Raw genomic sequence first — 57671 nt, 5'->3', positions numbered from 1 at the left:
CCCGGTCGATCCATTTCGAGGTGAATTCCAATTTATTGCTGCCAAGCTCGCCTGCCGGCAAATTTCCAAGCGTGACTGTACCAAGTGCCGTCTTCACCTGATCGACTTGCTTCGTTACGGCAGGATGATTCAGTTTGATTGTCGTCATTAAAACAACCACCCTTTTAAATATGATATTTTGCTTTCCAATTGATCTATGACGGCTTCCCCTTTACCTAAAAGAACATCCGCTTCATGTGCTATCATGCCTGCTGCACTCAGAGCCTTTTTTTCTATATTAAGCATCATGATTTTACCGTCGATTTTCTCTTGATAGTCGTCATAATCATCATGAATGATCGTTGACATTGCCTTGTATGCATCACTGCGGGCATCTTGAAAGTCCTCTGCACGGTTTCCCGTCCAGCTTTTTGCCAAATCCGGATTTTTAATTTTAGCAATTTCCCCCAGACAAGCATTCTGTTCGTCTTTGATTTGTCTTTTTGCCTGCTCCAAACGATTGATTTTTTCATTAACATCGGACATTTTGCTGGAGAGGGCTGAGTGAATTTCACTCAATGAATTTGCATACACTTAAAAAATCACCTCAAACATACTATTCTCATTATGTAGACTGTCATATTTTTCATAATTTTTATTATAAGGATTATAGTCTTAGAGTTAAATAGGGATAAATAAGCTATTTATGCTACGGAATTAGGGAATTCAGCTCATACGCTCCAATGCCAGATTAGACTTTTCACCCCCGTACTTCCATTTTTAAACATAAAGAGAGAGGGTGCAGGCTGCACCCTCTGAATATTTACTGCATTATTTGAATTCCTTTTCGCCAAATAAATGCGGAACTTTCACCTTTTTCCCTTTTTTATGATTGAAATCAGGTTTTTTAGCTTCGATTTTTGCTTGGTCATAGACAGCTGTGCCGACAATTTCAGCAACATCTTGAAGCTTTTCTTTTGAGATTTTATCAATGGTATCATCAGGAGTATGATACCAAGGTTCTGATGGACTGTGGATGAATAAAGCAGCGGGTATTCCAGCCTCAGCAAAGGATACATGGTCACTTCTCCCGCCTTGTCCATACGGAGTCGGCTCACCATTCAGTCTTGTACTTGATGCCTGGGCCAGCTCGGTTACAAGGTTCATTTCTCCATCATTAGTCAAAATGACCAAATCTCCGGCATCCTTGCTTCCCACCATATCGAGATTGAAGTTGGCAATTGTCCGCTTGATATCATCATCAGGGAGATTGCTCACATAATGCTGTGAACCCAGCAATCCATTTTCCTCTGCCCCAAAGGTGACAAAGCGAATTTCGGTATCTGTAGGAAGATTCTTCAGAACACGTGCAAGTTCAAGCGTGACGGATGTTCCTGATGCATCATCATTCGCTCCGGGTGCACCTGTGACGGAATCATGATGTCCAGTAATATAAATGATATCGTTCTTTTTTGCTTTATTGTTCTTTGTTGCTTTTTTCGTTGCCACTACATTATAAGAGGTTTTTTCTCCGGAATAAGCTCCTTCAATTTTTAATGATGCTGTCAATTTAACTCCAGCATTCAGTTTTTCCAGAAGGGCTTCTCCATCCTTTTTGGTGATCGTGACGGATGGAATAAACTTGTCATTATCCTCTCCGAGTGTCCCGTTTAATTCCCCATCTGCATTATTGAATAGGATGACTCCCGCTGCCCCTTTTTCCGCTGCATTCAATACTTTCTCTGCAAAAGTGAGGCTGCCTCTTTGTATAAGGGCAATCTTCCCTGCAACGTCGGTTTTCTCTAGCTCTTCTTTCGTTCCTAAACCGGCAAATACCACTTCACCGGATAAATTCCCATTAACTGAATAGGTTAAATGATTCGATTGGATTTCCCCATCAAATCCGGCAACGGACAGCTCGACCAGATTTGGGTCTGTATAAGATAAAAAATTGAACTCTTCGATATCGGCTTTATAGCCATAAGATTGGAATTGCTTTTTGATGAATTGGACGGCTTTATACTCAGAATCCGTACCGGCCACCCGAGGTGTTTGTGAGAGGTATTCAATATTCTTGTAGATTTTATCGGCATCGATTCTTTTAATGACTTGCTTGTCCGTGGATGGCGCAGATAGCACCGGCGATGAGTGTGGCGCTGCTAAAGCGGTGGTTGCCCCGGCTGTCCCGAGTGTCAATGCCGCGATTAAGCTAACCGATAGAAATTGTTTTTTCATAGATTGCCTCCCAGTTTAATAGATTCCACCATAATTTTACAATATATAGAGAATACTAACTAGGTAGGTTTATCCCAAATAATACATGTCTAAAGTAACAAATTTACAAATTAAAGAAATCAACAGGGAAATTGACCTGTGCCAAAAGTTCTCTTTCATCCGATATTTTGTCATATTATATAAAAATACCTGTAATCCAAACAGGATTTTCGCTCTTTTTCGGGAAAATAATACAGAAGAGATAGAATTTTTACAGGGAGAAGGCGTAAAAATGTCGATAACTAAATTCGTGATGCCGGAATTGATTGTTGGAAAAGGTTCGATTGAACAAGCTGGCGAGGCCTGCTTGCGGCTGGGCGCCAAAAAGGCGCTGATAGTAAGCGACTCCGGGGTGGCCAATGCTGGCTGGTTGGATAAAGTGATTAAATCCTGCCAGGATGCAGGACTTGCTTTTGCTACCTTCATTGAAATGACGACCAATCCGAAGGACAGGGAGATCGAAGCCGGCTGTTTGGCATTTAAAGAACAAGAATGTGATGCCATCATCGGTTTGGGTGGAGGCAGTGCTTTGGATGTCGCTAAAGGTATGGCCTTCAAGTCGGACGAAATCCGGTTTGTATATTGCAGAAAAAATGGCTCACCCTATAAATAGGAGGTGTCCAAAACATGGACCAATTTGAAAAAGCCTATGAATCATATAAACAGCAGGGAACACCGCAAGCAAACCAACCTGATTCAGCAGGAAAAGAAGAAATCATCGCCGTAAGGAAAAATGAAGAGGACAATATTATCGCCATCAAGACGAACTCCGGCCGCGAACTCGACTACCCCACAGCCCTTTCGGAAGCCAAAGCAGGCAACCTGGCCAATGTTGACGTCTTTCATAAATATGGACGTGACATCTTGCGGAGTGAACCCGATGGGATAAAGGAAAATAACCTGGATCAACTGCCGGAGTTTTGATTTTTCGGGGAAACTGCCTTATATGGGCAGTTTTTTTATGTATGGATCTAAACGATAAAAAGAACCCGCATGATAGCCGGATCCTTATTTTTCATACTGATAGGATTCAGAGATTTCGAGCAGCCGGCCACAGGACTCGACAACCTCAATGATTTCCATCCACGACATGTCCAGACCCAGTTCATTAGCATGGGAAATCTTATCCCGTAATTTCCGGATGGCATTCGCATCCTTCTTCCCTTTACTTTTCGAAGGGATTTGGAAGAAGCACCTCAATTCTTCATCTTTATGTATGATATCGAATTTATCACTGATTTGAAGGCACTCTATTATATTGATGTCTTCATTTTTATCGATTCTCCTCCTATATAATTCATTTGCCTTTTCTAAACGGTCTTCGCTGATCATTGGATACCAGCTGCCATCGCCGAATCTATCCATGATGATATCGCTCATCCTCATTTCCAATAAGGTAATATATCCGAATATTAGCATCCTGATTGGAGGCTTTTGAAGGTCGGCATGGGTAATCAACTTTTTAATTGAATTATTCTCTAATACGAACACCCTTGTTTTATTCTTGAAAATTTGTAGAAGCTGGATCAAAGGGGTTGAATCCGAAACCATTTCCCTTGGTGAAAAGTTTTTCAAATATTCAGAAATTTTCCCTTCACCTAGCTCTTCCCTTTCGATATATCCGATGATTTCCCCTTGATCTTGCACAGCCAATATATCAAAATTCTTTTTTTCCAATGCTTTCTGGATATCCAGCGCCAGATCGTGTTTATGGCAAAACTCAAGCTCCTGGGCAATGCTCTTAACCGTGATATTTTCTTCATAAAGTGTTTTAAGACTAAGATAGCTGCTGGTGCTTTTTCTATGGCTTCCATTTAACATCTTTCAACCTCCCTTTAGTACTTTTTCCACGATTAACCGTTCATGAACCACTTTAATTATTGACCGCTAATTTGCACTGCGGTCGCTGCTGTAAGGGATAAAGCAATCGGATTCGAACCAGTTTAACTAAAAAATAAAATGTCCCGTGTCATCAATAAATAAAGTCCACCGAAGTGGACTCAACCCCATTCAATGTGGATTTTTTGGTACCATTAATCAATAGCCATCAACTGCATTGCCTACCGCCGTTTCCTCATTCCCCTTTTCTTCCCAACCCTTACAAACATCCACCCAATCCTTCGCACCTGAATATTCAAACAATTCAGCAAGTGTAAGTTCTATTGCAGAGTTCGCACTGCCGCATGCCGGGAACAATGACTCGAAGCGCTTCATCGATACATCAAGAAAAACAGCTAAATCATTTGCCAGACCAAACGGGCAAACTCCTCCGATTGCATGGCCGGTCTGTGCAAGCACTTCTTCAGGTGAAAGCATTCGTGCCTTAAAACCGAACGTCTGACGAAATTTCTTATTATCCACTTTCGCGTCCCCTGCGGCAACTACCAAAATAGCGTGTTCACCTTCCCCTTTAAAGGAAAGAGTCTTAGCAATCCGCGCTGGGATAACACCGATGGTTTCCGCTGCCTCAATCACCGTGGCGCTCGATGTTTCGAACTCCTTTACGTCGCCTTCCCGATTCCATTGTTTAAAATGGCTTTTGACACTCTCGATCGACATATTATCTTCACTCCTTTGACGTACATATTGAAATAATATCACCCTTCATTGCAATAAATCAAAATCCTATTGAGCTACTTCTCCTGCTTGGAAACTTATAAATTAAAACCATTCTTTACAAATTGACGAAACAAGCTTACTTGGGATACTATTAATCATCGGGTAAACGCCTAAACGTGGTTCGTAACCATCCCACGATAAAAAACTAGGGAGAGAGTAAAATGAATGTTCGTACACTCGTGATAAACGGGTTATTGGCTGCCTTGTATGTGGCGGTCTCATTGGTGTTTAAACCAATAGCTTTTGAGATGTTCCAATTCCGTGTACCGGAAATGTTGAATCATCTCATTGTATTCAATAAAAAGTATATCTACGGTATCGTCGGCGGAGTCTTCATATCGAATCTGCTTTTTTCGCCGATGGTGCCATATGATTTGATATTTGGGGTGGGGCAATCCCTGCTCGCCTTATTGCTTGTCATTTATGTTTCTCGTTTCATAAAAAGCATTAAAGGACGGATGATCGCCACGATTATCTTTTTCACGTTCACAATGTTTTTAATTGCAATTGAACTGAACCTTGCCTTTGGCTTGCCATTCTGGCTAAGCTGGATGACCACGGCTGTCGGTGAGTTCGTTGTCCTCCTGATTGGAGCGCCAGTCATTTATGCAATGAACAAAAGAATTCAGTTTGAAAAGTGGCTTTAAAGGAATCTTCGCGACGTTAACCCACTATAATGGAAAAGAGCTGGCTGCATGTTGCGGCAGCTCTTTTTTTTCACCAATGAACTCGAAAATGATAAACTATTAGTAAGAATGGTGGTGGCCCTTTGAAAAAAGTCCTGACCATAATCGGTCTACTGGTAATCGCAATATTTATTTACTCTAATGCAGAGCTGTTCACTTTGGTTTGGAAAAGTGACCTGGATTCTGTTATTAGCATATTGAAGGAAAACCTTTTACTTACATTTATTGTGACATTCGTATTGATGTTTGTACAAAATTCTTTTACTATCATCCCCTTAATTTTGCTCCTGACTATCAATGTCACGATATTCGGATTCATATATGGCTATCTATGGAGTTGGTTTACAAGTGTTGTTGCCTCAGGATTCATTTTTTATGCAACAAGAAACTGGTTTCAGGAGCTTCTTTTAAAGAAGCTTGGCGAAAAATGGCAAGAAACAGTTGTAGAGCATGGCTTCATGTACGTTTTTACAGGCAGGATTTTCCCGCTTATCCCTACAAGCTTAATTAACTTGGCAGCGGGAGTCAGCACTGTCACTTTCAAGGATTTTTTATTAGCGACGGCACTTGGCAACCTTATATACTTTTTCTTCCTATCGCTGATTCCCTATGGACTGCTATCTGTGGAAATGAACCAATATACGTTAGCTGTACTCGCACTCCTCTTCTTACTATTTTTCATTATCTATAAGCGTGCAAAAAAGAAAAAGAAACTTACCTTCTACAGAAAAAACAGGTGACCACTTTGGCCCCTGTTTTTTTATTTAGGATTCTGCATATATTTTTTTCCGATAGTTTGTTAAAATGTGTATGTAATTTTACCTTTGAAATGTCTTAAATCAGGGAGAATCTCCATGTCCAAACGCTCCATCTTAGCAATATATATCCTATCCGGGATTCTTACATTAGTCGTGTTCGACTATTTTTTAACTACAAATATCCATAACAAAGAGGTCTTCGTTCAACTTCAAAGAGCGGAAGGCTTTGTTTTTCTTTTATCAATAGGCTTGGTCTTATATCTTTATTTAGCTAAAAGGGAAGAATTCAAACAATTAAAAGAAGCGGAACAACGTCGGCGCACACTCATAAATTCAATGGTGGATTTCGTTAACTTCAAGGATGGTGATGGCCGATGGCTTGAATCCAATACCTTCGGGCTGCAATTATTTCAATTGGAGCATGTAGATTATAAGGGGAAAAGAGACAGTGAGCTCGCAGAATACTCCGAATTTTATAAAGAGTCGTTGATCTACTGTGAAGTTTCCGATGAAGAAACGTGGGTAAAAGGGGAAATCACAAGGTGTGAGGAAATCATCCCTCTTCCCGATGGCAATCACAAGACCTTTGATACGATCAAAGTTCCCCTGTTCAATGAGGATGGTTCACGAAAAGGCTTAGTCGTCATTGGCAGGGATATTTCTGAAAGGGTTGTCGCGGAGAATCAATTATTCGATAGTGAACAACGCTATAAATCATTGTTTGAACACAACCCATATCCGATGCTGATGCTTGATTTAAACGGAATGATCATGACCGTGAATCCTAGATTTGAAACAGTGACAGGCTTTCAACAGGAAGAAATAAATGGCGCCTCATTCATTGATTTGAACTTTTCAGCAGAAGACGCGGAATTGATCCGTACATCTTGCCAATATGTCATGGAAAACCATAAGGGGATCAAAAAAGGGAAAGATATAGAATTCCTGACGAAGTACGGGAAGTCCATCTTACTTTCTTGTACGTTTGTCCCAATGATGGTTGGAGAAGATTTAGTCGGAATCATTACTTATGCTAAAGAGGTCACTCAAATTCGGGAAACCGAAGCACGCTTAAGAAGAACCGAAAAATTATCGATAGTCGGCGAACTTGCCGCAAGTGTGGCCCACGAGGTACGAAACCCGCTGACTTCCTTAAAAGGTTTCGTCCAGCTGCTTAAAAAGAGCGACCATCCCTATGAACAATACTACACGATCATGTTAAGTGAGTTGGACCGGATCAATCTTATTGTAAGCGAGTTACTCGTCCTGGCAAAACCACAGGAACTTCCATTCAGCAAACATCAAATCATCGACCTGATGAATGATGTCAAAACCTTGTTGAAACCAGAGGCGGACTCGTACCCCACCCAAATATCAATATCTGTTAAAAACGAAATACCGCTTCTATTATGTGAGGGAAACCAATTAAAACAAGTTTTCATAAACATGCTCAAGAATTCAATGGAGGCATCCGCCAATCACATTTGGATTGATTTCGAACGCATGGACAATAACCTTTCCATCACCATCAAAGATAATGGAAGCGGAATTGAAAAAAACCGGTTAAAGCATCTTGGAGAGCCTTTCTATTCTTCTAAAGAAAAAGGAACCGGGTTAGGACTGACAGTCAGTTGCCGAATCATCGAAGCGCATCGGGGAAAGGTCCGCTTTAACAGCGAACTAAACCATGGAACCGAAGTCCAAATCATTTTGCCCATAAAACTATGAATCCGAGGACAAGCCTAAACCTTGTCCTTTTTTTGCAGGATTCAGAGCCATCACTATTTAAACAGGGAGGTGAAGATATCCTTTATATTCCCAAAGAATGACACAGTCTCAACAGGCTGTTTCCCATTAACCTGGCCTCCTGTATCATTGGATGTATCGCTCACAGTCTTGCCAGCCGTACTCATTTGCTTCTCCTCAACTTCCGCCTCTTTCGTTTTGACATCATCCACGGTTTCTTCCTCATCCATCTCAACATCCATATCCTTTTCGAAAACAATGACGTAAGTACGGCGCTCCCCATCCTTTGAAACGGTAACGGAAATGGCCGTCTTCGCTTTATCCTTGATCTTCACTTGTTTACTGCTCTCACCGTCATATTCAATCGTTGCTCCGCTGGCATTTGTCGCTGCATTCATTTCAACTGAAGAAATATCATTATCGACCTCGATATGATAGGTATGCTCATTGGATTCAAAAGATTTGTTCCATACTCCGGTTGATACAGTCAGGTTGTTCAACACTGGTGCATTATTGCCTTCCTCACCTAAAGAATCTGCTGACGCTACCTTCTCTATAGATTCCGTTTTCGGTTTTTGTGTTGAAATGCTTTCAATTTGCTGTGCTTTCGGTACTTGGCTGACACCACTGCTAGGTTTTAGATTATTGGAGGATTCCGCTGATGTTAAAGATGATTTACTCCCCTTATCTGAGGAAGGTTGAGCTTTACTTGTTTCTGTTGAGGGATCCTTTTGAACTTCACTCTCTTTAGGAGCAGAAGCATCTTTCGATTCGGTTTCCTTGGCTGCGGCCCTTGTAATCGTAAGCGTATATGTTTGTTCATCTCCATTTTCTGCTGTAACGATAATCTTTACCGTTGTCTTTCCGACTGGAAGGGTAACCTTTACACCTGCACTGGTAGCATCCTTTCCATTCACCTTTACAATTGCCGTACTGTCACTCAATGTCGGAGTTACCGTAACGGACTGGACTTCATTTTCAACTGAAGCATTATAAGCTGTCACTTTAGAATCGAATGTTAATGAGCCTTTTGATAATCCAATCGATGTTAAAAGGTTATCATCACTTTCAAGTTTTTCGACCTTGAGAGTATAGGCAACCGTTTCATTTTCCCCATCGCTGACGGTGATTTCAAACGTATTCATGCCAGTTTGAAGTGGTAAGTCCTTCACTTTACCATCTGTCATTTTGACACCGTTCACGTATATGGCTGCATTCTCGTTAGGGCTTGCTGCAAGCAAGGTGATCTTTTCCACATCATTCCCCACTGCCGAACTATAATCGTGTACATCCTCTGAAAATTTTTGATCCAGTGCTATCCCTTCTATTTCTAGCTTTGAAAGACTATTTACCGTTTGTGCCTCTTCCTGAATGACAGAAGTGCCTTCCGCAGCCCCTGCCTCGGGTATATAAGTGGATGTTCCCATTCCCACAAGAGAACCAACCAAGATCACCTTCACGCCTTTTTCTTTAAAACCCTTCTTTAGCAAAGCCTATCCCTCCTATTATTCCTGCAAACATGATAGGGCCAGGTTACCAAAGGAACCTTAATTATTTCTTAATGGATTTTTTCGTAGGAGGATACCTATTGATGCTTTGGTGCAAAGCGGAATCCCCAACCAATACTATGGCTATAATGGAGGAAGGCAGGTCAATCTAACCTTATTGTTATCACTTTTCTAGGGAACCTCTTAAACTGCCTTTAGATAACAAATTTATTTTCACTGTTTTTTCACATTTTCCTTTTATAATAAGCTTACACAATCTGATGAAAGGATGATGGCACACCCAGATGAAAAAATATTTATGGCTGATAGTCAGCCTATTCAGTTTGCTTTTATACCCGGCAATGGCTTTTGGTCATGCTACAATAATAAGCTCTAATCCTAGCCCGAATGAAGCGATGGATACTCTTCCTGAAAAAATCAGCATTCAATTCAGCGAGAATATACAACCAGCTTTCCATTCGCTTGAGGTATTCAGCCAAGATGGGGACAAAATTCAAATCCAAGACAGTACAATTTCGAAACAAAGTGGAAAAATACTGGAAGCTAAGTGGAAGGGCACTATCGATGAAGGGATTTACTACATTAAATGGAGAGTGGTTTCAAGTGATGGCCATCCCATTGAAGGAACAATTCCATTTCAATTCGGCGATTCAGCTGGACTTTCAGACCAAGAAAATTCCGAAGTAAATGCAAGTTTTCCGAATTCCATCAATGTAATCCTGCAAAGTCTTCAATACATATGCTTCGCTGCACTAACCGGAATCCTTTTTTTCAGATTATCGTTAATGAAGGATTCTCGACTTTTTGAAGCTAGCAGAAGAGCCCGTCTATACCTTTGGCTTTCATATGCAGGTTTAGCATTTTCCATCATCTGCAGTCTGCCTTTAAAAGTTACGATTGATGCTGGTGTAGGTTGGACTGATGCATTTAAAGTGAGTTATATAAAAGAAGTATTGAATGCTACAAACTTTGGATCGGTCTGGATCATTGAGATTCTAATATTGCTCCTTCTATTTTTAGTGATTTATTTCATGCTCGAGAACTCCCTGAATAAATCACTACCTTACCTTTCTTTTATCATAATTGCCTGCTTGATGATTTGTAAGGCTTTAACTGGACATACAGCAGCCGTTCCTAATCAGGTTCTGGCCGTTTTGATGGATTTCCTACATTTATTGTCCATGGCTTTATGGCTCGGCGGCCTTATGGCCTTATTGGTGATTTTGCCTGGGCTTGCCGATCGGCAGGCAGTCCAACAAGATAAGAAAACATTTTACTGGTCGATCGTTCAAAGGTTTTCCAAATGGGCATTTCTGTTTGTAATAATACTGATTGTTAGCGGAATATATAGCAGTTTACAGCATGTACCGACTATCCATTCATTGTTTAACACAACATATGGCCAATTGTTACTGGCGAAAATCGGTCTCATGTTAGTCATGATCGTTTTAGGAGGCTTTCATTTTCTCAGAGGGAAAAAGCAAACGAAAAAACTTGGTTATAGTGTGGGAATGGAGTTTGGTTTAGGGATCGTCATCCTTCTCGTTGCAGCTCTACTGACAAATGTCCAAACAGCCATGTCTTCTCCCGGGCCCATTGAAAAGACGTTACGGACTGAAGAGGATAATGAGGTTACATTAATGGTGACCCCCAATGAAGTCGGAGATAACCTGATTCAAGTAAACCTTTCCAATGAAGGCAAGCCAATTGCTGAAATAGAGCAGCTAACAATCACTATGCAGCCATTAGATACTCCAAATGGTGAAATAAAGCTGCAGATGAAGGAGAAAAACACAGGTACATTTACATCAAAGTCTATATTAACCATGCCAGGAAAGTGGAATATCCATGTTCACGGATTAACTGAAAACCTGGATTCAATCAATGCTGATTTTATAATTTTTATAGGGAATTCATAACAGGAGGGATTAATACTAATGAAAAACATTTCAAAACTACTTATTTTTACAATTGCTGCATTATTCATTTTTTCAGGTTCAGCGTATGCTCACGTTACCGTCAAACCTAGTTCGTCTGCCCCTGAGGCGTGGGAAACTTATACACTCAAAGTGCCCGTCGAAAAAGAATCTGCCACGACAAAGGTGACTTTAAAAGTACCTGAAGGGATTACTTTTGAAAGCTATCAGCCTGTACCGGGATGGAAAGTAACTACAGAAGGTGACAAAGATGGGCATGTAAAAACGGTAACTTGGGCAGCAACTGACGAAGGAATAGCTGCTGGACAATTCCAGCAATTCTCTTTCGTAGCACAAAATCCTAAAGAAGAAACGAAAGTGGCATGGGATGCATTTCAATATTACGAAGATGGCGAAATTGTTGAATGGAGCGGTGATGAAGGCTCAGACCTACCGCATTCTGTAACGGAAATTACAGTTGCGCCCAAGGCTGATGCAGAACCTGCGGACCATGGTCACAATGATGATGCTGACACTAATGATTCCACGACAACAGACAATTCAAAGGAGTCAGCAACAACAGAAGGTGATAGCAACCAAACGCTGATCATCACTCTGGCTGTCATATCACTAATCCTTTCCATTGTAGCGCTTTTTGCAGCTCTAAGGAAAACTAAAAAATAATCATTATGGAAGGGTGCCCCAATTTCTTGAGGCACCTTTTTTTCTCTTCTAATATTCCATGACAACCGATTTGCTCGGTAACTGAAGGTTTTCTGATTCTATGGTAATCTTAATCGATTTTTCAGCTCTTTGTTCCGTTATCGTTAAGTTAAGCAATCCATTTCCCTGGGCTTTTTTGCTTATCCCCAGATCTTCCGTACTTTTCACCAGCTGTGCATATAATTCCGCTTCAGTTAAGTTGCGGTCAAATTCCCTTTCAGCAATCACTTTCAAGAGAGCTGCTGCACCGCTTACATGAGGCGTAGCCATTGATGTTCCGCTCAACCTGGCATATTTATTTCCTGGATAAGTAGAGAGAATGTCAACCCCTGGCGCCACCAAGTCAATTTCATCATTCGTATTTGAAAAATCCGCTAAATTTCTGCTTAAATCCACAGCTCCGACTTCCACTACCTCTGGATATGCTCCTGGATAATCCAATTCATCCGTTTCATGACGCCCATCTCCGCTATTTCCAGCTGCGCAAACAACAAGGATATCATTCTTAAGGGCCCTTTGAATGAGTTTGTGTTCAGTCTCATCCGGAGGTCCGCCAAGTGAAAGTGAAATAACCGAAACTTTTTCTTCATTAGGTCCCCGCCAATTGATTGCATACTCTAGTGCCCCATTAATCCAATCTATATCGCCTTGTCCTTGACCATTTAGGGCCTTTAACGCTAATATGCTTGCTTTCGGAGCCACTCCCACTACACCTGCATTATTAATCGCAGCGACAACCGTACCGCTAACATGTGTCCCATGTCCGTTATCATCTTGATAATCCCCGGTATTGGTAAAATCCTTCCCACCAATGATTCTTTCCTTAAGGTCTGGATGTCCCTTGTCAATGCCTGTATCGATGACGGCCACTACCACGCCCTCACCATAATTGCTTTTCTCCCAAATTGCCGGTGCTTTCACAAGCTCGACACCCTCAGGAATCTTCTCTTTCACCGTTTCCATTACTTCAAGAACTTTGTAAGGTATTAATCTTTTTTCTCTTGTCATTTGATTACCCCTTCCTTCGTTCAATAAGTTAAACTGCCATCAGTGCGGGGATTTTCATCCCGTCTGGTTGCCGTCTACCGTTGAAAGAGATGAGATCAAAAAACTCTTCTCTCTTATATATACCAGATTTATGAAAATAAAAAAGAAGTTTTCGGAAAATTCCATCTAAATGACTACTTTTTATTTCTTTTTATGTTATTATCTGGTACTCTTATTATAGAACAAATGTTCGTTTGATGCCACCCTTTTTTATTCATTACTCAATTTTTTTCCAAGCATTGCATTTCCAAATAAAAAAGAAGCGACCCCGAAATGAGTCAGCTTCCAAGATGTTAAGCTGCACCGCAGCATTTTTTGTATTTTTTCCGGCTTCCACATGGACAAGGGTCATTTCTGCCAATAACCGGTTCTGTATGAACATGCGGCATTTTAGCTGCCTTTGCACTTTCCATGATAATTTGCGTGCCTTTTTCCTTCATTTGCTGATACCGCTGTTTAAATAACTCCATTACATCTTTACTGTACTTTAACGTATCTTCCGCGATATCCATCGCCTTTTGCTTGGAAATATTATAATCCTCCAGGACAAATTGATTATCTCCAAAAGAAACCCTCACTCCAAAATGCTGTCCCGCCTGTTTATTGCCTTTGCGCTCCTCAACGAATTCAAGGTATACTTCCTGGCAATCACAAGTCTGATGCATGCAATAATAATCATATATCCAATACGATTTATCTTCGTACTTACTCTTTAAAGCAATTCCATCCTCAACGCCAAAAACATCCAAATATTTTATCGCTTTTCCATCGAGTATCTCAAATGGATCAATCGTTCTCATCTATAGACACATCCTAATTCATCAAAATTTATTCTTCCTATGTATTGTACAACCTAATTCGTCAATCGTCACTTGAAATGAAGCCTGACGAAGCCATATCCCTTTCATTTTAAGGAAGCCTTATTGAAGCAATAAAAAAAGCTGGATCAGTGTCCATACACTGATCCAGCTCCCTCAATCCTTCATCCGATCCATGTGGTCAATTCATCAATCGGTGTTTTCTTAGCAGGTTTCGGCTCCATGTCAGGATAACCCAAGTATATGAAAGCCAATACCTCTCCTTTAGAGGATAAATTGAAAAATTCACGGACCTTTTCATGATAAGTTATTTTCCCCGTTCTCCATACTGCTCCCAGACCTAGAGAATGTGCTGCAAGAAGCATGTTTTGAATGGCACTGTTCACTGCCGCATATTCTTCTGCCACAAGGACATTATTCTTATCACTAGGCTCTATGCCCACTGCGATGATGACTGGAGCCCTTAATGGATTCTTTTTTTGCCGTTCGAGCTTGCTGATTAAACTTTCAGGAGTATCATCAGCATTTTCAATTCTTGTGATTTCTTCGAATACCTGGCCTAGTTTATTTCTTCCTTCTCCAGTCAAAACAAAAAAGCGCCAAGGCTCCGTTCGATGATGATTGGGTGCATACGTTCCAGCTTCAATGATTTGCTCGATCATTTCCTTAGGTACCGGATCTTGCTTAACGATTCCAATGCTTCTTCTCGTTTTTATAGCCTCGATAGTTTCCATGTTATCTCCCCTTATCCCTTTATCTCTAAAAGTTTCTGTTTCAGTTCATTTTCCATTGATGCCAATTCCTGTTCGGCTTGTCGGCGTTTATGCCTACCTTCCTCTTGAATCCGCATGGTTTCCTCAAGCGTGGAAATCAAGTTAGCTTGAGTGCTCTTTAATGTTTCAATATCGACAAGTCCGCGCTCATTTTCTTTAGCCGTTTCAATGGTATTGGTTTTCAGCATCTCAGAGTTCTTCAATAACAAGTCATTTGTTGTCTTGGAAACCTGTTTTTGCGCTTCTACAGCATGCCTTTGCCTGATTAGGGTCAATGCAATCGCAACCTGATTTTTCCAAAGTGGAATGGCTGTCATGATCGAAGATTGGATTTTCTCCACTAGTGCCTGATTCGTGTTTTGGATCAGCCTGATTTGCGGTGCGCTTTGAATCGTGATTTCACGGCTCAATTTCAAATCATGAAGCCTTTTATCCAACCGTTCAGCAAATTGCAGCATATCATTGACTTCTTGAAACTTCATTTGATCATTGCTAGATTCAGCGGACTTCCTTAGCTCCGGAATCGTTTTCTCATGGATTTCTTCGAGTTTGATTTCCCCAGCTGCAATATACACATTCAATGCCTGGAAGTAATCCTTATTCGTTTCATATAGCTTTTCAAGGATTACGATATCCGATAACAGGATATTCTTGCTCCGATCGAGTTTCACACTGATTCGATCAATTTGGGCCCCAGTTTTTTGATATTTGGATAGCACCTCCTGTACAGATCCCGAGAGCTTCCCGAACATACGTGCAAAGAAAGAGGGCTTATCCGGTTTTAGCTCATCCGGGCTCAGCTCGTTTAACTTTTTCATTAAATCACTGATAATATTGCCCACTTCACCCACATCTTTTTTCTGGACATGCTCAAGCATGGAATTAGAAAAGGTCAGGAGCTTTGATTGGGCGGGTGTTCCATAGGAAATCATCGCCTGATGATTCGTTGGGTCGATTTGTTCGGCAAGCTGATAAGCCTTTGCCCTGTTCTCTTCAGGAATGACATCAATCAGTTTAACCGGTTTCGCTTCCTGGGAAGATGCTTTCTCCAGCTCCTGTACCCCATCAAATGGATTGGCTAAAAGATCATCGATCAAACTGGCATTGTTCGTTTTATTCAACAGGTTTGGATCATTGTTATTCATTTTAACCTCCTGCTTTCATCAATTACTTGTGACTCTTTTCTCGTTTTAATGGACTGCTTAGCAACATCCAATTCGAAGTTAAGGTTATCGATATCATCGGCAATCACTTTATATAAATCCTTTTCTATCGTATGAGTGAGTTCCTTTAAGGTTTTACGAGTCTCTGTTAAGGAGAGTTCCAGTTCCCTATTCTTTTTTGGCTGCTGTGCTAAAAAAACATATTTCTCCGAAAGCTCCATGGCGGAATCCAGATGCGAATAATAAAATTGTTCCGCCTGGTAAAACCGCTTCGGTTCTTTTTTTGTCAGACTATATATTTTCCTGATCATTTTAATCATATCCTTCCTCTGTTTAAAAGAAGAGATATGCCTGACAGAGATTAGTGCTTTTTGCACCCGCCATATTTTCGGTTTTGCTTCAATTAAATTTTTCTTTATATATTGATATTCTTTTCTCGTCAATTCATGTTTTTTGAGGTATCTTGAGGAAAAATATACGGAACTTAGCCAGTATGCGAGCACCCCTCCTGCTAAAGATATGACAACGGACAGGGCAAACGGTTGATTCAATGCAAAATAGCTAATTATCCAAACCGGCAAAACCATTGGAAATGCAATCAATATCGGAACAAAATCAGCAAGAAATCGATTCATAATCATTACACTCCTGACTTACACTCTTTTCTTTATATACGGATTATCCTTGGAATTGGTTTCAAGATGGTTAAAAGAATTTCTCCTATCCTAAACGATATAGGAACCGGATGGTTTCTGCAAATTTATTGAAATTTTTTCTGTTAATTTCCCCTTCATCCCACTAATATGGGCTAACGCCTAGTCACTTCTCCAGAACTTACATAAGTTATAACGTATCCATCCTGATTTTAAAAAGGAGAGTTGACCATGTATTCATACGGATTTTATCCTTTTCCACAACAAAATGGAAATCACCAATACTTTCAATCTGATTTTAACCCATATTTCCAAGAGCCTGAACGATTTGATTATATGCCACAGCAAGATTGGAACCTTCAGCAGGTACAAGAAAATCCATATAGCCAGGTGCCCGACCAATTCGATGTTGAAAGGCAGCCACAACAACTTGAAAGAAGAGTCCGGGAACTTGAGCGTCAAAACGAGCGTCAAACGAGGGAACTCAATCGGCAGAACCAAGAAATCACGCGGATAAATCGGGAAGTGAACCGCATTAACCAGGAGATCACCAGGCTAAGTCAGGCGGACCAACGACATACGAATAGATTAAACAGGCTGAATCAAAGACTTCGGGCCGTGGAAAGAAACCTAAACATTCCCTTCACCGCAACAGATGATGGCTTTTAAAGATGGCAGGAGCTCATTATGGGCTCCCGCTTTTTTATCTTCTCCATGCATTTATTGAAGGCTTGGTAGTCAGTACATGAGATTTAATCAAACGATTGATTAAATCTATAAAGGTCCACTTAACCCTTGTCAGTTACAGTCATGTTTTCGCTGCCTTAAATGTAATCCTGGTATCTTTTAAAAAAACAATTACTGATGCACCGAATAAAATAAAATAGGGTCAGATTCCGCGATTAAAATAAAAAGAACGGGTATCCTTGCACTCCCGTTCTTTCGCGTTTACAACATTATCCGTTTCAACTTTTCGTTTCTTGATTCCTGTTCTTCATGGGTAGACAAGTCATACTTCTTCAATAGATGAAATAGTTCATTCAATGTTTCCTGCGAATTCCCTTTTTCCAGATATCGATCTAATGTTTGACTCAGTTCGGTTGGTAAAAATGCCTTTTGACTCTCAAATTTGAGCCTGACATCTTGCTGCGAATGATCAAGATTGCATGCACCCATTTAAAATTCACCTCTTACTTGATTCTATCTTGTATTATACACATTACCTTGTCAATTCTTCATCCTGCTTATAGTAGTCCTCTACCTTGATGAACTCGGGCGAGGTATGTGTGGCCATGATGCCATGATAACTGATATCCAACCCAAGTTCTTCCTCTTCTTCAGTGGATCTAATAGGCAGCCAAACATTTATAACTTTAAAAACGAGCCATGTCAATGAAAAGCCCCAGATGCATAACACCACTAATCCTAATGTTTGAACTCCGAGCAAATGCCATCCCCCACCGGCAAACAATCCGTTTTCAGTGGAGAAAAGCCCTACAGCTATCGTCCCCCACATCCCTGATGCCGCATGAACGGGAAAGGCGCCAACCGGATCATCGATTTTTCGGGCTTCCAACCAATTTGTCGCAGCTAACATGAGCATTCCAGAAACGGCTCCAATCAATATTGCCGCCAGATCACTAACGAATGCACAGCCAGCCGTAATCCCGACAAGACCTGCAAGTGAGCCATTGATGACGGAAGGGGCATCCGAGCGTCCATACCTAAATAGTGTATAAAGCAAGGTCGCCGCTCCCCCTGATGCAGCTGAGAGCATCGTGACAATGGCAATATGGCCAATGCGTCCATCCGTAGCTTGCAAGGTGCTTCCTGCATTAAACCCAAACCAGCCAAACCATAAAAGGAACGCCCCAACAGATGCCAATGGAAGATTACTCGGCAGCGAAATGGAACTAGTCCCCCATGAAGTGAATTTACCTGCTCTCGGCCCAATTACAATGGCAGCCGCAAGTGCAGAAAAACCGCCTAGTGCATGAATGACCGCAGATCCTGCGAAGTCCTGCATGCCCAACCCGCTCAACCAGCCACCACCCCATACCCAGTGACCGGCAATCGGATAGATGAATGCCGTCATCATTACGACAAAAATAAGATACGCCCGAAAGTTGATCCTTTCTGCAACTGCTCCCGAAACGATGGAAATGACGGCGATGACGAATGCCCCTTGAAATAACCAAAATGCATCGATGGAAATCGTAAGGTCGATATGCGCCAAATCACCTTTCAGCAGAAAGCCGCTTGCTCCAATGATTCCAAATACATCCGCTCCATACATTAAGCCAAAACCAACGACGAAATAGCATAGCGTTCCGATCGTAATATCGGCAAAAACCTTCATGATGATATTCACATTATTCTTCGTACGGACGAACCCTGCCTCCAATAAAGCAAAGCCGCCCTCCATCAATAGAATCATGGCTGCTGTCAAAACCACCCAAACCGTATCCAAGCCAGCGTTTAACGTTTCTAGAGTCATCTTGGCGTTCCCTCCGCTTTCTGCCAGGCCATTATTTCTTTAATGATTTCTGATGGTAAATTCATTTCCCGTTTTTCCGGTTCAGCTTCAAGTAAACCGATCATCTCATTTAAAAAAGCGACCTTCTGTTTTATCATCTCAATTTTTTTATATCTATCTTTAACATTCACCAAATGCTCAACGGCCTGGTGATGACTTGGGGCACGCCCTGTAAAAAAACGTTTAAATGGTGATAGGGATTGATACCAAGCTTCCTCAGCTCTTCGTTTTTGCTCATATTTATATATTTTACTTTTGATCGATTCAATTTCCGACTCTTGTTTGCTTTTGTGAAATAGCAGTCCTTTTATTACTTCTTCAGATGAAATTTCAAAAACAACCCTACTATACAAATCGTCCCGAATATAAATGTCATATCACCTCACGTTATCACGTTATGTTTTCTAATTATATTAAGAATTCTGAATTCAGTCAATAATTAAACAAAAAAACAACTTGCGTGAAGAATGATCTTAACTACACTTCTGCCTGATTCCCTCCATTAATCAATCGTTTGATTAATGAACTGAGATAGTTAACTCATTCAGAGAAAATTTTGGAAGGTATAGATACTCATTTTTTTCTTACTCTATAAAAGAAGTTATAAATAAACTAGGGAGGTTCATATATGACCGTAATAAACGATGTCAAAACAACTTTAGCCGGGCTTAAAAGTGCTCAAGCGAGCTTTGAAACCTTCGCCCTTTCAACAGATAACGAGAAAGCGAAACAACTTTACCAACAAGCTGCGCAACAGACACAAACGATCGTTGACAGCATCACTCCTCGCATTGAAGAGATTCAAAACGAAGAACCTCAATATAAGCAATAATCATTCATATTAAAAAGGTTGGTTTAGGCAACCAGCCTTTTTTTTATATCCATTCAGTTCTTTTCTATATCAAAGACAAGATTTTCGCGAAAATGCCAGGACGGGCCCGTAACATACCGGACTTGGGGTGTATGACCGAATTGGCGGCTTTGTTCCACTTAAGCTTTCGGGCCGCTATATTTGTTTTCGGTTTAGGAATGGCTGCAATATAGTCAAATTGGCTAAATCTTTCATGTTATTACTTGGTTTAATCTTAGCACTGACAATACTCAGACATTGGGGTGGTTTATAATGCTTACGGGGCATCGCACATGGGTGTTTGATCAAAAGCCTGTCATCATCTCCACAGGAACCGTCGGCGGGCCATTTGAAGCGGACGGTATGCTTGCGGATGATTTCGATCTTCTCCATTCCGATTTATGGATAAATCAAGATACCTATGAAAAGGCACATAAAGTCTTATTGGAAGAAGCGAGTACAAAAGCAATCGAAAAGGCGGGTCTTCAGAAGGAACAGATTCAATTTTTCCTTGGAGGCGACCTTATCAACCAAATAACGCCTACGAGTTTTGCTTGCCGAACACTGGGAACTCCATTTCTCGGCTTATTTGGCGCTTGCTCCACCTCCATGGAGGGATTGGCTCTTGGTGCATACCTTGTCAATACCAAAGGGGCAGAGTACTTATTGACAGGAGCATCAAGTCATAACGCGGCAGTAGAAAAGCAATTTCGCTACCCAACTGAATACGGAGGGCAAAAACCTCCAACAGCCCAATGGACCGTTACGGGGGCGGGCGTGGCTTTATTAAGCAGTGCCGGGGAAGGCCCAAGGGTCACTTCGGCTACGATAGGCCGTGTCATCGACATGGGCTTGACTGATCCTTTCAACATGGGCGGTGCCATGGCCCCGGCCGCTGTAGATACGATTGAAGCCCATTTAAGAGAAAGAAACCTCGACCCATCCTATTATGATTTAATAGTGACCGGGGATTTAGGAAAGATCGGACATGAAGTTTCTCTCGAATTATTTAAAAAACATGGTACGCCGATTAAAGAAGCGCAATATAAAGATTGCGGTTTAATGATATACAGGGATGGTCAGCCGGTCCTGTCCGGGGCAAGCGGCCCAGGATGTTCGGCCACCGTCGTTTATGGTCACTTATTAAATCGCATGAAAAAGGGAGAAATAAAACGATTGCTCGTCGTGGCTACAGGTGCCTTGTTATCTCCCCTATCCTTTCAACAAAGTGAGACGATCCCATGCATTGCCCATGCCGTATCGATTGAATATGACAGTGATTCACAACCATGATTGGTGTGTTCCAAGCCATAATTTTTAGACCGTAAGGATAAGGAGGATACTGCATGACGATAGCTTCAGATGTAAAACAATGTGTCTCTAGCCTAAAAGGAGTTGAAGCAGGCTTATCCAGCTTAGCACTCCGGACTCAAGATGAAGAATCTAAACGCATCTTGCATGAAACGATGCTGGTGGTGAATGAAGTGATGGAGGATGTACAGAAGCGTGTGGGCGAGTTAGAACGGGAAGAACCGCAGTATAAGGGTTTTTAATAACACTGATCTAGCAGGGGGTGTTTGGCAATGGCGGATTGGATAGAAATTATTTTGCGTTCATTATTCTTTTTAATTGTTCTATTTTTGATCACAAAAGTTCTAGGTAAAAAACAATTATCCCAGCTATCCTTTTTTGAATATGTAACGGGCATAACCATTGGTAACATAGGGGCAGAATTAGCTACGAAAGTGGAGGGCAATATTATGCATGGTGTGCTGTCCATTCTCGTTTTTGCCATAGCACCCTTCATTGCAGGATCAATATCCCTAAAAAGTAAAACTTTCCGAGATCTTGTGGAAGGCAAAGCAACGGTTTTGATCAAGGACGGGAAAGTCATGGAAGATAATTTAAAAAAAGAGAAATATACCATCGATGAATTGTTAGGATTGCTCCGGAAGAAGGATGTCTTCGATCTTTCTGAAGTTGAGTTTGCCTTATTGGAAGCGAACGGGGATTTTTCCGTAATGTTAAAGAAGCAAAATCAACCTGTAACACCTAAGGACCTTAACTTGTCAGTGGCTGCAGTAAAGGAGCCACAAACCATCATTATGGACGGAAGAATACTTGATGAACCGCTTTCCACGATTGGACTGAACCGTAATTGGCTTCATACTGAACTGGATAAGTTGGGTGTAGCCCTCCAGAATGTATTTCTTGGTCAAGCTAACTCTAACGGGGAATTAACTGTGGACCTTTATGACGATAAAATTAAAGTTCCTTCTCCACAAGAAAAACCTCTCATTCTCGCGACCTTGAAAAAATGCCAAGCGGACTTAGAGTTGTTTGCACTCGGAACGGAATCAAAGGAAGCTAAAGAGATGTATAGCAAAAATAGCGAAAAGCTGCAAAGGGCAATAGATGAAGCTGCCCATATCTTAAGGAACTGATTATATAATCAATCCCTCACTTTCATCAGCGAAGTGATCAGTCCAATGATGACGATCGTCACACATGAAAAAAGGAAAATTTCGATACCCAAGGTGAATGCTGCAGCTGAAATGATTAGTGTATCAATGATGATAATCGCCAATGCAATATCCATGGAGGTAGATTTTGAGATGATTTTGGCTAACATATCCGTTCCCCCGCTGCTTGTCTCATATCGAAGCATGAGACCTATGCCCAACCCGATGATGGCACCGCCAATCAAAGAGCTTGTCAGTATCGAAATGGAAAAGAGCTTTTTCATTGGATTAAGCCAATCCATAAAAAGGGATGTCAAAAGCAATCCGTGAACGCTGCTATAGAAAAAAGGCCGTTCATAGTACCAGGCATATAAAAATATAGGAATACTAAGGATCAACATGGATAGCCCCGTTTGAAAACCAAAGAAATAATGAAGGATGAGTGCAATCCCAATAACGCCGCCATCTATTAAATGATGGGGAACTAAAAAACCATTGATTCCAATGCCTACCAAAAAGCTACCAACAATTACAGCCACCGCTTTTTGAAAATTAATAAAATCACCTTGCCTCCCAATCCATATATTTCTTACTATATGTCCAAGTCAAAGCGTCAAGAATAAACATGCAAAAAAAAATCTCCCTCCCTTCTCTTTAAACCAACTATAGTAAAAAGGTCCCGGTCATTTAGACCGGGACCAAAGTTTGTGGACAAAAGGGGAAAAACGAGTGTCTGGACCGGAAAATCAACGTCCAAATTGTACAAGCCATAAAAAAAATGCAGGCCCAGTCAATTAGACCGAGCCCACATTCCATCATTTCAACTCTAATAACACTACATTTTCAACATGTGTCGTCATTGGGAACATATCGACAGGCTGGATATCAACTGCTTTATATCCGCCTTCTTCCAAGATATGAAGATCACGGGCTAAAGTGCCAGGGTTGCATGATACGTATACGACTTTGTTAGGTTTCATCTCGATGATCGTATTCAGAAGGGATTCTTCACAACCTTTGCGAGGCGGATCCATAACGATGACATCCGCAGTGTTGCCCTTTTGATACCATTCAGCAATAACGTTACCTGCATCGCCGACCATGAATTCTGCATTTGAGATTTCATTCAATTCAGCATTACGACGTGCGTCTTCTATCGCTTCTTCGACCACTTCGACACCGATTACTTTTTTCGCTTTTTCAGCTAAAAATAAAGAGATGGTTCCAATGCCGCAATAGGCATCTATCACCGTTTCTTCACCCGTCAGCCCTGCATAGTCAAGAGCTTTATCATAAAGGACTTTCGTTTGGTCTGGATTGATTTGGTAGAAGGATTTTGCTGAAATCGCAAATTTCACATCACCGATCATATCATGGATCACTTCGTCGCCCCATAGTACAGTCATTTTATCGCCCAAGATAACATTCGTTTTCTTGGAATTCACGTTTTGAACGATGGATTTCACTTGCGGAAGACGGTCAACGATTTCCTTCACGATGGTTTCGATGAAAGGGATACTTTTCGTTCTTGTAACGAGAACAATCATTAATTCGCCTGTTTGCTTGCCATAACGGGCCATGATGTGCCGCAATACACCTTTATGTGCCTCTTCATTGTAAGCAGGGATACCAAGTTTACTGAAAATCTCTTTAACAACTTGAACGGCTTCATTGATCACTTCATTTTGGATAATGCTTTCTTTCGTTTCAACAATTTCATGTGTCCGCGGTTTGAAGAACCCTGCTATTAGCTTGCCTTCCTTTTCACCGACAGGCACTTGCGCTTTATTGCGATAATGAGTTGGATTCTCCATCCCGATGATCGGGTGAACCTTCACATCCTCAAGTTTACCGATGCGTGTCATCACTTCACGCACTTGCTTTTCCTTGAATTCCAACTGTCCTTCATAGCTCATATGCTGCAGCTGACAACCACCGTATTTAGGGTAATCTTCTGTCTTGACCTCAACCCGGTATGGACTGTTTTCGATAATCTCCATCAAGCGTCCGAAGCCATAACCCTTATTAGCCTTCATCACTTTAATCTTTGCTTTTTCACCTGGAAGGGCGCTCTGAACAAAGATCGGGTAGCCATCGACTTTAGCGACGCCAGCCCCTTCATGTGTTAAATCTTCAAATAAAACCTCTATAATATCATTTTTAGCAACTGGTGCTGTTTTTTTCATATCATCTTCTCTTTTCTTTTTTATGCTAGCCTGTATTTTACCACAATAGATGCCTTGCCACAAAACCACTCACCAATTTACCCTGGTTTTCATAAAAATATAGTGGAGGGAATTACGGATTTTTCATAGTTCCATGAATAAAAGTTCAATAAAAAAAGAAAAATAAGGAAAAACAGATGAGGTGAGTAAATGGGCTTATTTAACTCTATATCGGCCTGGAATGCTACAAGGTTAGAAAAACATCGAGCAAGTATGGAGGAAAAAGGCCTCTGTCCGGATTGTTACGGACGTGGATACAGCTCCTTCGTACCTACGGAATATCATTTTTCCGATATACACGACTGTCCCGGCTGTAATGGCACCGGAGCTTACGCTGATTGGGCCGCCATGAATGGACAGCAAATGTAATCGCATACAGTGCCAAATTTCAAATGAGTAAAAAGGACCCCCTGTTAAACAGGAGGGTCTTCTATTTCCTTAACCATATAGCGGAATTCATGGCCGCTAATCGAAATGGTTTTCATTTCAATATATCCTAATCTGCTATAGAGACGATTCGCCGCTTCATTTTCATTTTCAACGACTAAAGAAATCCTTGGATATCCCTTATCTTTAGCATATCCCTCAACATATCGAATCAGTGCACTACCAATACCCTTTCCTTGAAAATTCGGGTCAACGGATACTGTATCCAAATAAAAGTCTCTCATTTCCGCTTCCTTATCGAGCGTAACGCTTGGGTCTTTCATCTTCATCCTTAATTGTTTCACTATCGGTTCATCCAAGCTTTCGGCATCCTTGCCATGATAAGCTATGATCAATCCAGATACTTGTCCATCATGTTCACTGACAAGCGTATTTTCATAGCTGACCCTATTCCCACTTTTCCTGAACAAATCGGCAAGAACGGAAAGTATCCCTTCTTCTTCCGTTTCACCTGTCAAAACCTCTGCAATTTCCTTAATCGCTAACCGGGTCAATACGGCTGCCTTTTCAGCATCCTCCGGTGTCGCATTCCTGATATACATGTTTGTAATTCTCCTTGCTTCATTAAACTGAAAAGGCCACCAGATTCAGTGGCCTTTTCAACCTATTTATTTGCCGGATCGTCCGGCAGTATTCCTTGCGGGATGAATACATCAAAATGGCGGTACTGATTTACGAATTCAGCTGGGGCCATCCCGCCAAATTCCCCATCCAAGTTAAGCATCATGTCCTTTTTGGCATGTACCTTAATTCGATTGGCTTTTTCATAAATGACGTTTTTATCATGGATATGTTCACCGCGCATTGCCAATGTCGCGACACGGACAATATCAGCGAGGTTTGCCTTTTTCAAAATAAGCAACGTGAACATCCCATCATTCAAAGAGGCGTCAGGAGCCAGTTTCTCGAAGCCGCCGACCGAATTCGTGTTAGCCACCAAGAAAAGCATGATTTCTCCTTCAAAAAGCTTTCCATCATATTCAATAGAAACTTCCGTCGGCTTAATTGAAGGAAGCATTTCAATTCCTTTAATATAGTACGCAAGCTGACCAAGCATGGTTTTCAGCTTGATCGGCACGTCGTAGGTCAATTCGGTCAATCTGCCCCCGCCAGCAATATTGATGAAATACTTATCGTTCATTTTCCCAATATCGACCGGCATCGTATGCCCACCGGCAATAATTTCGGCTGCCCCTTCGATCGACTTTGGTAAATGCAGCGCCCGGGCGAAGTCATTGGTCGTTCCCGTCGGAATGATTCCTAGTTTCGGACGTTTCTCTGCAGTGGCCAGTCCATTAACAACCTCATAAATCGTACCGTCGCCCCCTGCTGCAATAACTATATCATAGCCGCGTTCAATCGCTATCTTAGCGGCTTTCGTCGCATCCCCGGCACCGGTCGTCGCATGTGCAGAAGCTTCATAACCAGCTTCTTCAAGTTTTGCTAGCACACCTGGCAGGCTCTTCTTAATGGCTTCCCGGCCCGAAGTCGGGTTGTAAATCAACCTTGCTCTTTTCATTTCCCATCATCCTTATACATATTGATTCCATAATTTACATCTTAATCCTTCATTACATGAAAAGCAATATTCGAAAAAAAGAGGACCGTATTTCGGTCCATACCTTTATATGCATTTTACTAGAAATCGTATCAGGGAAATTATAATGCTTTTTACAATTTTATTCTAGTAAATGATTTCAATCATGGATATTGAACGTTCACGTTAAATGTATCGGTAACCGTTAAAGTATGTTTCCCTTCACCAGTATTGAATATCCCGTTCTTTTTTACAATGCCTTCTTCACTTGTTTCCTCTTTCACCTCAGTCATCTTCCAGCCACTCTTTGGGCCATCAAGTTCCTCGACCCCTCTAGCATCTATCTTGATATCACTATTATCCTGAAGGACTACACTTAGATTTCCGCTGTCCTTCACACTCCAGTCATTCAAGAGCTTTCTAGGCTTCAAGACAAGATCTGTACTTTGACCGTCTATCTCCACTGCCAGCTCAGCAGGGATTATAAGAGTTGCCTTAAGATTCATTGTATCACTGTCCAAAAGTCCATTTTGAATCGGCAAATCCTTGAAGCTAATATAAAGAGTATCACCATTTCTCTCAACGAGTAAATAATCTTCCGCCTTGTTCAAAAACGAATCAGCATCTTCCATTACCCGCTCACCATATGTTCCAAAAACGGAAACTTCCTCGTCCTGACCACTTTCAATTGTCAATGGGTATGAGCCAGTGTCCAGGACAACCCTCTGTATGCCCTTCCCCGCCTTTTGATTGAAACCAGGCAAATTGACCGTTTTCTCTTCACTATTCACGGCTGCCTTAACTTGATCCATCAATCCGCTTGATGTTAGCAGAATTAAAACTATCCCCGTCGTTCCAAGCAATCCAACGAAAAGAATGCTAAGAATATCATACTTTACAAAAGAACTTTCTTTTCTGGAAAAATAAATATAAATGAGAATCTCTGCACCCAAGATAATGAACAGCAACGGCCACCATGATAGCAGAATCGTCGTCAAATTCATATCCGCAATTTGAGAAACGAGTAAAACCAAACCCAAACCAACCAGGGAGATCCCCATTGAAATCGTTCCGACTCTCCATGTTCTCATTTTGTCTCCTCCTCGACTCTCCCTTTTTTACTTCCCGACAGGAATTTGATTCCCCCGCCTATAAGTAGGATGCATACAAGTCCTTTTTGAAAATAATCTCTAAACCAATACTCCAAGTTGCTTCCAATCCATTCATCTAAATGAGGGGCAATGGCCGGGACGATTATATTGCTGGCCAAGAAATAGATTCCAATTCCCACCAACCCCAATCCTAGCCATTTTTGGTGATTGACCATTCCCGAAATGATGGGCGTATCTTCTACTGGACCCTCTTCCATTTTCGAGGCTTTTTGCAATCCATCAAAAAAACTATAAAACCAGATAATCGGAATTAGGAAAAAGAAGAAACCTAACCGGAGTAAATCCAGTATGTAAATGGCGAATAAAAAGCCGGCCATCAATTGAATCCCACGTTTTTGCAGCCCCAAATATAAGTGACCTGCACCAGGGAAAATGGCGAATAAAGTCGCTACCGATTTACTCTTCTTCCCTGATTCCCGTCTCTCCTCGAAATCTTCCAAGACGGTCCGATCGATAAGCTCCTCACCTTTTTGCTTTTTATTCAGCTGTTGAACAGAATCAAAAAAGCTGTAAATCCAGATAACAGGCAATAGTGCCATGAATATTAACAGACCTTCCATTTGTGTCATCACACTGATGAATACCACCATGACGCCAAGGCCTAAAAAACCGATGAGAAAAATGAGTCCCCGATTCATGAGGCCAAGCTGAAAATGCCCTAATCCTGGAACAAATGAAAGGATGATTACATAAAATCTTTCCGCCTCCGGCTGATCGGCCCCTACATTCTCTTCACTTTTAGGATTCCTCAGTGAGGTGACCACCAAATCAAATATACTGATGAAATAAAACACCATTCCAATAACGGAAAAAGCCAGAAACGCATCCGATTGACTGATCAACGAAAGAAAAAGACCCCCAAGCCCCAATCCAGCCGTGGCAAGGAAATAAAATAACCCTTTATATTTCCTTCCTAGGTAAAAATGTCCGAAACCTGGCAGAAACGATAATAAAAAAGCTAATACCGGACTTTTATTCATTTCTAAACCCCTCCTTATTTTTCTTTTCGATAGTGTCCATCCAATTAAATGTTTTATCAATAAGTCCATCGGTTAAGGACTGTGTTTCCTTTATGCTGCTTGATTCCACAGAATCCATGTATTCCGTCAATGATTGAAATACTCCGCCTGCCATTAATAAGATCGTAAATCCGGCCGCAATCAGGTAATGTCTTGTAATCGTCCGAAGTGATTTCTCTTTTCGGTGTTGCTTAGTCTCTTTAACAGAGCCGCCATTCAATCGGCTAATCGAGTCCATGACAGGACCTGCAATATCAAACCCTTCAATGTCCGGACTGGTTTCTTCTTTTTCCATCGCTTCCATATAGGCGGACAAACACTTGTCACAGGAGTATAGATGATTTTCATATTCAATTTTTAGAGCCTCTGGTATTTCATCTGCCAAATATGCAACCCATTCTGCTTCAGGAACATGATTCATGAAAAATCCTCCTCATTCCAATGTTTTCTCATCCAATTTCTTGCCCGATATAGCTTTACCTCCACAGATTTCACTTGAATCTGCTGTTCCTCTGCAATTTGCCTGAATGTCTTTTCCTTTATGTAATAGCCATATACAACGTCCCGATATCCCTCTGGGAGGTCATTCAGCTTCTGTAATACTTGCTTTCGCCTTTCATTCCGGAAGAATACGGCCTCGACATCATCCGTTAAGCCCAAATTAGCTTCCGATGAATGTTCGTCCTGCAATTCTTCCTTTTGGCGTTCCCTCTTTCTCTTTAGATCGATTGCATGATTGACCGCAATTCGGGTAATCCAGGTTTTGAAACCCTGGTTCTTATATTGAGGAAGCGAAGTGTAGATTTTGATAAAGACTTCCTGGGTAACATCTTCTGCATCCTTTTGATTCCGCAAGACGGAATAGACGGTTCTATAAATCGTCTGTTTATATGTTTCAATCAACATTCGGAATGCATGGTCATTCCCAGCCCTTACCTTCTCAACTAACTCATCCGTCACTTCTCTTCCTCCTTTCCTGTTAAACATTCATGTAATAGACGACACAAAAAGGAGTTACCCCTACAGATAACTCAAAAAAAATTAAAGATTATTTTCCGCTTTTCACAGTAAACTCTTTTCTTAATCAAGAGAAAACCGTACCACTTTAAAAGTGATACGGTTAATATTAACGTTTATTGATTTCTTCCACCAAAATTTTATTTACAAGCTGTGGATTGGCTTGTCCTTTTGTCGCTTTCATGATCTGCCCGACAAGGAAGCCGATTGCCTTTTGTTTACCGGCCTTAAAATCTTCAATTGATTGCGGGTTATTATTCAATGCTTCTTCTACCGCTGTACGCAATGCGCCTTCATCGGAAATTTGGACTAGTCCCTTCTCCTTGACGATCGTTTCAGCATCCCCGCCGTTTTCAATCAGTTCTTTGAAAACTTTTTTAGCGATTTTAGAAGAAATCGTGCCATCTTCAATCAGCTTGATCATTCCAGCCAACGATTCAGCAGTCAATTTGACATCATGCAGCTCTTTACCTTCTGCATTCAAGAAAGCGGAAACCTCACCCATGATCCAGTTAGACGCTAGTTTTGCATCCGCTCCTGAAGCAACTGTCGCTTCAAAGAAATCAGCACTTTCCTTCGTTACCGTTAAAACGGCTGCATCATATTCCGGTAAGCCAAATTCTTCGACATAGCGTTTTTTACGGGCATCCGGAAGTTCCGGAATCTCGGCAGCGATACGCGCCTTCCATTCTTCATCGATATGGATTGTCAATAAATCCGGTTCCGGGAAGTAACGGTAATCATCGGAGCCTTCCTTAACTCGCATTAGTACCGTTCTGCCTGTAGCTTCGTCGAACCGGCGAGTTTCCTGTTCGATTATTCCGCCTTCATTCAAGATTTCAGCTTGTCGGATTTCTTCATGCTCCAATCCTTTGCGAACGAAGTTGAATGAGTTCAAGTTTTTCAATTCGGTTTTCGTACCGAATTCTTTTTGGCCGACAGGCTTCAAGGAAATGTTGGCATCACAGCGAAGTGAGCCTTCTTCCATTTTACAATCGGAAACGCCAGTGTATTGAATGATGGATTTCAACTTTTCCAGATAAGCATAAGCTTCTTCTGGGGAAGTGATATCCGGTTCAGATACGATTTCAACTAGAGGCGTACCTTGGCGGTTATAATCACAAAGTGAATAGTTCCCTTTATGTGTCAGCTTTCCAGCATCCTCTTCCATATGAATGCGGGTAATGCCAATTTTCTTTTTCTTGCCGCCCACTTCGATCTCAATCCAACCATGCTCACCGATCGGCTGATCGAACTGTGAAATTTGGTATGCTTTAGGATTGTCCGGGTAAAAATAGTTTTTCCGGTCGAATTTCGTAATTTCCGCCACTTCGCAATTCAGGGCAATTGCAGCCTTCATTGCAAAATCAACAGCCTTTTTATTGACGACAGGCAATACACCCGGGTAGCCTAGGTCAATTACAGTCGTGTTACTATTTGGAGCGGCACCAAAATGGTTTGGGCTCGCTGAGAAAATTTTAGAATCCGTTTTTAATTCTACGTGTACTTCTAGACCAATCACCGTTTCAAAGTCCATTATTTTCACCCCTTACAGCTTAGGAAATTGTTTATGAAAATCTGTTGCTTGCTCAAATGCGTGAGCCGCGCGGTAAATCGTGCTTTCATCAAAGTGCTTCCCAATCATTTGCAGTCCAAGCGGAAGCCCATTCGCTGCGAATCCACATGGCACGGATATACCTGGTACACCAGCAAGATTGACTGGAATCGTCAAGATATCATTCGCATACATCGTTAATGGATCGTCGACTTTTTCACCAATTTTAAATGCAGGCGTAGGTGTAGTCGGCCCAACGATGACATCGTACTTTTCAAAGACATCTTCAAAGTCTTTTTTGATTAACGTACGTACTTTTTGAGCCTTTTTATAATAAGCATCATAATAGCCGGAACTTAAGGAGAACGTTCCAAGCATGATACGGCGTTTCACCTCGTCACCGAATCCTTCTGCACGGGTTTGCTTATACATTTCTATAAGAGTTTCTGCATTATCTGTACGATGTCCGTAACGCACACCGTCAAAACGCGAAAGGTTAGCCGAAGCTTCAGATGAAGATAACAGATAATAGGCAGCTAAAGCATATTTGGAATGCGGCAAGGACACCTCTTCCCATTCAGCTCCAAGCCCCTCTAATACTTTTAACGCTTCAAGAACGGAATTACGTGCTTCTTCGCCAACGCCTTCACCAAGGTATTCTTTAGGCACAGCTATTTTCAATCCTCTAACATCGCCTGTTAATGAATTCACAAAATTCGGCACGTCAACATTAGCAGATGTCGAATCCATTGGATCAACACCTGAAATCGCTTCAAGCAAATAAGCGTTATCTTCAACAGTTCGTGTAACCGGCCCAATTTGGTCCAATGAAGACGCGAATGCTACAAGTCCGAATCGGGAAACCCGTCCATATGTAGGCTTTAAGCCGACAACTCCACAATATGCCGCTGGTTGGCGGATCGATCCACCCGTATCGGAACCTAAAGAGAATAGGACTTCACCGGAAGCGACAGATGCAGCTGAACCACCCGAAGAACCGCCTGGCACATATTCCGTGTTCCAAGGGTTGCGTGTTGCCTGAAACGCGGAGTTCTCATTGGAAGAACCCATCGCAAACTCATCCATATTCAATTTCCCGATCGTAACCGTTTCTGCCTTCTGCAGCTTTTGAACAACGGTTGCATCATAAATTGGATCAAAGTTCTCCAAAATTTTGCTCGCACAAGTCGTACGCAAATTTTTAGTGACGATATTATCCTTCACTCCGATCGGCATACCAAATAAGGCGCCTTCGTTCTCGCCTTTTACCAATTGATCATCCAATCGTTTTGCTTGATTGCGGGCGTTTTCTTCATCAAGTGTCAAAAATGCCTTCACCTTGTCCTCTACCTGTCCGATTCGCTTATACGATTCGTTAACAAGATCAGTGACACTTATCTCTTTCTTATGTAAGCGGTCATGAAGCTCAGAAACCTTTTGTTCGAACAACGACATCATTGTCCCTCCTTATTCAATTATAGATGGTACACGGATATATCCTTCTTTACTATCCGGTGCATTTTTAACTACTTCTTCTACTGGCAATCCCGGTTTTGCGACATCTTCGCGCATAACATTCTTCATATCCAAAACGTGAGAAGTCGGGTTAACTTGATCCGTATCAAGCTCATTCAACTGCTCCGCGAATGAAATCATTTGGTCAAGCTGATGCTGAAACTGTTGTGCTTCTTCTTCCGTAATGGCCAAACGAGCCAAATGGGCAACGTGTTTAACTTGTTCCATAGAAATACGTGACATTCTCTTCACCTCCGAAAAAATATCCAAATCGACTGAATTTCGTCGCTTTTCTCCATATAATCATCGTTTAAATCATATCAAACTATTACACAGTAAAGCAACAAGAGATAACAATGTCGAAATTCAATTATTTCATAAGGAAAAAGAGATATTTTCCGGGAAATATGGGGAAGTTGCCGGAATTTCCGGGGAAATGACAATAAGTCCTTTAAAATTCGACAAATGTTCCCTTTTTTAAAGCAGTTGCTCCCTAAAATGGAAGGGTTTACTTCCTATTATATATTTGTTCCTGATTAAAGGTTATTTTGAAATTCACCAGCATAGATTCCAATTTTTAAAGCGGGCCGCAAAAAAGATGAAGCCGCTAAGCTTCATCTTTTTTCATTCATATATATGAACGGTTGGTTCGTCCTGATTTGCTTCACGGACTATGAGTGCTTCAGGTCCATTTACAGAGGTGATGGATACCTGTACGGCAATATAGTTCGGGAAACGTTCCATTATAAGCCCAGCAACATATTGGGTAAAGCCGATCGCTTCAGAGTTCCCATAAAATTGAATGGGGATATCGATGTTCAGACTTTGCAATTGATCATCCATATAGAACGCCCTGCCGATGACTCCGTTAAAGTTAGGGAAGTATTCTTCGACATCTTCTTTAAAGTTCGTGAAAGTATTGACGTCATCACGGTATTTTTTTTCAGCATCAGCAGAAGGAAATAGGAAATACTCTTCGTTCAAGTTCGTCCATTTTTCAATATTGTCAGAGTTTTTATCGATATTCGTATAGGAAATGAAATTCCCAGGGACTACTGAGGATTTTTCATTTTGCTCGAATAAGGCAATCGTAATCGGAACATTTTTCAGCTTGTCCATTTTACGCAGCCTTTTTAAGACTTCTGCAGCGATTTTCTCCCCTTCTTGCTTTAGCTTTTTACTATCGATTTTATTTTCATAGGTGGCACCGAAAGCCTCTTTTTGATAGTAATGGACTGAATTCAGCGCAAGGCCTATCACAACTCCGCCAAGGCTCACTGAATTATCTTTTGTTTTGACCAAGTAATTATGTTCTAAAATATGGGCAAGATAGATCGGATTTTCTTCGTTCCGCTTATCAATGTCACCTTTACCTGGATCAACCGGATTCAAGCCAAGGTTCTTTGAGGCTTTCATGTCCTTTTCTTTCAACTGACTATCGGTATATTTTCTGTTCAGCCAGGAAGATATTGTGGAACTATCCAGTATTTGCCCCTCTTGAAACAGGTAATCTTCCGGGTCGAATTGGGTTTGGGCCAACCGCATCAATCCATTTTCGAATTCTTCAATGTCATATCGGGTATTTAGATTGGATACGACCAAACCGCGTGCTTTTGATGGTTCAAACGGTAGGATTGTTTGATAATATTCTTCCGAAATTTTATACTTCGGAAGAATTGCCGTTTCTTTTTTGTCTTTGGAGTCTTGAACTACCTCTTGCTTATCCTCAAAACTAGGCGCACATCCAGCAAGAAGCAGTATAAGAATCATCCCCAAAATAGAGTGTTTCCTCATAGCTACACCTCTTATTTATTTAGTTCCTCGATCAGTCTCTCTTCATCCCATACCATGACGCCTAGGCTTTCTGCTTTTGCCAGTTTGGAACCGGCATCTTCGCCAGCTACGACCAAATCGGTTTTCTTGCTGACACTTCCAGCAACGTTGGCTCCCAGCGCCTCTAATTTCTCTTTTGCTTCGTTACGTGTTAACTGATGCAGTTTACCCGTTAAAACGACTGTTTTACCGGCAAAAATGGAGTCGATAGCTTCTATAGCAACAGCTCTTTGCCCTTTGAAAGTAAGATTCACACCGGCTGCATCCAACTCATTCAATAATGCATGGACTTCTTCCAATTCAAAATAAGCTACGATGGAATCGGCCATCTTATCGCCTATTTCATTAATGGCCGTTAGTTCTTCACGGCTCGCCTTGCTTAATGCTTCCATCGTCCCGAATTCCCTCGCAAGCGTCTTGGCAGCTTTTGAACCAACATGGCGAATGCCCAGCCCGAAGAGTAATTTTTCCAACGAGTTGGTTTTCGAAGCTTCGATTGCTTGAAGAAGTTTATTGACGGATTTATCCCCCATCCTTTCCAAAGCAATCAGTTGATCGTATGTAAGCTTATAAATATCAGCCACATCTTGTATGAGTTCTTCTTTAAATAACAAGCTAATCACTTTTTCACCAAGACTGTCTATATTCATTGCTGTACGGGAAACAAAGTGAATCAAGCCTTCCCGTATTTGTGCAGGACACTTCGGGTTGATGCAGCGTAAAGCGACCTCCCCGTCCAGCCGGACAAGTTCACTGCTGCATTCCGGGCACTCAGTCGGCATCTGGAACTCGACTTCTTCCCCTGTACGGCGCTCTGCCAGTACATTGACCACCTCTGGAATGATATCACCCGCTTTTTTCACGACCACTTGATCTCCGATTCTGATGTCCTTTTCTCGGATTAAGTCTTCGTTGTGAAGTGAAGCCCGCTGCACAGTGGTACCTGCTACCCGAACTGGATCCAAAACGGCGGTCGGGGTCAATACACCCGTACGGCCAACATTCAGCTCGATATCCCTTAGGGTTGTAATGACTTCTTCAGCTGGGAATTTATAAGCAATGGCCCATCGCGGACTTTTTGCAGTAAAACCTAATTCATCCTGCTGTTCAAGGGAATCCACCTTTACGACAATTCCATCAATATCATAGGCTAAGTTTGGACGTTGCTCCGTCCATTCTACTATATAGGCCAACACTTCCTCTATATTCGAGCATGTTTTTCTTTCCCGATTCGTCTTAAACCCCAGTCGATCCAATAAATCCAGACCCTCGCTGTGGGAACGGACACCTGTTTCCCCCAAATCGGCAATCGCATAAAGGAAAATATCCAAGTTCCGTTTCGCAGCAAGTTTTGGATCAAGCTGCCTTAACGAGCCGGCAGCTGCATTTCTTGGGTTTGCAAATGGTTCCTCACCGCGTTCTTCCTTAGCCTTGTTTAATGATTCGAATGATTTTTTTGGCATGAAGGCCTCACCGCGCACTTCTATGGCAATCGGCTCCCGCAGCTTCAATGGAATCGACTTGATCGTTTTTAAATTAGCGGTAATATCTTCACCGATCGTTCCATCTCCACGGGTTGCCCCTCTTACGAAATATCCATTCTCATATTGAAGAGTGACGGCAAGTCCATCAATTTTCAGTTCACATACATAGGAAAAATCATCGCCTACAGATTGTCTGACCTTTCTGTCAAAATCCCGTAAGTCACTTTCATTGAAGGCATTGCCTAAACTAAGCATTGGTGTGGTATGCTCCACTTTTTCAAACATATCCAAAATGGCGCCACCGACCCGTTGTGTCGGTGAGTCCGCCGTTTGCAGTTCAGGAAATTCCTCCTCATACTCAATAAGTTCACGGAGCAGACGATCATATTCAGCATCAGGTACTGATGGCTGGTCCATCACATAATATTCATAGCTGTATTGGTTCAACAACGTTTGCAGTTCCAGAACTTTCTTCTCTGCAGCTTGTAAGTCCATACGTTCAATCCTTTCTAAAGAAGACTCCACCGCACTTCTTATAGAAGAGCGGTGTCTAAAGTCAGATATCCCTATTCTTTACCAGTAAAAGCATATTAATCTTAAGCTTTTTCAACTGGTGCAAATTTCGCCAATAGGCGCTTGATGCCGATTGGACTTGGAAAGGCAATATCCAATTCCTTCCCTTCGCCTTCCCCTTTTACACTCACCACGGTTCCTATCCCCCATTTTTTATGGGAGGCACGGTCACCGACAGCCCAGCCGATCTCTTCACCGCCCGTTGCAGATGGCGCAGAAACAGCTCTTCCAAAGGCAGGCACTTTTCTTGTTGAAGCAGTTGACGGAGATCCCGTTCTCGAAGAACTGAAAGGTGTTTGCCTAGCTTTAGGAGCCGGTTTCGGTTTTAGATCTTCAAGAAGTTCCTCTGGTATTTCACTGATGAAACGTGAAACGGGATTCATGCTCGTCCGTCCATACAATGTCCGCATTTGGGCATTGCTTATGAATAGCTCATTTTCAGCCCTTGTAATTCCCACATAAGCCAGACGGCGTTCTTCTTCCATCTCCTCTTCATCCATAAGCGAACGGCTGTGAGGGAATACCCCTTCTTCAAGGCCCAATAGAAAGACCACCGGATATTCAAGTCCCTTCGCTGAATGCAGCGTCATCAACGTTACCATATTTGTAGATTCTTCGGTATTCTCGTCAAGTTGGTCTATATCGGCAACCAACGCCAGGTCAGTCAAAAAGCCCACTAATGATTTGTCCTCGCTGTTATCTTCGAATGCTTTCGTAACAGATAAAAACTCATCTATATTTTCAAGCCGGCTTTGTGATTCAATCGTTTTTTCTGCCTGCAGCATCTCACGGTAACCGGTTTTCTCAATGACTTCCTCCACAAGTTCCGTCACGGATAAGTACTCCTGCTGATTTGTATAGTTAGTGATCAGCGTATGGAATTCCCTTGCCGCTTTGGTAGCCTTCCCGCTTATCCCTGCCATTTCCACAGATTCCAGTGCTTTATAAATGGAAACATCATATTGATCTGCATAATCTGCCACTTTGTCCATTGAAGTTGCACCAATTCCGCGTTTTGGAACATTGATTACACGGCGAAGACTGATATCATCATCAGGATTCGCAATAAGGCGAAGATAGGCAAGTAAATCCTTAATCTCTTTACGGTCATAGAACTTGGTGCCCCCGACTATCGCATAATTTATATTGGATTTAAGCAGAACTTCCTCCATGACACGTGATTGTGCATTTGTTCTGTAAAGTATTGCTATATCTGAATATTTCCGGCTGCCATCCTGAACTAACTCATTTATCTTTCCGGCTACGAATTGCGCTTCCCCTTGTTCATTGTCTGCACGGTAATAGAATATCTTATTGCCATCTGCATTCTCGGTCCAAAGATTTTTCGGCTTCCGGTTTTGATTGTTATCGATGACCTTATTCGCCGCTGCAAGAATCTTTTTCGTCGAGCGGTAATTCTGTTCAAGGAAGATCATGTTGGCATTCGGATAATCCTTTTCAAATGAAAGGATATTCGCAATATCCGCACCGCGCCAACGATAGATCGATTGATCGGAATCCCCGACAACACAGAGATTACGGAAGCGAGAAGCCAGTAGTTTAACAAGCATGTATTGAGCCCTGTTCGTATCTTGGTACTCATCAACATGAATGTATTGAAATTTACGCTGATAATATTCAAGCACCTCAGGTACGAGCTGGAACAATTGAATCGTCATCATGATCAAATCATCGAAATCGAGCGCTGAATTTTTACGCAGCCGTTTTTGATATTCCGTATATACATCGGCAGTTACTTTAGTGAAGTAATCAGACGCCGTCTTCAGGTACTCTTCGGGCCCGACCAATTCATTTTTCGCTGAACTGATGCTACCCAAAATGGCACGGTAATCATATTTCTTTGTATCCATATTACGGTCTTTCATGATTTGTTTTATGACCGATTGCTGATCCGTCGTATCCAATATCGAGAAGTTCCTATTAAATCCGATACGGTCGATATCTCTTCGTAAAATACGGACACACATCGAGTGGAAAGTCGAAATCCAGATATCTTCGGACGCACCGCCAAGTATGGCACGGATCCTCTCCTTCATCTCACGTGCCGCTTTGTTGGTGAACGTGATTGCAAGGATGTTCCAAGGCGCTATTTCCTTCTCGACCATCAAGTAAGCTATTCGGTGAGTCAGCACACGCGTCTTTCCACTTCCTGCCCCAGCCATGATTAAAAGTGGGCCATCAGTTGCTTTCACTGCTTTTTGTTGCTGTTCATTCAAACCTATTAGTAATTTTTCCGCTAAATATTGCATTATCACACCACCTATACGAACATTCGTTTCTGTTTTAGTATACTATATTTATTACATGTTTTCATTTAACTGCCGAAACTGTTGCAAGTGCCACTTTCAAATCTTCATAAATCACATTTCCGACAACGATGACATCCGCAATCTTAGACATCTCTTTGGCCTGTTCAACCGATTTTATCCCACCGCCATAGAATAGTACGGTATCCTCCAAACTCTCTTTGGCCGCTTCCACCATCTGGACATCGCCATAATCACCGCTGTATTCCAAATAAAAAATCGGCAAGTTGAACATCTTTTCTGCCATCATCGCGTATGCACCCACATCATCGATATCCAAATCGGTATTGGCTTTCGTCAATTGGGCCGCCTTGCACTCAGGATTCAGGATACAGTATCCTTCAACGAAAATTTCATCCCAATTCAAAAGATATCCGTATTCCTTGACTGCTTGCTGATGCAGTTTCATCATCCAATCCGGGTTGGTGCTATTCAGGACACTCGGAATGAAATATAAATCAAACCCTGGCGTCACCGTTTCAACAGAAGAAATTTCCATCACACATGGGACGGTATATCGTCTGACACGTGCCATTAATTGAAGCACATTTTCAAGCGTGATTCCATCCGTTCCCCCGACCATGATTGCATCAGTACCGGATTCACAGACTTTCTCAAGGGCTTCATCACTTATTTCTTTATTTGGATCGAGTTTGAAAACATGTTTCCACTCGCGAAAATCGTACATTATAATCCTCCATTCACACTTCCCATTACACCATTATAGCATTAAGATTTTTCATTAAAAAAGAGAAGTATCGTAAAATGTTTTTGCCAAATGGAACCTCTGAATCTAAAATCCAATATAACACGGATACAGCTCAAAGACAGCCGGCAAAGAGAGTGCTGGACTCAAAATAAAAAGCCGGGAAATGAATTCCCCGGCTTTTTATTATAATCGAAAGAATTAAGATTCATTTGTTTCCTCAACGTTATCCTTAATACGGTTAAGTGCCATGGAATAAGCGTCATTTCCGTAATTCAAGCAGCGTTTGACCCTGGAAATCGTAGCCGTGCTTGCACCCGTTTCCGTTTCGATTTTATGATAGGTCTTTCCTTCCTCAAGCATGCGGGCTACTTCAAGACGCTGTGCCAGTGATGAAATTTCATTAACTGTGCATAAATCATCAAAAAATCGATAGCATTCGTCCAAATCACGCAAGGAAAGGATCGACTTAAACAGCTGATCCGTTTCTTTTCCTCTTAACTTATCAATTTGCATGTTACTCCCCCTCAATTTCATGGGTATCAAAATGAGACGTCTCCTACTAAACCAGGTTCATCCGGAATAATATTGATCCAAGTCTTCCCTGGAATCAACCCTACTTCTTTATCGTTTTTCACTGGTATAATCCGACCATCCTTATTAACCCATTCTACTTCATTCGCTTTCCCTTTTTGAAGTAAATAACCTTTTCCGCCACTTTTCAAGTCGATTTTACGACGCCCTTTATCGTCAATCACTTGATGAGCGGCCTCAATGATCAATATATTATCCATTAAAATAGGTTCATTCGATTTATATTCGACTGTTTGCTCTCCACTCGAATAACGTTTATATTTCTCTTCCGTGGCTTCGTATTCATACTGTACATCATACTCGTCTGATCCGTAGGAAATCTCGGTTTTCAATGCCGATTCCCCTTGAAGGCCAGCCGCCTCTTCCTTTGTGAGGAAAGCATAAGGCTCAGGTGCACCATCCAACTCATATCCCTTTTCCTTCGCACCTTTTTGGATATCCTCGAAGGAGGTGTAGGAATTATGCGGTGCTTTTCGATCTGCCGAACGTTGAAAAAAAGTACCATCATAATATAATCCGTTCAAGTTATCAATATACCCTTTGTCCAGCATGGTTTTTGCCTCGGGGCTGTTCCCATGGCAGACATAGATGCAATCAAGGCCTTTAGCCAATTCGATATAATAGTCCCTTGCACTCCGAATCGGACCGATTTGGCTTGGCATTTCACTTTGGAAGATAGCTAAAAATCTGGTTATGTCACCTTCTGCGAGCATTTCGTAGACCATATCAGCTTCTGTGAGGCCCGATTGTGGGCGTGCTTCCGGATGATTATTGATCATCACTGCTGCAGCCCTTTGCTCACTGCCTGCATCGGTGGCTATACCTGTAAGTGGAAACTCATTGGAAGGCTCATTTTTCACATCTGTATTTTTGATGACAGCTTGATCTTTCGGCTTACTGTCATCCGATGCAGGTTGTTCTTTCGTAGAACAGCCTGCCAGCAGTAAAATAGCAATAACGATGAAAAGAACTCTCATAAGATTCATCTTTCCACTCCTCTGATTTATTAGCCATTTCTTCTCTTATATTTTAACGCATTATAGTAGGAAAGAGTATAGTTTTATTCATTACATCATATACTCCTCGCTGGGTTAGCCTTATATATGGCAGATGGGTTGTAGAAAAGAATGAAAGGGTGTACACGGGATCGGCGAAGCGATAACCTCTCTCACGCAGCAAATGTTTCAATTCATTTTCTTCTTCTATCAGTTCAGGAACCTCCTTGGTGGACATGACTCCCTTTAATTTCAGAGGAAGTTCATGGATCACCTTGCCTTGTTCCGTTAAAATGATTCCACCGCCGATTTCCTTCAGCCGGTTAAATGCCAAATGCATATCCTTTTTCCTTTTACCGATCAGTATGATATCACCTGTATTAGTATAAGAGCCGGCAAAACCGCACAATTTGTCCGCAAACCCTTTTAATATCGTATTGATGCGCCATTTCCCTTCCCGATCGATAAGCATGAAAAAGCATTCATCATCTTCAAAGTTCAGTTCTTCATGCCCAACATCATTGGCAAGGGAGTACGGTTTCGTAATTACATTATTGACCAGTTCAATCCCAAACGGCATGGAAAATTCAAAATCTTCCTTTAAACTAAGATCCCAATCAAGATCGAGCGGTTTAAAATCGAAATCACTCCATTCGATTTCCTGTTTATCCAGAATGATTTCACCATCCCTTTTAACCCATTTCCCTTTTGCCATTACCGAAACCGGTGCGGGTTCCTTTACATCGGTCAGGAAGTTGATGTTCGCTACCCTTCCAGTGGCAATATTGCCATGAAGGTATTCAATGTTATAATATCGTGCGATGTTGATAGTCGCCATATTGTATGCATCGATGACCGGAACGCCATGCTCTATCGCTATTTTGATCAAGCAGTCTATGAAACCACCTTCATAAAAGGATGGCGGCGATCCATCTGTCGTATAGAAGAATTTGTCATATTGATCGATGCCCAGTTCATGGATTTCCTGTATCAACTTTGGTAAATCCGGCCGGATCGAAGAATGCCTTAACGATACATAATAGCCCTGCAGCAAGCGCGACATGACTTCATCACCTGTCATTGCCTCATGATCACAATCCGCGCCGAACAAGGTCATTTTTGCTAAAGTCTTCTCTGAAGCCCCTGGAAAGTGTCCTTCTATTTTCTTCCTCATTCGCTTGGCTTCCTGAATCCAGTGCAGCATCATGTCATCCCCATCGAGAAGCTTCGGCCATCCAGTTAGTTCCCCGCCCTGTAATACGGCATCATGCTCCAGCCATGATTTAACGGACCCATGGGAAAAGACCATATCTTCATCAATCAATTCCGTTTGTCCGTCAAAACGGCTCCACCAATACATTGTTACAGGAATGTTACGTAATTCTTTCAAAAGAGAAAACGCTTTCTTTTTATCTAACTGCAATAGAAACGGCAAGTTATCATTGATCAATGTCGTTGTGCCGAAATGAGATGCATAACGTGAAAAAGAAAGGGGATTATATAATTGAGAAGGGTGTGAATGCGGCTCAATATAACCCGGGACCAAGTATTGGTTTGTACAATCTACCATTTCACAGCGGTCTATATTATCAGGAAGCTTATCGCCAACATATACGATGCGGTCCTCATATATCCATATATTCGCTTTCACCCATTTTCGTAAAGCCTGATTTAAATAAGTCGTATTTTTAAGTAGAATGTGTGGTGCCCTATTGCCATCCAGCACATCTATATGTTCTCTTAGATGTTTATTTTTCCATCTATAGCGCTGTTCAAGCATTAAACATTCCCCCATAAGTTATTAGAAACAGATGTATGAAAAAACCAATTTCAATCCAATTTTATTTCATAGTAACATACTTGCCTCATTAGAACAGTAATGTTATCCAGAATATTGTTAAATTTTTGTGAAGGGACGGACTTTAAATGAAGTTTAAACAAAATATCAGTATAATAAATGCATTAATGCGAATTACCTGTGGTTTTACATTTCTTACATGGGCTATGGCTAAAATGGTGAAAAAACCATGGAAAAACCAATCTTACATAATCGTGGTGATGCTTTCTGCCATGAAAATAGGCGAAGGCATACTCCGCTATTGTCCTGTCGTCGATGCGATGGAAAACGGACAAAACTTGATGAAAAGTGAACCAAAACAGGAAAATGAATCTAATCAATCTGATTCATATTAAGTTTTTTCTAAAGAAGAAGCTGACTCCGCTTAGAGTCAGCTTCTTTATATTATGATGAAAAATTGTATTTTATTGCACGGTAGCCAATATCCGTTCGCCAAAATAAGCCGTCTTTCTCAATATGCCCTAACTCTTTATATACTTCAGCTTGGGCAGAGGCCAAATCTTTCCCTTTTGCAGCAACCAGAAGTACACGTCCGCCATTCGAGATGAAATTCCCCTCATTATTGAGAGCCGTTCCAGCATGATAAACATGTGCATTATGATCAATCTTTTCCAAGCCTTTAATGATAGATCCCTTTTTATATTCCCCTGGATATCCATCAGCTGCGACGACCACTCCAAGCACTGCCTCTTCATGCCACTCAAGTTGCAGATCCTCTCCAGAAAGAACCGCTTCAAGCGTATCCACGAAATCTGTTTTTAGGCGCGGTAAAACAACTTGCGTTTCCGGATCGCCAAAACGGGCATTGAACTCAATGACTTTTGTGCCTTTTTCAGTAGCGATCAACCCGGCATATAATATTCCTGTAAAACTCCGATTCTCAGAAATCATCGCATTTACCGTGGGCTTAAGAATCGTTTCGACTGCAGTCTGAATCATTTCATCGGAAATTTGCGGCACTGGTGAGTACGCACCCATTCCACCTGTGTTCGGACCCTGATCTCCATCAAAAACCCGCTTATGATCTTGAGCAATGACCATCGGATACACTTTTTCCCCATTAACGAATGCCATCAATGAAAATTCCTCGCCATCAAGGAATTCCTCAATAACGACTTTGGCAGATGCTTCCCCGAACTTTGCCCCGACAAGCATTTCATGGATGGCGTCTAACGCCTCTTCCATCGTCATAGCAACTACGACACCTTTTCCTGCAGCCAAACCATCCGCTTTTATGACAATGGGGGCACCCATTTTTTCGATATATGCCTTTGATGCATTATAATCAGAAAACGTTTCATATTCTGCTGTGGGAATGCTGTAGTTCTTCATTAGATCTTTAGCAAAGGATTTACTTCCTTCGATGACAGCAGCACGACCATTAGGGCCAAATACCTGTAGTCCGGCCTTTGTAAAATCATCGGCAAGTCCATTCAACAACGGGGTTTCAGGCCCGATCACCGTTAATGAAACTGCATTCTTCTTGGCAAAGGCAACCAGTTCTTCGTGATTGTTTTCATCAATTGGTACAAGAGTCGCCACATCGGTCATCCCTGGATTTCCCGGTGCTGCAAAAACAGTCCCAACCCGTTTACTCTCAAATAGTTTGCGGGCTATGGCATGCTCCCTGCCGCCCCGGCCAATTACTAGTACATTCATTATCGCACCTCATTTTTGATTAATGTTTAAAGTGACGAATTCCTGTAAACACCATCGTAATCCCGTATTCATCAGCTTTCTTGATTGAATCCTCATCTTTTACAGATCCACCAGGCTGAATGATTGCCGTTACGCCCGCTTTCGCTGCCGCTTCTACAGTATCATCCATTGGGAAGAAAGCATCTGATGCCAATGCGCTTCCTGTCGCTCTTTCCCCAGCTTGTTCAAGAGCAATTTTTGCAGCTCCCACACGGTTCATTTGACCTGCGCCAACACCTAATGTCATTTGATCGTTACAAACCACTATCGCATTCGACTTGACATGCTTCACGATTTTCCAGCCAAGTTCCATGGCTTTCCACTCTTCAGGGGTAGGCTCACGTTTCGTCGCCACTTTTACCTCTGCATCCTTTAAGCTATGTGCATCCCGATCTTGAATAAGTAATCCGCCTTCAATGGATGTCAATTTACGTTCAGGCTTTTTAACCGCGTTGAAATCGATCGTTAATAAACGAAGGTTTTTCTTGCTTGTCAATACTTCCACTGCCTCTTGTGTAAACCCAGGGGCAATGATGATTTCAAGGAAAATTTCATGAAGCTTTTCCGCAGTCGCCTTATCAACTTCACGGTTCAAAGCGATGATCCCACCGAAAATGGAAGTGGCATCTGCCTCATAAGCTTTTTCATATGCTTCCAAAATGGTCGCACCGACACCGACGCCGCAAGGATTCATATGTTTGACTGCAACTGCAGCCGGCTCATTGAATTCTTTAACGATTTGAAGTGCTGCATCAGCATCATTGATGTTGTTGTATGAAAGTTCTTTTCCATGTAATTGATTCGCTTCTGCAATTGAGAAAACGGAACCAAGCGGCTTTTTATAGAATGCGGCTTTTTGATGTGGATTTTCCCCATAACGAAGCGACTGTTTCAATTCATAGGTAACAGTCAACGATTCAGGATTTTCTTCATCGGCAAGCTCTGTCATATACTCTGAAATAACTGCATCATATGCTGCCGTATGACGGAAAACTTTGGCAGCCAGGCGGCGATTCGTGGTTTTTGTTACCCCTCCGTTTTGTTTCAGCTCAGCCAATACGGTAGGATAATCATTGGAATCAACGATAACAGTCACATATTCGTGGTTTTTAGCAGAAGAACGAAGCATTGTCGGTCCACCGATATCGATGTTTTCAATAGCATCTTCCACAGTGACTTCCGGTTTGGAAATAGTCGCTTGGAATGGATATAGGTTCACACAGACAAGTTGAATGGGTTCAATATTATGCTCAGCAAGCTGTGCTGCGTGATTTTTGTCATCATGTTTTGCCAACACTGCTCCATGGACATTCGGGTGAAGCGTTTTAACACGTCCATCCAATATTTCCGGGAAACCGGTGACGTCACTGATTCCAATTACCTCAATACCATTATCCTGAAGCGTTTTTTTGGTACCGCCTGTAGAAATGATTTCAAAACCTGCTTCAATTAAACCTTGAGCAAATTCTACGATACCCGTTTTATCCGATACACTAATTAATGCACGTTTCTTCATGTTATGTTGGTCCCTCCATTAAGTAAGTTTCTTGTGGCATAGCTCCTGCAAAACTGATGGATACAAGTCATGCTCCATTTCCTGGATCCTTTTTTGGAGGATGTCTTTCGTATCCCCCTCAAGAATTGGCACTGCTTTTTGGGCAATCACCGGTCCTGTGTCCATTCCATCATCAACATAATGAACCGTTACCCCCGTTTCCTTCACTCCGGCGTCAAAAGCCTGGCCAATTGCATCCTTGCCTGGAAAACTAGGCAGAAGAGAAGGGTGGATGTTCACAATCCTCTGTGAATACTGTTGTAATAATGTCGGACCGATCAAACGCATATAACCAGCAAGAATGATGAATTCTATCTCATACTGGCGAAGTTTTTCCAGGATTTCCGATTCATACTCAGTCTTGTTAGAGTAATTTTTTGCTGAAAAGGAGAAAGAGTCAATATTCTCAAGCTTAGCTCTCTCAAGCACATATGCGTCTTCACGATCGCAAACGACAAGACAGATTTCCGCCTCCAACTTTCCACTTTTTATTGCTTCAGCAATTGATTGAAAATTACTACCGTTACCTGATGCAAAGACAGCAAGGCGTTTCATTATTTGAACGACACTCCATTTCCATCCACAACCGTTCCAATAACTGAGGCTTTTTCACCGCAAGACCGCAGGTGGGCTAGCACATCTGATGCCACTTCTTTTTTGACGACAGCCGTCATTCCAATACCCATATTGAAGATATTGAACATTTCTTCTTTTACAAGGTTCCCTTTTTCTTCAAGGAATGAGAATATAGTTGGAATTTCCCAGCTTCCAAGCTCGATTTCAACACCGTATCCTTCAGGAAGGATACGCGGAATATTCTCGATGAATCCTCCGCCAGTGATATGGGCAAGACCATTAACCTCAAATTTTTCCAATGTCGATAATACGGACTTCACATAGATTTTTGTCGGTTTTAATAATTCTTCTCCCAACTTGCAATCCAGTTCCGGTACGAAGTCATGAAGCCCCATACCTGAGTCTTCAAGAAGGATTTTACGAACAAGGGAATACCCATTACTGTGGATACCGCTTGAAGCGAGTCCAATAACGACATCACCCGCCGAGATTGCTTCACCAGTAATTAGACGTGATTTTTCAACGGCACCTACAGTAAAACCTGCCACATCATATTCTTCCGTCTCGTACATGCCTGGCATTTCAGCCGTTTCTCCGCCGATTAAAGCACAGCCCGCCTGCTCACAGCCATCTGCAATTCCTTTGACGATCATTTCAATTCGTTCGGGATCTGCTTTACCGCAGGCAATATAATCTAAAAAGTATAAAGGTGCAGCACCTTGAACGACAACATCATTGACGCACATAGCTACACAATCCACTCCAATTGTATCGTGTTTATCCATCATGAACGCCAACAAAAGTTTCGTACCCACTCCATCCGTACCAGAAATGAGCACAGGTTCTTTAAGGTTCAAGGAAGATAAATCAAACATGCCGCCGAAACCGCCCAGACCATTCATTACTTCTGGACGAAATGTGCGCTTTACATGTTTTTTCATTCGATTTACCGCTTCATAACCAGCCTCAATATCCACACCAGCCTGTTTATATGCATTAGCCATTTGAAATCCTCCTCCGAAAATCAATCATCATTGCCGACTTGATTAACATTTTGTTTTTTCTCGTTCGTATTCAAAAATTTCAGTCGGATAATTTCCGGTGAAACAAGCTAGGCATGAACCGCGCGTTTCTCCAGGAAACGGTCGTCCAATTGCTTCGACCATACCTTCGACACTTAAAAAAGTTAAGGAATCAGCACCGATGATTTCCCTTATTTCCTCCACCGATTTAGAGCTCGCAATCAGTTCTTCCTTTTTAGACGTGTCAATGCCATAAAAACATGGATTCTTGATCGGTGGTGAGCTGATTACTACATGCACTTCTTTCGCTCCGGCATCTTTTAACATGCGGACAATCCTTCTGCTCGTTGTCCCACGGACGATTGAATCATCAACCATTATGACCCGCTTGCCTTCTACTACCCCTCTTACAGGTGATAGTTTCATCTTAACGCCTTGTTCACGCAGACTTTGTGATGGCTGAATGAACGTCCGTCCGACATACCGATTTTTTATTAAACCCATTTCATAGGGAATGCCTGCAGCTTCAGCATAGCCAATCGCTGCCGAAATGCTGGAATCAGGTACGCCTGTAACTACATCGGCTTCAATTTTGGTTTCCAGTGCCATTTGCTTGCCAAGGTTCTTTCGTGCCGTATGAACATTGATACCATCAATGTTGCTATCCGGACGGGAAAAATACACGTACTCCATCGTGCACATTGCCTGTTGGCTGGAGAGCGAAAAGTACTCGGATGTGATTCCCTCATCATTAATGACAACGAGTTCACCGGGCTCAATATCGCGGATGAATTCTGCACCTACAATATCAAGTGCACATGTTTCGGATGCAGCGAAATATGCATCGCCTATTTTCCCTAAGGAAAGTGGACGGAAGCCATGCGGATCTCTTGCCATGATCATTTGGTTTTCGGTCATGATGACAAAGGCATAGGCTCCCTTCAGCATGCTTAAACTGTTCTTCACGGAATCTCTTACATCCGAGTAGCCGGAGCGTTTAATCAGATGTGCCAAAACTTCCGTATCAGATGTCGTTTGAAAAATGCTTCCCTGTCCTTCAAGCTGTGCTTTTAACTGATGGGCATTGACTATATTCCCATTATGGGCAAGGGCCAGCCCTCCTGTATGCGAATTGAACAGGAAAGGCTGAACATTTTGATACCCGCCGCCGCCTGCCGTTGTATAACGGACATGGCCGATTGCCGCTTTACCGCTACCGGAAAGTGCCTGCATTTTTTCGGCCGTGAATATCTCTGTGACAAGACCTTCGCCCTTAGAGATGGACATCTGCTCACCATCAGTCACGACGATGCCCGCTCCCTCTTGACCACGATGTTGTAAGCTATGCAACCCGTAGTAAGCAAGCTGCGCTGCATCGGGATGTCCCCAGACTCCAACAACACCACACTCTTCGTTTAGGCTTCTTATTTCAGCAAGCATGGTATGGCTCCCTTCCAAGCTGTTTGTAAATCTTCAACGTCCGCTTCCAATACTTTGCTTTCACTCGTTGCCACGACTAATTTATTATCAGCGGTTACTGAGCCGATGCAGATCGCATCTTCAACAAGTGCTTCAAATGCCGCTTGGTTATCAGGATTGATGGACAGTAAGAATCGTGATTGCGTTTCACTGAATAATTCGGATACCGGTTCGCCGGATATATTCACTTTTGCCCCAAGTTTGCTAGCCCCGAATAAAGATTCAGCTAATGCCACTGCCAAACCGCCTTCCGAAAGGTCATGGGCTGATGCAACAAGTCCTTTTTGGATTGCAGTCAGAATTTGCTGCTGACGTTTTTGTTCAACGGCCAAATCAAGTTCTGGAGCGCGTCCAAAGATTTTACCCTCGAGCATTTTCTGTAATTCACTGCCTCCAAATTCAACTTTCGCCTCGCCGACCACATAAATCAAATCGGCTTCATTTTTAAATGTTTGTGTAGTGATGTGCTGAAGGTCACTGACTAGACCAACCATCCCAACTACAGGTGTCGGATAAATCGCTTCACCATTCGTTTCATTGTAAAGGGAAACGTTTCCGCCAATTACAGGTGTACTTAAGCTTCTGCAAGCTTCACTCATACCGTCTGCCGCTTTTTCCAGTTGCCAAAATATTTCTGGTTTTTCTGGATTCCCAAAATTCAAGCAATCTGTAATCGCTAAAGGTTCCGCACCCGAGCAAATGATGTTACGGGCTGCTTCAGCCACTGCGATTTTGCCACCTGTTTCAGGATCTAGATAAATAAAGCGGGAGTTGCAATCCGTCGTCATGGCAAGGGCTTTATTCGTACCACGTACACGCACTACCGCCGCATCCGATCCAGGTGAGACGACTGTATTCGTGCGGACCATGTAATCATATTGGTCGTAAACCCATTCCTTACTCGAAATTGTCGGTTGCTTCAATAGTGATACCAATGTTTCTTTATAATCTTCAATGACTGGCACTTCTGCCGTCATGCTTTGGAAGTCACGGAAATATTGCGGTTCTGCAGATGGCTTGTGATAAATCGGAGCTTCTTCAGCCAATGCATCAACCGGAACCTCAGCAACGATTTCACCTTGATGGGAAAGTGTTAGATTTTTATCATCCGTTACTTCACCAACAGCAACCGCTTCTAGGTCATATTTCGTAAACAAGTCAACGATTTCCTGTTCGCGTCCTTTAGTGACAACGATCAGCATCCGCTCTTGTGATTCAGAAAGCATCATTTCATATGCTGTCATTCCCGTTTCACGCTGCGGTACCATATCCAGGTTCATTTTTATTCCTGAGCCAGCTTTACTCGCCATCTCGGCCGATGAGCTTGTAAGACCTGCTGCTCCCATATCCTGAATGCCAACAAGGGCATCATTTTGAATCAATTCAAGGCATGCTTCCAAAAGCAGTTTCTCCATGAATGGATCTCCTACTTGTACGGCAGGCCGTTTTTCTTCCGAAGACTCTGATAGCTCTTCAGATGCAAATGTTGCTCCATGTATACCATCACGTCCAGTTTTGGCACCCACATACATAACTGTGTTGCCCACTCCATGCGCTTGGCCCTTTTTAATGTCCTTATGATCGATCAAACCGACACACATTGCATTAACCAGAGGATTTCCTTCATACGATGGATCAAATTGAATTTCTCCGCCGACAGTTGGAATTCCGATACAATTCCCGTATCCTGCAATCCCTGCAACCACTTCTTTAAATAGGTATTTCACGCGATCATTGTCTAGCTCACCGAAGCGAAGCGAGTTCAGCATCGCAATCGGGCGGGCACCCATGGAGAAAACATCACGGATAATACCGCCGACACCAGTAGCAGCACCTTGATAAGGCTCTATTGCCGATGGGTGGTTATGACTTTCAATTTTAAAAACGACAGCCTGATCGTCACCGATATCAACGATACCTGCTCCTTCACCAGGACCTTGTAGCACTTTCTCCCCCGTAATCGGGAATTTCCTTAAGATGGGTTTTGAATTTTTGTAGGAACAATGCTCTGACCACATTACCGAAAACAATCCAGTTTCCGTATAATTCGGCAGTCTGCCTAAGATTTTCTCCACCATTGCAAATTCATCATCGGATAGCCCCATAGTTGCGTACAATCGATCCGATTTAATTTTTTCCGGACTTGGTTCAAGCTGTAATAACATGTGATTCCCTCCAGTTTTTTACGATGGATTGAAAAATCTTTAAGCCGTCTTTACTGCCAAGCAGCGAATCAACAGCACGTTCGGGATGAGGCATCATTCCGAGGACATTTCCTTGTTCATTTGTAATTCCCGCTATTTGTTCCAAGCTTCCGTTTGGATTTTCACCATCATACGTGAACAAGATGCGGTTATTTTGTTTTAATTCAGCCAATGTCTCATTATCGCAGTAGTAATTCCCTTCTCCATGGGCAACCGGGATCATGATCGTTTCATTTAATTCATATCCTGTCGTGAACATCGATTGATTATTTTCAACCTTCAGGCCTACATTGCGGCAAATGAATTTCAAGCCTTCATTACGGCGCATCGCCCCAGGTAAAAGTCCTGCTTCAAGTAAAATCTGAAAACCATTGCAGACACCCAATACAGGCTTTCCTGCTTGTGCCGCTTTTACGACTTCGGCCATTACATTCGAAAATCGTGCAATTGCTCCAGAGCGTAAATAGTCTCCATAAGAGAAACCTCCAGGAAGAAGGATCCCATCATACTGATCTAGATTGTCTGTAGAGTGCCAAACATACTCCACTTCTTCCCCCAGTGCATCCTTTATCGCATGGTACATATCGACATCACAATTGGAACCAGGGAAAACTATGACAGCAAATTTCATTGGGTGATAACCTCCTCAACATCATAACGGTAAGCTTCAATTACCGTATTGGCCAATAGTTTTTCACACATTTCCTTCACAAGTTGATCTAAATCACGATCCGTATCCTTAATTGTAAGTTCAATGTATTTCCCCACTCGAACATCACTAACTTCGTTATAAGTCAAACTATGAAGTGATTGTTGCACTGCTGCTCCCTGTGGATCTAGTACACTTTCGCGTAGTGTGATATATACTTTAACCTTATACATGTTGAGTGCCCTCCAACTTTGCTAGTATTTTTTCGTAAGCATCTGTTAAACTTCCTAAATCACGGCGGAATACATCTTTGTCTAACTTTTCGTTCGTTTTAATATCCCATAATCGGCAGGTATCAGGTGAAATTTCATCTGCCAGCAGAATGTCTCCATTCGGCGTTTTACCGAACTCTAATTTAAAATCAATCAATTTAATGTCCAACTCTTTAAAGAAGGTAGTTAAGACGTTACTGATTTCTTGTGCCTTTTCTTTTAAAATCGCTACATCTTCCTTGCTTGCAAGTTCCAATTCTTCAATATGGTCTTCCGTTAACAGAGGATCGCCGAGCTCGTCGTCTTTATAGTAGAACTCAATCAGCGTTTTCTTTAGCGGCTGGCCTTCTTCAATGCCAGTCCTTTTAGAAAAACTGCCGGCAGCCGTATTTCTGACAACGACTTCAAGCGGAATGATGGATACCCTCTTTACTAGCTGCTCCCGGTCGGAAAGCATTTCAATAAAATGGGACGGGATATTCTCTTGGGCAAGCTTTGAAAATAGTAAGCTAGTAATTTGATTATTCAACTTACCTTTTCCGGCAATCTCTGATTTCTTCTCACCATTAAATGCTGTTGCCGAATCCTTGTATTCCACCCATACTATTTCACTGTTGTCCGTTGCAAAAATCTGTTTCGCTTTTCCTTCATACAACAATTCTCGTTTTTCCATCTGTCCAGACCCCCACATTGTGAATATTATGAATCTTCCTGCCATTGGTCAGGCTTGGCAAACATTTCACCGTTTAGAGGTGCCATGTTTGCCGCCTTCACTTTTATAAACCTAAACGATCAAAAATTACATCAACATTTTTCAGGTGATGTGTAGGATCGAAACAATCATCAAGTTCTTCTTTCGTAAGCAAGCTTGTGATTTTATCATCCTTTTCGATCAGGCTTCTGAATGGAACCTGAAGCTCCCATGCTTCCATCGCTTTCGGCTGAACCGTATCATATGCTTCTTCACGGACAAGTCCTTTATCGATAAGGGAAAGCAGCACACGTTGTGAGAAAATCAAACCAAGCGTACGGTCCATATTGCGTTTCATATTTTCTGGATAAACGGTCAAGTTCTTCACTATGTTGCTGAAACGGTTCAGCATGTAGTTTAATGCGATCGTTGCATCCGGCAAGATGATGCGCTCAGCAGAAGAATGCGAAATGTCACGTTCATGCCATAATGGCACATTCTCATATGCTGTCATCATGTAACCGCGGATTACACGAGCCATACCCGTCATATTTTCAGAACCGATTGGATTCCGTTTATGAGGCATTGCCGAAGATCCTTTTTGTCCTTTTGCAAAGAATTCTTCCACTTCGCGTGTTTCACTTTTTTGCAAGCCGCGAATTTCCACTGCGAACTTTTCAATCGATGTCGCTATTAAAGCCAATGTGCTCATATAATGTGCGTGGCGATCGCGCTGCAATGTTTGTGTTGAAATTGGCGCTGCTTCAAGGCCTAGCTTTTCACAAACGAATTTTTCAACAAACGGGTCGATGTTTGCGTAAGTTCCGACAGCTCCAGAGATTTTCCCAACCTCTATGTTCTTTCTAGCTTCTTCAAAACGTTCGACATTGCGTTTCATTTCTTGATACCAAAGAGCCAGTTTCAACCCAAAAGTGGTCGGCTCAGCATGAACTCCATGTGTACGTCCCATTTGAACCGTGTATTTATGTTCTTTCGCTTTATTTTTCAGGATTTCCACGAAGTTATTTAAATCCTTGGCAAGGATCTCATTCGCTTGCTTTATCACATATGAAAGAGCTGTATCCACCACATCAGTGGAAGTCAGTCCGTAATGGACCCATTTCCGTTCTTCACCCAACGTTTCAGAAACCGCACGTGTAAAAGCAACAACATCGTGGCGTGTATCTTTTTCGATTTCATTGATACGATCCACATCGAATGTGGCATTTTCACGAAGAAGCTTCACATCTTCTTTTGGAATGACACCTAGCTCAGACCATGCTTCACAAGCTAAGATTTCAACTTCCAACCACGCATTAAAGCGGTTCTTTTCTGTCCAAATGTTTCCCATCTCTGGGCGGGTATAACGTTCAATCATTTTACTTCCTCCGTTTCAACCTGTTGATTCCATATTTTGCTTCGATCACTTTCCAAAAGAGCTTCCTCAATCGTTGGACGTAAAATATTCACATGACCCATTTTCCTCTTAAGCTTTGCTTCTTTCTTACCGTAAAGGTGAACCTTCCAATCTGAAAGCGTCGGAATTTCATCCATTAAGGGCCCGATATGCTCACCAAGGATGTTTATCATTACCACAGGCTTCAATAACTCCGTATTTCCGAGCGGCCAATTGCAGACAGCCCTTATATGCTGTTCGAACTGTGAAGTCTCACATGCTTCCATTGTATAATGGCCTGAGTTATGAGGTCTTGGCGCTAATTCATTAATGATGATATCATCCTGAGCGGTTAAAAACATCTCGACTGCCAATGTCCCCACCAAATCAAGTTTCTCTGCAAGCTGCAAAGCTTCATTAATAGCTTTCCGTTCAGCTTGGCTACTAATACGGGCGGGAACTATGCTTTTATGAAGAATGTTTTCAATATGAATGTTTTCCGCAATCGGAAAATGACTTGCCTCGCCATCTGCCTTGCGCGTCACGATGACGGAAATTTCTTTTACGAAAGGAATCCAGGCTTCCAGCACACATTTACCTGTTTTGAGCAGGGATTCAGCCTTTTTGATATCGGCTTCTTCCTTAATGACCAACTGCCCTTTTCCATCATAACCGCCCCGCGTCGTTTTTAACACACTAGGGTACCCTAATTTCTCTATATGAAGGTAAATTTCTGAAATATCCTGTATTTCCTGATATGGAGCAACGGTTGCTCCTGCATCAGATATGGCTTTTTTTTCCGTAAGTCTATCCTGTGTCATCTTTAATAATTCTGAGCCCTGTGGAAGAAATGCATGTTGCTTTAACCAATCCAGGGCTTCTGAACTGATATTTTCAAACTCGTATGTTATGACGTCACTGACCTCAGCTAATCTTTTCAATGCTTCGATATCATCATAAGCACCAGTGATTTCAATATCCGCCACTTGAGCACATGGGCCTTCTGCAGTCGGCTCAAGGACCGCTATCTTAAAGCCCGATGCCTTAGCCGATAAGGCCATCATCCTGCCCAATTGCCCACCGCCGATTATTCCAATAGTCTGTCCCGGTAAAATGATTGTATTATTTAAGTTGTTCACTGCTCTGTAACACCTTTTCTCTGGTTTCGTCTCGTAAAGCCTCTAACCTATCAGCAATGTCAGCATCAAAAGCTGCTAATATTTGAGCCGCAAACAAACCGGCATTGACTGCCCCAGCTTTTCCGATCGCAACCGTTGCAACCGGTACGCCACCAGGCATTTGAACAATCGATAATAACGAATCCATCCCATTTAATGCCTTCGACTGTATTGGCACGCCTATCACAGGGACAATCGTTTTAGCGGCGGTCATGCCTGGAAGATGTGCAGCCCCGCCTGCTCCGGCAATAATCACTTTAATATCTCTATCTTTTGCACTCTCTGCATATTCAAATAGTAAATCCGGCGTCCGGTGGGCGGAAACGACTCTTTTTTCATAGGGAATCTCAAGCTGTTCCAATGATTCACAAGCGTATTTCATCGTTTCCCAATCCGAGACACTTCCCATAATAACCCCAACTTGCGGTTTCATATCATCTTTCCCTCCAACACTCATATTATGGCGTCCCGAGTATGCAGACGGACGCTTATCATTTATCTATAACATGTAAATTAAAAAACCGGACAGGTTGCTTCCTCATCGAGAAAGCAACCTGTCCGGAAAAGAAAGCCCTTTTGAAAAAATACAAAAAGACTTGGCTAGTTTCCGAAATAGTCAGATGCTTTTCTCATAGTCCGATGATTTACGGTCATCAGGTAGAAACTTTTGGGCCATATCCCCATGATTATATGAGATGTATTAATGTAACTTCATCTTACCTTCCGGCCATTTTAATGTCAAGTTAAAATCGAATATTTTTACATGATATTAATTAATCGTTCGTGTTTTACTCAATTAATTTTGCTTCGAATACAATTTTTCGATCAACTGGCACATAATGGACTTTGCCATTCTCGATTCTCTCGGCAAAGATAGGCTCTTCCGTCCGCCTTACAGGAAAGTACCCCGCCGCTTTAATTCGATCTAAACATGCATCGATCGTCTCGCCCTCGATAACTTCAAACTTTTCCTTACTCTTTTTACTCACAATACCGATCCCTTCCATAATTCTATTTTGTCTGTCTTCTTCCTTAGCATCCAACTAGCATTATTATCATCCATAAATTCTTCCTAGTATAATGAAAAGAACAAGTAAAGACAAGAATACATTTCAATAAAATCGTTACATTATAATGGAAATTTCATAATACCTCAGATTATAATATCCCTGTCTTCTGCAAAAACACCTACACTCATAAATTATACATCCCCTTCAATATCCTCCCCTTCTCCCCCTCTGAATTACTATATACTGATTCATGAAAACAACCTCTGCTACATGATCGGTACATATTCGTATCTTGCTCTCATGGATTATTTCAATTCAAGTACGACTGTTTAAAAAAGTGAGCTGTTGTAATTTGTGATGATTTAACGATAAATCGGATGAATTAGATATTATTTGCGTCACTCCTCCCTGAAATATGTAAATATTGCAATACAAAAAAAGACCAGCCGGATGGCTGATCTTTTTAAATGGCTTGGCGGCGTCCTACTCTCACAGGGGGAAACCCCCAACTACCATCGGCGCTGAAGCTGTCTTTTTTAAACATCTGACGCTGCCGACGATATGAAGTGTGTG

The 57671-nt window shown here is 42.0% G+C and carries 56 protein-coding genes, 2 pseudogenes and 2 riboswitches (1 of these 60 running past the window's edge); of the genes and pseudogenes, 13 read left to right on the top strand and 45 right to left on the bottom strand.

All coding sequences use genetic code 11. The annotated features are described in order from the left end of the window. From J7E52_RS10220 to J7E52_RS10210, 3 genes are all read right to left on the bottom strand, one after another. Window positions 1–148, bottom strand: the 5' portion of a protein-coding gene (locus J7E52_RS10220) for a YwqI/YxiC family protein (RefSeq protein ID WP_214745582.1). Its footprint begins 140 nt before the window's first position; only the first 148 of its 288 coding nucleotides appear in the window; it begins with the start codon at window positions 146–148; its stop codon lies beyond the left edge, outside the window. Next, a complete protein-coding gene (locus J7E52_RS10215; RefSeq protein ID WP_309476878.1) occupies window positions 148–573 on the bottom strand; it encodes a YwqH-like family protein in 426 nt (141 codons plus the stop codon). Before J7E52_RS10215 ends, J7E52_RS10220 begins: the two co-directional genes overlap by 1 nt. A 237-nt stretch (window positions 574–810) precedes the next feature. Next, window positions 811–2214, bottom strand: coding sequence for a M28 family peptidase (locus J7E52_RS10210; RefSeq protein ID WP_214745579.1), 1404 nt, complete (start codon window positions 2212–2214; stop codon window positions 811–813). Between the two features lie 271 nt (window positions 2215–2485). On the opposite strand from J7E52_RS10210, the pseudogene J7E52_RS10205 reads away from it, so the two are divergent. Together J7E52_RS10205 and J7E52_RS10200 are read left to right on the top strand one after the other, a co-directional pair. Next, window positions 2486–2806 (top strand): annotated as a pseudogene (locus J7E52_RS10205) (iron-containing alcohol dehydrogenase); the annotation flags it as partial. Between the two features lie 74 nt (window positions 2807–2880). Continuing rightward, entirely contained in the window at window positions 2881–3177 is a 297-nt protein-coding gene (locus J7E52_RS10200; protein WP_214745573.1) for a DUF3892 domain-containing protein, read from the top strand. Window positions 3178–3261: 84 nt separating this feature from the next. Here the strand turns inward: J7E52_RS10200 and J7E52_RS10195 are convergent, their stop codons facing one another. Then, a complete protein-coding gene (locus tag J7E52_RS10195; RefSeq protein ID WP_214745570.1) occupies window positions 3262–4074 on the bottom strand; it encodes a hypothetical protein in 813 nt (270 codons plus the stop codon). A gap of 216 nt (window positions 4075–4290) precedes the next feature. Beyond that, window positions 4291–4812: a YbaK/EbsC family protein gene (locus tag J7E52_RS10190; RefSeq protein WP_214745567.1), complete on the bottom strand. Its 522-nt coding sequence runs from the start codon at window positions 4810–4812 to the stop codon at window positions 4291–4293. Window positions 4813–4982: 170 nt separating this feature from the next. After that, a riboswitch (PreQ1 riboswitch) is annotated at window positions 4983–5027 on the top strand. 6 nt (window positions 5028–5033) lie between these two features. Between J7E52_RS10190 and J7E52_RS10185 the strand changes: the two genes are divergently transcribed. The 3 genes from J7E52_RS10185 (at window position 5034) to J7E52_RS10175 (ending at window position 8044) form a co-directional block, all read left to right on the top strand. Then, entirely contained in the window at window positions 5034–5519 is a 486-nt protein-coding gene (locus tag J7E52_RS10185) for a QueT transporter family protein (protein WP_214745564.1), read from the top strand. 122 nt (window positions 5520–5641) lie between these two features. Further along, entirely contained in the window at window positions 5642–6298 is a 657-nt protein-coding gene (locus J7E52_RS10180; protein ID WP_214745561.1) for a TVP38/TMEM64 family protein, read from the top strand. Between the two features lie 114 nt (window positions 6299–6412). Further along, window positions 6413–8044 carry a PAS domain-containing sensor histidine kinase gene (locus J7E52_RS10175; RefSeq protein WP_214745558.1) on the top strand — a complete coding sequence of 544 codons (1632 nt, stop codon included), beginning with the start codon at window positions 6413–6415 and terminating at the stop codon, window positions 8042–8044. Window positions 8045–8097: 53 nt separating this feature from the next. On the opposite strand, the gene J7E52_RS10170 is transcribed toward J7E52_RS10175, so the two are convergent. Beyond that, window positions 8098–9552: a cadherin-like beta sandwich domain-containing protein gene (locus J7E52_RS10170; protein WP_214745555.1), complete on the bottom strand. Its 1455-nt coding sequence runs from the start codon at window positions 9550–9552 to the stop codon at window positions 8098–8100. Between the two features lie 302 nt (window positions 9553–9854). Here J7E52_RS10170 and J7E52_RS10165 point away from each other — a divergent pair, with 302 nt between their 5' ends. Further along, window positions 9855–11489 (top strand): copper resistance CopC/CopD family protein, encoded by a 1635-nt coding sequence (locus tag J7E52_RS10165; protein ID WP_214745552.1) that lies wholly within the window; start codon window positions 9855–9857, stop codon window positions 11487–11489. Window positions 11490–11507: 18 nt separating this feature from the next. Continuing rightward, on the top strand, window positions 11508–12170 hold the full coding sequence (locus J7E52_RS10160) for a YcnI family copper-binding membrane protein (protein ID WP_214745549.1): 663 nt from the start codon (window positions 11508–11510) through the stop codon (window positions 12168–12170). Between the two features lie 48 nt (window positions 12171–12218). On the opposite strand, the gene J7E52_RS10155 is transcribed toward J7E52_RS10160, so the two are convergent. The 5 genes and pseudogenes from J7E52_RS10155 to J7E52_RS10135 all read right to left on the bottom strand — a co-directional run bounded on the left by J7E52_RS10155 (window position 12219) and on the right by J7E52_RS10135 (window position 16645). Further along, complete coding sequence (locus J7E52_RS10155) at window positions 12219–13217, bottom strand: S8 family peptidase (RefSeq protein WP_214745546.1); 999 nt, start codon at window positions 13215–13217, stop codon at window positions 12219–12221. Window positions 13218–13549: 332 nt separating this feature from the next. Then, a pseudogene (locus J7E52_RS27390) lies at window positions 13550–13627 on the bottom strand (SEC-C metal-binding domain-containing protein); the annotation flags it as partial. A gap of 611 nt (window positions 13628–14238) precedes the next feature. After that, on the bottom strand, window positions 14239–14808 hold the full coding sequence (locus J7E52_RS10145) for a nitroreductase family protein (RefSeq protein WP_214745539.1): 570 nt from the start codon (window positions 14806–14808) through the stop codon (window positions 14239–14241). A gap of 11 nt (window positions 14809–14819) precedes the next feature. After that, complete coding sequence (locus J7E52_RS10140) at window positions 14820–15992, bottom strand: toxic anion resistance protein (RefSeq protein WP_214745536.1); 1173 nt, start codon at window positions 15990–15992, stop codon at window positions 14820–14822. Next, window positions 15989–16645 carry a 5-bromo-4-chloroindolyl phosphate hydrolysis family protein gene (locus J7E52_RS10135; protein WP_214745533.1) on the bottom strand — a complete coding sequence of 219 codons (657 nt, stop codon included), beginning with the start codon at window positions 16643–16645 and terminating at the stop codon, window positions 15989–15991. The genes J7E52_RS10140 and J7E52_RS10135 overlap by 4 nt, the downstream gene beginning before the upstream one ends. Before the next feature lie 354 nt (window positions 16646–16999). Between J7E52_RS10135 and J7E52_RS10130 the strand changes: the two genes are divergently transcribed. Continuing rightward, a complete protein-coding gene (locus tag J7E52_RS10130; protein WP_101225048.1) occupies window positions 17000–17332 on the top strand; it encodes a hypothetical protein in 333 nt (110 codons plus the stop codon). Window positions 17333–17611: 279 nt separating this feature from the next. Here the strand turns inward: J7E52_RS10130 and J7E52_RS10125 are convergent, their stop codons facing one another. Genes J7E52_RS10125 through J7E52_RS10115 form a run of 3 tightly spaced genes read right to left on the bottom strand, consistent with a single transcriptional unit; the run spans window position 17612 to window position 19552 of the window. Continuing rightward, window positions 17612–17839 carry a group-specific protein gene (locus J7E52_RS10125; RefSeq protein ID WP_214745530.1) on the bottom strand — a complete coding sequence of 76 codons (228 nt, stop codon included), beginning with the start codon at window positions 17837–17839 and terminating at the stop codon, window positions 17612–17614. 43 nt (window positions 17840–17882) lie between these two features. After that, the gene (locus J7E52_RS10120) at window positions 17883–19160 is read right to left on the bottom strand and encodes an ammonium transporter (RefSeq protein ID WP_214745527.1); all 1278 of its coding nucleotides are present in this window, start codon (window positions 19158–19160) and stop codon (window positions 17883–17885) included. Beyond that, window positions 19157–19552 (bottom strand): hypothetical protein, encoded by a 396-nt coding sequence (locus J7E52_RS10115; RefSeq protein ID WP_286197633.1) that lies wholly within the window; start codon window positions 19550–19552, stop codon window positions 19157–19159. Before J7E52_RS10115 ends, J7E52_RS10120 begins: the two co-directional genes overlap by 4 nt. A 275-nt stretch (window positions 19553–19827) precedes the next feature. Between J7E52_RS10115 and J7E52_RS10110 the strand changes: the two genes are divergently transcribed. The 4 genes from J7E52_RS10110 (at window position 19828) to J7E52_RS10095 (ending at window position 22493) form a co-directional block, all read left to right on the top strand. Next, on the top strand, window positions 19828–20031 hold the full coding sequence (locus tag J7E52_RS10110) for a DUF1657 domain-containing protein (RefSeq protein WP_214745524.1): 204 nt from the start codon (window positions 19828–19830) through the stop codon (window positions 20029–20031). 291 nt (window positions 20032–20322) lie between these two features. Next, window positions 20323–21342 (top strand): stage V sporulation protein AD, encoded by a 1020-nt coding sequence (gene spoVAD / locus J7E52_RS10105; RefSeq protein WP_214745521.1) that lies wholly within the window; start codon window positions 20323–20325, stop codon window positions 21340–21342. Between the two features lie 53 nt (window positions 21343–21395). Next, window positions 21396–21602 (top strand): DUF1657 domain-containing protein, encoded by a 207-nt coding sequence (locus J7E52_RS10100; RefSeq protein WP_214745518.1) that lies wholly within the window; start codon window positions 21396–21398, stop codon window positions 21600–21602. 30 nt (window positions 21603–21632) lie between these two features. Further along, window positions 21633–22493 (top strand): DUF421 domain-containing protein, encoded by an 861-nt coding sequence (locus tag J7E52_RS10095; protein ID WP_214745515.1) that lies wholly within the window; start codon window positions 21633–21635, stop codon window positions 22491–22493. An 8-nt stretch (window positions 22494–22501) separates the two neighbouring features. Here the strand turns inward: J7E52_RS10095 and J7E52_RS10090 are convergent, their stop codons facing one another. The 18 genes from J7E52_RS10090 to J7E52_RS10005 all read right to left on the bottom strand — a co-directional run bounded on the left by J7E52_RS10090 (window position 22502) and on the right by J7E52_RS10005 (window position 43290). Next, entirely contained in the window at window positions 22502–23026 is a 525-nt protein-coding gene (locus J7E52_RS10090; RefSeq protein ID WP_396020267.1) for a YitT family protein, read from the bottom strand. Between the two features lie 300 nt (window positions 23027–23326). Beyond that, window positions 23327–24697 carry a 23S rRNA (uracil(1939)-C(5))-methyltransferase RlmD gene (gene rlmD, locus J7E52_RS10085; protein WP_214745512.1) on the bottom strand — a complete coding sequence of 457 codons (1371 nt, stop codon included), beginning with the start codon at window positions 24695–24697 and terminating at the stop codon, window positions 23327–23329. Between the two features lie 452 nt (window positions 24698–25149). Continuing rightward, entirely contained in the window at window positions 25150–25725 is a 576-nt protein-coding gene (locus J7E52_RS10080) for a GNAT family N-acetyltransferase (protein WP_214745509.1), read from the bottom strand. 62 nt (window positions 25726–25787) lie between these two features. Continuing rightward, entirely contained in the window at window positions 25788–26702 is a 915-nt protein-coding gene (locus tag J7E52_RS10075; protein ID WP_214745506.1) for a diacylglycerol kinase, read from the bottom strand. Between the two features lie 182 nt (window positions 26703–26884). Next, on the bottom strand, window positions 26885–27811 hold the full coding sequence (locus tag J7E52_RS10070; protein ID WP_214745503.1) for a LiaF transmembrane domain-containing protein: 927 nt from the start codon (window positions 27809–27811) through the stop codon (window positions 26885–26887). Beyond that, window positions 27808–28872 (bottom strand): hypothetical protein, encoded by a 1065-nt coding sequence (locus J7E52_RS10065; protein ID WP_214745500.1) that lies wholly within the window; start codon window positions 28870–28872, stop codon window positions 27808–27810. The genes J7E52_RS10070 and J7E52_RS10065 overlap by 4 nt, the downstream gene beginning before the upstream one ends. Next, window positions 28865–29332 carry a hypothetical protein gene (locus J7E52_RS10060; protein ID WP_214745497.1) on the bottom strand — a complete coding sequence of 156 codons (468 nt, stop codon included), beginning with the start codon at window positions 29330–29332 and terminating at the stop codon, window positions 28865–28867. Before J7E52_RS10060 ends, J7E52_RS10065 begins: the two co-directional genes overlap by 8 nt. Next, window positions 29329–29871: a sigma-70 family RNA polymerase sigma factor gene (locus J7E52_RS10055; RefSeq protein WP_309476876.1), complete on the bottom strand. Its 543-nt coding sequence runs from the start codon at window positions 29869–29871 to the stop codon at window positions 29329–29331. Before J7E52_RS10055 ends, J7E52_RS10060 begins: the two co-directional genes overlap by 4 nt. A gap of 166 nt (window positions 29872–30037) precedes the next feature. After that, window positions 30038–31465, bottom strand: a complete 1428-nt coding sequence (gene gatB / locus J7E52_RS10050; protein ID WP_214745491.1) for an Asp-tRNA(Asn)/Glu-tRNA(Gln) amidotransferase subunit GatB — start codon at window positions 31463–31465, stop codon at window positions 30038–30040. Between the two features lie 12 nt (window positions 31466–31477). Further along, entirely contained in the window at window positions 31478–32938 is a 1461-nt protein-coding gene (gene gatA / locus J7E52_RS10045) for an Asp-tRNA(Asn)/Glu-tRNA(Gln) amidotransferase subunit GatA (protein WP_214746310.1), read from the bottom strand. A 12-nt stretch (window positions 32939–32950) separates the two neighbouring features. Then, window positions 32951–33241: an Asp-tRNA(Asn)/Glu-tRNA(Gln) amidotransferase subunit GatC gene (gene gatC, locus J7E52_RS10040; RefSeq protein ID WP_076372748.1), complete on the bottom strand. Its 291-nt coding sequence runs from the start codon at window positions 33239–33241 to the stop codon at window positions 32951–32953. Between the two features lie 381 nt (window positions 33242–33622). Next, the gene (locus J7E52_RS10035) at window positions 33623–34792 is read right to left on the bottom strand and encodes a CamS family sex pheromone protein (RefSeq protein ID WP_214745488.1); all 1170 of its coding nucleotides are present in this window, start codon (window positions 34790–34792) and stop codon (window positions 33623–33625) included. 11 nt (window positions 34793–34803) lie between these two features. Further along, window positions 34804–36810 carry an NAD-dependent DNA ligase LigA gene (gene ligA, locus J7E52_RS10030; RefSeq protein WP_214745485.1) on the bottom strand — a complete coding sequence of 669 codons (2007 nt, stop codon included), beginning with the start codon at window positions 36808–36810 and terminating at the stop codon, window positions 34804–34806. Between the two features lie 101 nt (window positions 36811–36911). Further along, window positions 36912–39158, bottom strand: coding sequence for a DNA helicase PcrA (gene pcrA / locus J7E52_RS10025; RefSeq protein WP_214745482.1), 2247 nt, complete (start codon window positions 39156–39158; stop codon window positions 36912–36914). A gap of 61 nt (window positions 39159–39219) precedes the next feature. Further along, window positions 39220–39903: a heptaprenylglyceryl phosphate synthase gene (gene pcrB, locus J7E52_RS10020; protein WP_214745479.1), complete on the bottom strand. Its 684-nt coding sequence runs from the start codon at window positions 39901–39903 to the stop codon at window positions 39220–39222. A 219-nt stretch (window positions 39904–40122) separates the two neighbouring features. Further along, window positions 40123–40437, bottom strand: a complete 315-nt coding sequence (locus J7E52_RS10015) for a YerC/YecD family TrpR-related protein (protein ID WP_214745476.1) — start codon at window positions 40435–40437, stop codon at window positions 40123–40125. Between the two features lie 26 nt (window positions 40438–40463). After that, the gene (locus J7E52_RS10010; protein WP_286197631.1) at window positions 40464–41501 is read right to left on the bottom strand and encodes a DUF3048 domain-containing protein; all 1038 of its coding nucleotides are present in this window, start codon (window positions 41499–41501) and stop codon (window positions 40464–40466) included. 43 nt (window positions 41502–41544) lie between these two features. Further along, entirely contained in the window at window positions 41545–43290 is a 1746-nt protein-coding gene (locus J7E52_RS10005; RefSeq protein ID WP_214745473.1) for an adenine deaminase C-terminal domain-containing protein, read from the bottom strand. Window positions 43291–43436: 146 nt separating this feature from the next. Here J7E52_RS10005 and J7E52_RS10000 point away from each other — a divergent pair, with 146 nt between their 5' ends. After that, window positions 43437–43703 carry a YgaP-like transmembrane domain gene (locus tag J7E52_RS10000; protein WP_137018230.1) on the top strand — a complete coding sequence of 89 codons (267 nt, stop codon included), beginning with the start codon at window positions 43437–43439 and terminating at the stop codon, window positions 43701–43703. Between the two features lie 49 nt (window positions 43704–43752). Here J7E52_RS10000 and purD read toward each other — a convergent pair whose 3' ends face one another. The 13 genes from purD to J7E52_RS09935 all read right to left on the bottom strand — a co-directional run bounded on the left by purD (window position 43753) and on the right by J7E52_RS09935 (window position 57077). After that, the gene (gene purD, locus J7E52_RS09995; protein WP_214745470.1) at window positions 43753–45027 is read right to left on the bottom strand and encodes a phosphoribosylamine--glycine ligase; all 1275 of its coding nucleotides are present in this window, start codon (window positions 45025–45027) and stop codon (window positions 43753–43755) included. A gap of 19 nt (window positions 45028–45046) precedes the next feature. Then, a complete protein-coding gene (purH, locus tag J7E52_RS09990) occupies window positions 45047–46582 on the bottom strand; it encodes a bifunctional phosphoribosylaminoimidazolecarboxamide formyltransferase/IMP cyclohydrolase (RefSeq protein ID WP_214745467.1) in 1536 nt (511 codons plus the stop codon). 18 nt (window positions 46583–46600) lie between these two features. Next, complete coding sequence (gene purN, locus J7E52_RS09985) at window positions 46601–47176, bottom strand: phosphoribosylglycinamide formyltransferase (RefSeq protein WP_214745464.1); 576 nt, start codon at window positions 47174–47176, stop codon at window positions 46601–46603. After that, window positions 47176–48201: a phosphoribosylformylglycinamidine cyclo-ligase gene (gene purM, locus J7E52_RS09980; RefSeq protein ID WP_214745462.1), complete on the bottom strand. Its 1026-nt coding sequence runs from the start codon at window positions 48199–48201 to the stop codon at window positions 47176–47178. Before purM ends, purN begins: the two co-directional genes overlap by 1 nt. A gap of 42 nt (window positions 48202–48243) precedes the next feature. Continuing rightward, window positions 48244–49659, bottom strand: coding sequence for an amidophosphoribosyltransferase (gene purF, locus J7E52_RS09975; RefSeq protein WP_076372696.1), 1416 nt, complete (start codon window positions 49657–49659; stop codon window positions 48244–48246). Then, window positions 49644–51863: a phosphoribosylformylglycinamidine synthase subunit PurL gene (gene purL / locus J7E52_RS09970; protein WP_214745460.1), complete on the bottom strand. Its 2220-nt coding sequence runs from the start codon at window positions 51861–51863 to the stop codon at window positions 49644–49646. Before purL ends, purF begins: the two co-directional genes overlap by 16 nt. After that, window positions 51847–52533: a phosphoribosylformylglycinamidine synthase subunit PurQ gene (purQ, locus tag J7E52_RS09965; protein ID WP_214745458.1), complete on the bottom strand. Its 687-nt coding sequence runs from the start codon at window positions 52531–52533 to the stop codon at window positions 51847–51849. Before purQ ends, purL begins: the two co-directional genes overlap by 17 nt. Then, on the bottom strand, window positions 52530–52784 hold the full coding sequence (purS, locus tag J7E52_RS09960) for a phosphoribosylformylglycinamidine synthase subunit PurS (RefSeq protein ID WP_034306118.1): 255 nt from the start codon (window positions 52782–52784) through the stop codon (window positions 52530–52532). The genes purQ and purS overlap by 4 nt, the downstream gene beginning before the upstream one ends. Then, window positions 52777–53496 (bottom strand): phosphoribosylaminoimidazolesuccinocarboxamide synthase, encoded by a 720-nt coding sequence (gene purC, locus J7E52_RS09955; RefSeq protein WP_214745456.1) that lies wholly within the window; start codon window positions 53494–53496, stop codon window positions 52777–52779. The genes purS and purC overlap by 8 nt, the downstream gene beginning before the upstream one ends. A gap of 103 nt (window positions 53497–53599) precedes the next feature. Beyond that, entirely contained in the window at window positions 53600–54892 is a 1293-nt protein-coding gene (gene purB / locus J7E52_RS09950; RefSeq protein ID WP_034306123.1) for an adenylosuccinate lyase, read from the bottom strand. Beyond that, on the bottom strand, window positions 54889–56049 hold the full coding sequence (purK, locus tag J7E52_RS09945; protein ID WP_214745453.1) for a 5-(carboxyamino)imidazole ribonucleotide synthase: 1161 nt from the start codon (window positions 56047–56049) through the stop codon (window positions 54889–54891). The genes purB and purK overlap by 4 nt, the downstream gene beginning before the upstream one ends. After that, complete coding sequence (gene purE, locus J7E52_RS09940) at window positions 56033–56521, bottom strand: 5-(carboxyamino)imidazole ribonucleotide mutase (RefSeq protein ID WP_214746304.1); 489 nt, start codon at window positions 56519–56521, stop codon at window positions 56033–56035. Before purE ends, purK begins: the two co-directional genes overlap by 17 nt. Window positions 56522–56700: 179 nt before the next feature. After that, a riboswitch (purine riboswitch) is annotated at window positions 56701–56802 on the bottom strand. A gap of 74 nt (window positions 56803–56876) precedes the next feature. After that, entirely contained in the window at window positions 56877–57077 is a 201-nt protein-coding gene (locus tag J7E52_RS09935) for an NETI motif-containing protein (protein ID WP_095390347.1), read from the bottom strand. Between the last annotated feature and the right edge of the window lie 594 nt (window positions 57078–57671).

Origin of the sequence: Bacillus sp. ISL-34, assembly GCF_018613325.1 — a bacterium.
Taxonomy (GTDB): Bacteria; Bacillota; Bacilli; order Bacillales; family DSM-1321; genus Peribacillus.
Note: the sequence above shows the minus strand (reverse complement) of the source record. Positions and strands in the feature narration are given on the sequence as shown.

Excerpts from the sequence above, each read along its gene's own strand:
- J7E52_RS10165 (WP_214745552.1), top strand. The coding sequence starts at position 9,855 with ATGAAAAAATATTTATGGCTGATAGTCAGCCTATTCAGTTTGCTTTTA.
- ligA (WP_214745485.1), bottom strand. The coding sequence starts at position 36,810 with ATGGACTTACAAGCTGCAGAGAAGAAAGTTCTGGAACTGCAAACGTTG.
- J7E52_RS10100 (WP_214745518.1), top strand. The coding sequence starts at position 21,396 with ATGACGATAGCTTCAGATGTAAAACAATGTGTCTCTAGCCTAAAAGGA.
- J7E52_RS10210 (WP_214745579.1), bottom strand. The coding sequence starts at position 2,214 with ATGAAAAAACAATTTCTATCGGTTAGCTTAATCGCGGCATTGACACTC.
- J7E52_RS10140 (WP_214745536.1), bottom strand. The coding sequence starts at position 15,992 with ATGAATAACAATGATCCAAACCTGTTGAATAAAACGAACAATGCCAGT.
- J7E52_RS10160 (WP_214745549.1), top strand. The coding sequence starts at position 11,508 with ATGAAAAACATTTCAAAACTACTTATTTTTACAATTGCTGCATTATTC.
- J7E52_RS10070 (WP_214745503.1), bottom strand. The coding sequence starts at position 27,811 with ATGAGAACATGGAGAGTCGGAACGATTTCAATGGGGATCTCCCTGGTT.
- J7E52_RS10015 (WP_214745476.1), bottom strand. The coding sequence starts at position 40,437 with ATGCAAATTGATAAGTTAAGAGGAAAAGAAACGGATCAGCTGTTTAAG.
- J7E52_RS10185 (WP_214745564.1), top strand. The coding sequence starts at position 5,034 with ATGAATGTTCGTACACTCGTGATAAACGGGTTATTGGCTGCCTTGTAT.
- purS (WP_034306118.1), bottom strand. The coding sequence starts at position 52,784 with ATGTATAAGGTTAAAGTATATATCACACTACGCGAAAGTGTACTAGAT.
- J7E52_RS10065 (WP_214745500.1), bottom strand. The coding sequence starts at position 28,872 with ATGAATAAAAGTCCGGTATTAGCTTTTTTATTATCGTTTCTGCCAGGT.
- J7E52_RS10080 (WP_214745509.1), bottom strand. The coding sequence starts at position 25,725 with ATGTATATCAGGAATGCGACACCGGAGGATGCTGAAAAGGCAGCCGTA.
- J7E52_RS10120 (WP_214745527.1), bottom strand. The coding sequence starts at position 19,160 with ATGACTCTAGAAACGTTAAACGCTGGCTTGGATACGGTTTGGGTGGTT.
- J7E52_RS10135 (WP_214745533.1), bottom strand. The coding sequence starts at position 16,645 with ATGAATCGATTTCTTGCTGATTTTGTTCCGATATTGATTGCATTTCCA.
- purN (WP_214745464.1), bottom strand. The coding sequence starts at position 47,176 with ATGAAACGCCTTGCTGTCTTTGCATCAGGTAACGGTAGTAATTTTCAA.
- purQ (WP_214745458.1), bottom strand. The coding sequence starts at position 52,533 with ATGAAATTTGCTGTCATAGTTTTCCCTGGTTCCAATTGTGATGTCGAT.
- purD (WP_214745470.1), bottom strand. The coding sequence starts at position 45,027 with ATGAATGTACTAGTAATTGGCCGGGGCGGCAGGGAGCATGCCATAGCC.
- pcrB (WP_214745479.1), bottom strand. The coding sequence starts at position 39,903 with ATGTACGATTTTCGCGAGTGGAAACATGTTTTCAAACTCGATCCAAAT.
- J7E52_RS10005 (WP_214745473.1), bottom strand. The coding sequence starts at position 43,290 with ATGCTTGAACAGCGCTATAGATGGAAAAATAAACATCTAAGAGAACAT.
- J7E52_RS10195 (WP_214745570.1), bottom strand. The coding sequence starts at position 4,074 with ATGTTAAATGGAAGCCATAGAAAAAGCACCAGCAGCTATCTTAGTCTT.
- J7E52_RS10125 (WP_214745530.1), bottom strand. The coding sequence starts at position 17,839 with ATGGGTGCATGCAATCTTGATCATTCGCAGCAAGATGTCAGGCTCAAA.
- purL (WP_214745460.1), bottom strand. The coding sequence starts at position 51,863 with ATGTTATTACAGCTTGAACCAAGTCCGGAAAAAATTAAATCGGATCGA.
- gatB (WP_214745491.1), bottom strand. The coding sequence starts at position 31,465 with ATGGACTTTGAAACGGTGATTGGTCTAGAAGTACACGTAGAATTAAAA.
- J7E52_RS10035 (WP_214745488.1), bottom strand. The coding sequence starts at position 34,792 with ATGAGGAAACACTCTATTTTGGGGATGATTCTTATACTGCTTCTTGCT.
- J7E52_RS10000 (WP_137018230.1), top strand. The coding sequence starts at position 43,437 with ATGAAGTTTAAACAAAATATCAGTATAATAAATGCATTAATGCGAATT.
- J7E52_RS10175 (WP_214745558.1), top strand. The coding sequence starts at position 6,413 with ATGTCCAAACGCTCCATCTTAGCAATATATATCCTATCCGGGATTCTT.
- J7E52_RS10060 (WP_214745497.1), bottom strand. The coding sequence starts at position 29,332 with ATGAATCATGTTCCTGAAGCAGAATGGGTTGCATATTTGGCAGATGAA.
- gatC (WP_076372748.1), bottom strand. The coding sequence starts at position 33,241 with ATGTCACGTATTTCTATGGAACAAGTTAAACACGTTGCCCATTTGGCT.
- J7E52_RS10200 (WP_214745573.1), top strand. The coding sequence starts at position 2,881 with ATGGACCAATTTGAAAAAGCCTATGAATCATATAAACAGCAGGGAACA.
- gatA (WP_214746310.1), bottom strand. The coding sequence starts at position 32,938 with ATGTCGTTGTTCGAACAAAAGGTTTCTGAGCTTCATGACCGCTTACAT.
- purF (WP_076372696.1), bottom strand. The coding sequence starts at position 49,659 with ATGCTTGCTGAAATAAGAAGCCTAAACGAAGAGTGTGGTGTTGTTGGA.
- J7E52_RS10190 (WP_214745567.1), bottom strand. The coding sequence starts at position 4,812 with ATGTCGATCGAGAGTGTCAAAAGCCATTTTAAACAATGGAATCGGGAA.
- purE (WP_214746304.1), bottom strand. The coding sequence starts at position 56,521 with ATGAAACCGCAAGTTGGGGTTATTATGGGAAGTGTCTCGGATTGGGAA.
- J7E52_RS10155 (WP_214745546.1), bottom strand. The coding sequence starts at position 13,217 with ATGACAAGAGAAAAAAGATTAATACCTTACAAAGTTCTTGAAGTAATG.
- J7E52_RS10010 (WP_286197631.1), bottom strand. The coding sequence starts at position 41,501 with ATGAATCTTATGAGAGTTCTTTTCATCGTTATTGCTATTTTACTGCTG.
- rlmD (WP_214745512.1), bottom strand. The coding sequence starts at position 24,697 with ATGAAAAAAACAGCACCAGTTGCTAAAAATGATATTATAGAGGTTTTA.
- J7E52_RS10095 (WP_214745515.1), top strand. The coding sequence starts at position 21,633 with ATGGCGGATTGGATAGAAATTATTTTGCGTTCATTATTCTTTTTAATT.
- purC (WP_214745456.1), bottom strand. The coding sequence starts at position 53,496 with ATGGAAAAACGAGAATTGTTGTATGAAGGAAAAGCGAAACAGATTTTT.
- J7E52_RS10130 (WP_101225048.1), top strand. The coding sequence starts at position 17,000 with ATGCCACAGCAAGATTGGAACCTTCAGCAGGTACAAGAAAATCCATAT.
- pcrA (WP_214745482.1), bottom strand. The coding sequence starts at position 39,158 with ATGCAATATTTAGCGGAAAAATTACTAATAGGTTTGAATGAACAGCAA.
- purM (WP_214745462.1), bottom strand. The coding sequence starts at position 48,201 with ATGGCTAATGCATATAAACAGGCTGGTGTGGATATTGAGGCTGGTTAT.
- J7E52_RS10110 (WP_214745524.1), top strand. The coding sequence starts at position 19,828 with ATGACCGTAATAAACGATGTCAAAACAACTTTAGCCGGGCTTAAAAGT.
- J7E52_RS10075 (WP_214745506.1), bottom strand. The coding sequence starts at position 26,702 with ATGAAAAGAGCAAGGTTGATTTACAACCCGACTTCGGGCCGGGAAGCC.
- spoVAD (WP_214745521.1), top strand. The coding sequence starts at position 20,323 with ATGCTTACGGGGCATCGCACATGGGTGTTTGATCAAAAGCCTGTCATC.
- purB (WP_034306123.1), bottom strand. The coding sequence starts at position 54,892 with ATGATTGAACGTTATACCCGCCCAGAGATGGGAAACATTTGGACAGAA.
- J7E52_RS10145 (WP_214745539.1), bottom strand. The coding sequence starts at position 14,808 with ATGGAAACTATCGAGGCTATAAAAACGAGAAGAAGCATTGGAATCGTT.
- purH (WP_214745467.1), bottom strand. The coding sequence starts at position 46,582 with ATGAAGAAACGTGCATTAATTAGTGTATCGGATAAAACGGGTATCGTA.